General features: G+C 54.1%; 26 protein-coding genes. 16 read left to right on the forward strand and 10 right to left on the reverse strand.

The window, feature by feature from the left end:
• Positions 1 to 32 precede the first annotated feature (32 nt).
• From ACMX25_RS36445 to ACMX25_RS36455, 3 genes are all read left to right on the forward strand, one after another.
• A complete protein-coding gene (locus ACMX25_RS36445; protein ID WP_414948293.1) occupies positions 33 to 1,055 on the forward strand; it encodes an IS30 family transposase in 1,023 nt (340 codons plus the stop codon).
• Between the two features lie 155 nt (positions 1,056 to 1,210).
• Complete coding sequence (locus ACMX25_RS36450) at positions 1,211 to 1,693, forward strand: hypothetical protein (protein WP_414954730.1); 483 nt, start codon at positions 1,211 to 1,213, stop codon at positions 1,691 to 1,693.
• Between the two features lie 461 nt (positions 1,694 to 2,154).
• The gene (locus ACMX25_RS36455) at positions 2,155 to 3,759 is read left to right on the forward strand and encodes a hypothetical protein (protein ID WP_414954731.1); all 1,605 of its coding nucleotides are present in this window, start codon (positions 2,155 to 2,157) and stop codon (positions 3,757 to 3,759) included.
• On the opposite strand, the gene ACMX25_RS36460 is transcribed toward ACMX25_RS36455, so the two are convergent.
• On the reverse strand, positions 3,664 to 3,951 hold the full coding sequence (locus tag ACMX25_RS36460) for an AlbA family DNA-binding domain-containing protein (protein WP_414954732.1): 288 nt from the start codon (positions 3,949 to 3,951) through the stop codon (positions 3,664 to 3,666). The genes ACMX25_RS36455 and ACMX25_RS36460 overlap by 96 nt on opposite strands.
• Before the next feature lie 504 nt (positions 3,952 to 4,455).
• On the opposite strand from ACMX25_RS36460, the gene ACMX25_RS36465 reads away from it, so the two are divergent.
• The 8 genes from ACMX25_RS36465 to ACMX25_RS36500 all read left to right on the forward strand — a co-directional run bounded on the left by ACMX25_RS36465 (position 4,456) and on the right by ACMX25_RS36500 (position 21,090).
• The gene (locus ACMX25_RS36465; RefSeq protein WP_414954733.1) at positions 4,456 to 7,707 is read left to right on the forward strand and encodes an ATP-binding protein; all 3,252 of its coding nucleotides are present in this window, start codon (positions 4,456 to 4,458) and stop codon (positions 7,705 to 7,707) included.
• An 11-nt stretch (positions 7,708 to 7,718) separates the two neighbouring features.
• Positions 7,719 to 9,125: a hypothetical protein gene (locus tag ACMX25_RS36470; protein WP_414954734.1), complete on the forward strand. Its 1,407-nt coding sequence runs from the start codon at positions 7,719 to 7,721 to the stop codon at positions 9,123 to 9,125.
• Between the two features lie 503 nt (positions 9,126 to 9,628).
• A complete protein-coding gene (zorA, locus tag ACMX25_RS36475) occupies positions 9,629 to 11,629 on the forward strand; it encodes an anti-phage ZorAB system protein ZorA (RefSeq protein WP_414954735.1) in 2,001 nt (666 codons plus the stop codon).
• Positions 11,629 to 12,354: an OmpA family protein gene (locus ACMX25_RS36480; protein ID WP_414954736.1), complete on the forward strand. Its 726-nt coding sequence runs from the start codon at positions 11,629 to 11,631 to the stop codon at positions 12,352 to 12,354. Before zorA ends, ACMX25_RS36480 begins: the two co-directional genes overlap by 1 nt.
• 68 nt (positions 12,355 to 12,422) lie before the next feature.
• Positions 12,423 to 14,099, forward strand: a complete 1,677-nt coding sequence (locus ACMX25_RS36485) for an EH signature domain-containing protein (RefSeq protein ID WP_414954737.1) — start codon at positions 12,423 to 12,425, stop codon at positions 14,097 to 14,099.
• Positions 14,100 to 14,101: 2 nt separating this feature from the next.
• Positions 14,102 to 17,884, forward strand: coding sequence for an SNF2-related protein (locus tag ACMX25_RS36490; protein WP_414954738.1), 3,783 nt, complete (start codon positions 14,102 to 14,104; stop codon positions 17,882 to 17,884).
• 102 nt (positions 17,885 to 17,986) lie between these two features.
• Entirely contained in the window at positions 17,987 to 19,111 is a 1,125-nt protein-coding gene (locus ACMX25_RS36495; RefSeq protein ID WP_414954739.1) for a protein NO VEIN domain-containing protein, read from the forward strand.
• An 83-nt stretch (positions 19,112 to 19,194) separates the two neighbouring features.
• The gene (locus ACMX25_RS36500; RefSeq protein WP_414954740.1) at positions 19,195 to 21,090 is read left to right on the forward strand and encodes a DUF262 domain-containing protein; all 1,896 of its coding nucleotides are present in this window, start codon (positions 19,195 to 19,197) and stop codon (positions 21,088 to 21,090) included.
• A gap of 276 nt (positions 21,091 to 21,366) precedes the next feature.
• Here the strand turns inward: ACMX25_RS36500 and ACMX25_RS36505 are convergent, their stop codons facing one another.
• Together ACMX25_RS36505 and ACMX25_RS36510 are read right to left on the reverse strand one after the other, a co-directional pair.
• Entirely contained in the window at positions 21,367 to 22,890 is a 1,524-nt protein-coding gene (locus ACMX25_RS36505) for an alpha/beta hydrolase (RefSeq protein ID WP_414954741.1), read from the reverse strand.
• A 377-nt stretch (positions 22,891 to 23,267) separates the two neighbouring features.
• Entirely contained in the window at positions 23,268 to 24,080 is an 813-nt protein-coding gene (locus ACMX25_RS36510; protein WP_414954742.1) for a hypothetical protein, read from the reverse strand.
• A gap of 1,601 nt (positions 24,081 to 25,681) precedes the next feature.
• Here ACMX25_RS36510 and ACMX25_RS36515 point away from each other — a divergent pair.
• The gene (locus tag ACMX25_RS36515; RefSeq protein ID WP_414954743.1) at positions 25,682 to 26,758 is read left to right on the forward strand and encodes a lipase family protein; all 1,077 of its coding nucleotides are present in this window, start codon (positions 25,682 to 25,684) and stop codon (positions 26,756 to 26,758) included.
• Positions 26,759 to 27,067: 309 nt separating this feature from the next.
• On the opposite strand, the gene ACMX25_RS36520 is transcribed toward ACMX25_RS36515, so the two are convergent.
• The 3 genes from ACMX25_RS36520 to ACMX25_RS36530 form a co-directional block, all read right to left on the reverse strand.
• Positions 27,068 to 28,087: a hypothetical protein gene (locus ACMX25_RS36520; RefSeq protein WP_414954744.1), complete on the reverse strand. Its 1,020-nt coding sequence runs from the start codon at positions 28,085 to 28,087 to the stop codon at positions 27,068 to 27,070.
• A gap of 242 nt (positions 28,088 to 28,329) precedes the next feature.
• A complete protein-coding gene (locus ACMX25_RS36525) occupies positions 28,330 to 29,256 on the reverse strand; it encodes a YihY/virulence factor BrkB family protein (RefSeq protein ID WP_414954745.1) in 927 nt (308 codons plus the stop codon).
• Between the two features lie 141 nt (positions 29,257 to 29,397).
• On the reverse strand, positions 29,398 to 32,547 hold the full coding sequence (locus ACMX25_RS36530; RefSeq protein WP_414954746.1) for an error-prone DNA polymerase: 3,150 nt from the start codon (positions 32,545 to 32,547) through the stop codon (positions 29,398 to 29,400).
• A 522-nt stretch (positions 32,548 to 33,069) separates the two neighbouring features.
• On the opposite strand from ACMX25_RS36530, the gene ACMX25_RS36535 reads away from it, so the two are divergent.
• Positions 33,070 to 33,432, forward strand: a complete 363-nt coding sequence (locus ACMX25_RS36535) for a hypothetical protein (protein ID WP_414954747.1) — start codon at positions 33,070 to 33,072, stop codon at positions 33,430 to 33,432.
• Positions 33,433 to 33,463: 31 nt separating this feature from the next.
• Positions 33,464 to 33,664: a hypothetical protein gene (locus tag ACMX25_RS36540; RefSeq protein WP_414954748.1), complete on the forward strand. Its 201-nt coding sequence runs from the start codon at positions 33,464 to 33,466 to the stop codon at positions 33,662 to 33,664.
• Between the two features lie 128 nt (positions 33,665 to 33,792).
• On the opposite strand, the gene ACMX25_RS36545 is transcribed toward ACMX25_RS36540, so the two are convergent.
• From ACMX25_RS36545 to ligD, 3 genes are all read right to left on the reverse strand, one after another.
• Complete coding sequence (locus ACMX25_RS36545; protein ID WP_414954749.1) at positions 33,793 to 34,635, reverse strand: tetratricopeptide repeat protein; 843 nt, start codon at positions 34,633 to 34,635, stop codon at positions 33,793 to 33,795.
• The gene (ku, locus tag ACMX25_RS36550; protein WP_414954750.1) at positions 34,632 to 35,558 is read right to left on the reverse strand and encodes a non-homologous end joining protein Ku; all 927 of its coding nucleotides are present in this window, start codon (positions 35,556 to 35,558) and stop codon (positions 34,632 to 34,634) included. The genes ACMX25_RS36545 and ku overlap by 4 nt, the downstream gene beginning before the upstream one ends.
• Positions 35,559 to 35,750: 192 nt before the next feature.
• Complete coding sequence (gene ligD, locus ACMX25_RS36555) at positions 35,751 to 38,252, reverse strand: DNA ligase D (protein ID WP_414954751.1); 2,502 nt, start codon at positions 38,250 to 38,252, stop codon at positions 35,751 to 35,753.
• A 646-nt stretch (positions 38,253 to 38,898) separates the two neighbouring features.
• Here ligD and ACMX25_RS36560 point away from each other — a divergent pair.
• A complete protein-coding gene (locus ACMX25_RS36560) occupies positions 38,899 to 40,314 on the forward strand; it encodes a tyrosine-type recombinase/integrase (protein WP_414954752.1) in 1,416 nt (471 codons plus the stop codon).
• A 1-nt stretch (position 40,315) separates the two neighbouring features.
• Positions 40,316 to 40,771, forward strand: coding sequence for a hypothetical protein (locus ACMX25_RS36565; protein ID WP_414954753.1), 456 nt, complete (start codon positions 40,316 to 40,318; stop codon positions 40,769 to 40,771).
• Here ACMX25_RS36565 and ACMX25_RS36570 read toward each other — a convergent pair.
• Positions 40,736 to 42,094: an IS4 family transposase gene (locus ACMX25_RS36570; RefSeq protein WP_436231370.1), complete on the reverse strand. Its 1,359-nt coding sequence runs from the start codon at positions 42,092 to 42,094 to the stop codon at positions 40,736 to 40,738. The two genes, ACMX25_RS36565 and ACMX25_RS36570, sit on opposite strands and share 36 nt — an antisense overlap.
• Positions 42,095 to 42,194 lie beyond the last annotated feature (100 nt).

The following is a 42,194-nucleotide window of genomic DNA, read 5'->3' on the forward strand; positions in this document are numbered from 1 at the left end:
AAGCGCAACACCAAAGCGTATAAGGTGTTGTAATGCATAAAGCAAATCAGTACGAGCAGTTGCAAGCTGAGGAACGTTTGGAGATTGCGAGCCTACGTCAACGGGGTTCTAGTATTCGGGCCATGGCCCGAATACTCGGGCGCTCGGCCTCTACCCTTAGCCGCGAACTCAGGCGCAATAGTTCTGTGCTTGGTTATGTCCCAGCAGCGGCGCACGCACTCAGTTCGGCCCGACGATCCAACAGTGCGGTCGCGCCCAAACTCGGGCCTCACAGCGCTTGCTGGAGGGTCGTCCTCACGCTGCTGGAGTGGCGTTGGTCGCCTCAGCAAATCTCTGGAGTCCTCAAGCGTATGTTCCCAAACGATCCGACTTTGCAGGTCTCGCACGAAACGATTTACACCACTATCTACGCCCACCCAGGCGGCGAACTACGGCGTCAACTCATTGCTTGTTTGCGTCGTGCTCATCGCGCCCGTATGTCGCGGACACGGGGTAGTGATCGCCGCTGGCAAATTCCAAATATGGTCAGCATTCACGTGCGCCCACCTGAAATAGAGGATCGCGTGATGCCCGGGCACTGGGAGGGCGACTTCATTAAAGGCGAAGGCAATCGCTCTTCAGTGGGCGTGTTGGTGGAGAGAACCAGCCGTCTAGTGCTGCTGGCTAAGATGGACGATGCCACAGCCGAATCTGCACTGGCTGGCTTCTCCGCCAAGCTCAACTCGATCCCCGAGCACTTGCGTCACAGCTTCACTTACGACCAGGGGCGTGAACTCTCACGGCATCAAGAACTTGCCGCTCAAACAGGCGTGAATGTCTATTTTTGCGATCCACACAGCCCGTGGCAGCGAGGAACTTGTGAAAATACCAACGGCCTGTTGCGCGAGTACTTGCCCAAAGGCACCGACCTTTCCGTCCATAGTCAGGCCGACCTCGACGTCATTGCAGACAGCTTGAACAACCGCCCTCGTGCTACGCATGCGTTTCATTCACCCTTCGAGGTATTTGCCGCGACACTAAAAGCAGCGGATCTCGCAACGTCATCTAAACATTAGACCAGTTGTTGCACTTCGACTTGAGACCGCCCACCATCCGAGCAAGATTAGTTGATAGGCGTGCGCTCGATGCTGACCTGGCGTGGAGTTCACTGAAGTTGTCTGGGTCCAAGCTGCGCCACCTTCTCGGCGGCGATTGGGTGCCAGAAAACGCGATGACAGCCCTTTATATTCACGGTCCGCAGATAACCGTTGGCGAGAAGCCAGGGTATTTTGCGACATACATCCCGTCAGTGGACTGGGCGAGCGGCGCGACTTTCAGCTGCGATGCGGAAGCATCAATTGAGCGCAAGGCGCGCGATGTTAGAGCGCACGTTGCTCGCGCCGTCCAGCAAGTGCCCAACGACGAGCTCTCTGTGTTACATGTGGCATTTGAAACCCTCGAAGGGCCCGGTGTAGAGAACCGCCGCCTGCAAAAGGTGATTCGCTCCGTCGAGAGCATGACTTCAATGAAGATGGTTGCCGGCATCATTCTCCACTCGTTACAGCCTGTAGATAGCACCGGCCAAGCTATCGTAATTGATGAGACGTCATCGGATTTTTGGCGGTTGCCTGACCTTCGAGAAGTTGTTCCACTCATGGTCGTGCTTCCAGCGAGCCACGGACTTCAAGCACGTGAAGGCAATCATTGGGACTGACGCAAGTCGCGGCGCGAGAATCCCTCTCATCAATTCTTTCCCGTTCTCAAACTAATGATTCATTTCGACCGCAATCCACTGCCACTTCTCTCACTCAACCGCGCTTCATCCGCTACAACGTACGCGCCTGAAATAGGCTGCCGCCGATTGTTGGTTCGATTTCTCGTCACAGTGGGAGGGGCGGATTTGCGCGCTTCGCATATCGTCACAAAGTGGTTCGCCTCACCGAGGGTCAGCGTGGCCGATTCGGAGGGTGATTTGTCCGTTGCGCATCCACAACGACGAACAAATGCACCTATACTTCCGCAAGGCCATTGCAATAAAGCTTCAAAGCGCTCCGATGTATTGTCGAGTTCAATTTATGGTTGATTGTTGAAAGAATAGTTGTACTTTTTAATTGAAAGTGTGGTTGGGAGCTGGTCCGAGCAAAAAATCAAACGACCGACGCTGCGGAGCTGAACATGGCTAATGGAAATTATCCTTTTTATCCCATCATTTACGTCAGGGGATACGCCATGACGGAAGGTGCGATAGACGAAACCGCTGCGGACCCCTTCTGCGGGTATAACGCAGGCTCGACCATCTTTCGGGCTGTGGCGGACACCGGTAAAAATCCGAGGCGCTTTATCTTTGAGTCCCCCGTTGTGCGATTGGCGGCTGACTATCGGTATGGCACGACTTATTCCGACGGGTATGAGATTTCCGACGATGACTGGAAACCAAATCCGATTACGGGACTCCCGTTGCGGTGCGTGGCCATCCTCCGCTACTACGACAGCGCAGCACAGGTTCTTGGCGGAAATGCTGCGCCCAATATTCCAGACGCAGCCAACCAACTTAGTGCATTGATATTAAAGCTTCGGACCTGCATTTTGGCGTCCCCGGATAGCGGAGTCGACACCGCAGATGATTTCCGCTGCTACCTAGTGGGACATTCAATGGGCGGTCTGGTCTGTCGAGCATTTTTGCAAAACGACCCGCCGAGCGGAGCAGAAGACCTGCGCCGGCATGTCGATAAGTTCTTTACGTATGCAACGCCACATAACGGTATCGATGTGGCTGGATTCAACGTGCCTCCGTGGCTATCTAAGGATGCGGCAAACAATTTCAATCGTGATTTTATGGCGCAGTACCTAAATCTGGATGCCGAGTACAAAGCGACGAATAGGGTCGATTGGCTACCCGTGGGACCGCTGTCTCCAAGACGGGTATTTTGCATGGTTGGAACCAACAGGTCCGACTATGAAGCCGCAATGGGCGCGTCGCGTACATTTGTTGGGCACGGCAGCGATGGGCTCGTGAGGATTGAGAACGCCACGTTGCGCGGGATAGCGTCAGACAATACGCCAGGTGAACCCTGCGCCAAAGCTTTTACATATCGCGCACACTCGGGATATTTCGGCATCGTCAATGGAGAGGAATCCTACCAGAATTTGACGCGTTTTCTGTTTGGCGACATACGGGTTGATATCTGGGCTGATATCGACAGCTTTCGGTTACCTCCTGAAGTCGTCGCCGACGCCAACGGAAAGAACATCAACGCGCTATACCAGTTTGAGCTGCTCGCCTCTCCTCGAGGAAAGCCATGGTATCTGTCTCGAAGGATTGCCGAAGAGGATTCGGTTGCATGCCTGTCGTACCAAGACTGGATAGCGACCGCAGAGACGAAGTCCATGTATCTGTCAACGGTTTTTCTGTCGAACCTCGCCAAGATGGACTCAAAGGACCCGACACTAGCTTACTCAGTTACGCTCGGAATACGAGCGCCCGACTACGAGGTCGATGGCGTACTTTGGATGAAAGAGCATTTTGAAGGAGGGTATCTCTTTAGGAAAACTCTCATCATCCGCTTATCTCCTGCTGGGGGCGGTCAAGAGGCTTCGGTCGAATATGAGTGGTTGGAGGACCCTACGACGCCCCCGAAGATTTTGCCAGTACCGCCGGCCACCGAAGCGAAACCAGGGGAAATTTCAATTCCGTTCGATAACCCTGCTCAACCGGGTGTGACGGGTAGTATTAGATTCGCTTTTTCGCCGTGGAACGTCGGCAGGTCCAAACTGAAATGAGAGCCTTCTCTTGCGATTGTCCTGGACGCCCGGCATGCGAGGTTCAACTCCGTTCATCAGAAGGTCCGCCAACCGAAGCGCAGTCTCATCCGGATTAAGGTCCATCGGCACAATCTCAGTGGCAATTCCGTCGTCATCTTCATTGATGCCGAATATGAGGTCGCCGCCCCCAGCATTTGCGAATGCAGACACGTCGGCGAATAACTAGTGCCGCGAGGCGTTGTCCCAAGCAGCTGGCAATCCCCGCTTGAAATCAAGGTGCGGTCCCTCCGACGAGCGCTCGGCTATTAGCCGTTCAAGATGTCCCTGGGCAGTTTCAATCAGCCTTTATGGAAATTGCATTTTCGACCTCGTTGAGTTTTCGACGAAGAGTGTAGTCGAGGTAACGAGGATTGTTGAACATGTTGTTAGGCGCGCGTCTCCGACCGATACCCCGAGCCGCTAGCAACCTATGTATGTGCGGCTCCGCACATCCGGAAAACATATTTCATTACAAATCGGACGGTGGATTCCCTCATAGCGACCGGATTCGATTGTCCTAATATTAACTAGATGCTGCATCGTATTGCTTTTCGATGCCGGCATCGAGCGCGTCGACAGTCGGAGACTCATCTAATTCGCTTGGCTTGAAAACAAGTCAGAACAGCATTTCCCTGTAGAAATAGTTTAAGGCATGACTAACGGCGGAAATTCAGAATGCTTTTTGCTGTTCATCGAAAAGCTTTGGAACAACTGCACTTCTGCAACAAAAAAAATAAGGATGCCAAAATGCCAAAACCAGCTACAGAGGTGGTTCCAGAGAACGAAAGCTCGTCGCAAAACCATTTACTCCGTTCTCATGACCTTGAAGCCCACATGGATGAGCTCAAGGCTGTCGATGTCATTCGACACCAAAGCGCTTTGATGCGGACAGCAGGGCACGAAGCATTGCTTAGTATTGAACCCGCTCCCAATGAGAAATTGGACCTCTACCATAGATATAAGAGAGCCAGGATTGAGTGGCAATTTTCTAAGAAAGACAGCGCCGCTATTAAACGCGTCCGCGCTGTCGAAGCGTACGTTAAATCGTTTTGCCTATCTGACCTCCTAGGGGAGGACATGCCTGTGCTTGCAGCAGCGGAGGCTATCCGTACTTTCGTGTCGGTTGGGCACCTCTCAACACGCGAGCCCACGCTACTTGCTTGGTACTGGATTGTCAGAGAGATTTTCTCGGCGAATTCGCCCGATTGGTGCTTGGGCGGCGCTAGAGCAGGTAGCACTGGTTGGGCGAACGCTTATGTTACGTCACAGTGTGTTCAAGCCCTGTCTGACTTGGCTATCAACCTTGAGAAGACTGCCGAATTCTTGCTGACTATGCAACGGGCCGCCGAACAGTTGAAAGCCCTGAACAATGAGAAAATCCCCGAGGCATGGCGACTTCGAGACAAGGAGCGGCTCAAAAAGGACGTCGAAACGACGATTGGATTAGCGTCAAATATGATTGCGTTCAATCTCGAATCGTTTTTGACGCCTTCTGAACTGGAAATCGATGTATTTTTTAAGGATGGGTTGAAGAAGACTGTACTTCGTGAGTTGCAGAAACTGAAGGAGAGCTTGAAATCCGCTAGGGATTGCCTAGACGTTATCGCGGTAATTCCTGATACGAATAAAAATATGAAGGAGGAAAACGTTGCGCAATTTCATGAGTTGATTAAGTCATGCAGACATCTCCATGACCCAGTAAGTGCAGAGAGAGATTCGGAAGAGGGGGTCGTCCAACGGGCGGACCTTCTGGTCAATTGTCAGCCTATGATAGTTGTTCCCGAGTCACAGACCGCGCATATTTTGGCAACCCAGTCCATGAAGATGGGCATTGGCCATGCGGAGTCGGCCCTCAGAGCTATCGCAAGTGGCGTGGGCAACGACGATTGGATGGCTGACGTTGCGGCCGAATACAGCAAAGCTGCAAACGACGTGCGTCTCGGTATGTCTGCTTGCAAAGGCTACTTGTCTGGAGTAATTGACCGACAGATTGCCGCCTGCGGGCCTAACGATAATCGGTCGTGGGAGCCTGGCGAGTTAGCGTTTGCCGCTTCAGCATACGGACTGGCATCTGGTATTCACTCCGACGAGTCAGATGTTAGCCGCCTGAAACTCGCTGCAAAGCTCGTTTACGATGACCTGTCCGCTGACGGGACCATTTCGAACCGGAGCCCATACCACGCCAACGAGTCTACGCGTTACTTTAATGACACTGACCAATTGCTTGGAGCCGTTGCCGAGTTGGTGCGCGCAGCAAAACACCCAATTGACGAGCACTTGGCCGGCTATCTATTTCGATACTTCGACAGACAATGTTTTCGTGAGCCTGGAACAAAAAAAATACTTGGCTGGTTTTCGGAATTCGACCATAAACGCGAGTCAGCAAGTGTGAGAGCAACGACGGACGCAGTCGAAAGTCTCGGAGCGGTCAATCGAATGCTTGACGAAGGTATCAATCACACCATATTGGAACACTTCACCGTACGTCAACCATCTTCTACCAAGCTATACCTCGACACGCTTTTCTACCCTGACTATGGATTTGTTCAAAAGGACATCAGCGAGTTGGGAGCGATAACGCGAACTTCGGTTGCGATGACTATGCAGAGGATGCGTAGCCACGTCGCTCGAATTCCGGGAGTGAGTGACCAGCTGAACTCGATTGTTCTCTATGGTCCGGGAGGAACAGGGAAGACAACGCTAATTGAGGCGTTGGCAAAGACTTGCAACGTTCCCCTTGTGGAGGTCACCCCTAGTGACCTTGCGAAAGGTGGGGAGTCGGACGTAGAAAAGCGTGCTCGAGCGGTCTTTGAGGCTTTGTCGATGCTTTCACAGGCAGTTATCCTATTCGATGAGTTTGACCCAGTGTTAAAGCGTCGCGACGAGTCTGGTGAGAAGACGACAAATATCTTCTCATTCCTTACGCCAGGCATGCTACCTAAGCTGAAGTCCCTTCATGAGAACGCGAGCGACCGGCGTGTCGCATACGCGCTTGTCACGAACCTTATTGGAAGCTTGGACGTTCCAGCAGTCCGACAAGGGCGATTTGATGCGGCGGTAGGTATCTATCCCCCAGACCCGTTATCCAGACTTGGATACATTCATAAGGTATGTCGTGTGCATCTAGATTCTGGTAAGCACGGACTGAAAGAAGGCAGATTCCAGATGGAAAGAGTTCTGGAGATGGTGCGTAAGACTTCTGGACTTGGCATGACGCCGATGACTGCGGCTGGGTGGTTTCGTATTCCTGAAAAGCTTGAGCTAGACGACAAACCTATTGGATATATCTACAAAAGGACGGAGGCAATGCCAATAATTCCTGGAGTGGAAGAGCGCTTCAGTAAAAAGAAAGGAATCGGTCCATTCGCTTCAGAAGAGTTTGTCGAGTGGGGATGGTTGACGAGGTGGGAAAATAGCCTATTACAGATTCCAAAGAACAAATTAAATAAAGTCGAGCCATACTGCGATTGGCCCACGAGTGAGGAATCTATAAAAGCGGTGACAGTGCTAAGGGCGATGGCGGACGAAACAGGCGAGGCCGAACCTTCCGCTGCAATGAAGGCAATTGATGTTGCGATGAAATCAGGGACATTGAACAGTAGGTTCAGCTCGCTGGCTGCATCGACGTCGGCAACACAGCAGCTGTCACAAACGCAGGCGATTTCTATAGCAGTCTCAGCGCAAATGGTTGCAGACCATTGGTGGCCTCCTACCGATGCGACCAAAAAGATGGGCCAAGACTATTTGTACACCAGTCAATCAATGCCGCAATTCATGGCGAAAGTTGCTAAGAGACTTGTCGATGGCAATCCGTCATTTATTTTCACCTGTGACCAGGGTCTCTGCGACCAAAGTTTATCCTGTACCGTGCCGCAGCTTATGGCAAACATTGACGGCCATACCCGACAGGCGGTAACGGCACAATAGGAGGCCTCGTCGTGTATAGCGAAGTAGTTTCGAAAACGAGGAAACCGTGGAAAAATAACGCACAGATAGGTGTTACGTTCATCACGATTCTTTTGAGTCAGCTCTGTTCAAGTAGCGCCGTGGCTGAAAATGCTCAATCCTCGAAGGATTTAACAATCTGCGTGGAAGGGGTCGTGGACAAGGACCGACTTGCCCGGGCGCTGCTAAAGGAATTCCCAGTAAGTGCCTTGGCGCTTAGCTCGACCAGCGACCCGCGATTCGTCAATCTTTCCCCTCAGCGACAGCTTTTTGCCAATCCGGCAAGTTGCGGTGCGGACTGTCCGGCGTCGGACAGGACATCGTTGAAGGCTGCAGCGTATCGAGTCGAAATGATGTTGATTGGCGATGAGGCCGACCGTTTTTCTGCTTCGAACCCGTCGGTTGACCCACATGAATATATGCGCGGAAAGAATTCAGACAATGCTGTGAAGTGCATAGGCATAACTCAGACATTGGAGGCAAAGGACGAACAGGGCGGGCGCCCACAGGGAAAGGACCTCGGTCCGGAGGGACAATTGCGAATTCGCGGGAGCGCAAATGCGCTCGGAATAGCTCGACCACCGGGCGATGCCGCCAGCAGTGGCTCGGCGAGTCAAGGCGCCTACGCCACGGTAGACAAGGCGACTTTTCAGTTGACTCAAGATTCAGCTGCAGGAAAGAGAACCTCGAACCTCGTGACCTACATTGGTTACGCGTTACCGACGTCAATATTTTCGTCGGACGGGTCGAATATCGACGTGCTAACACTCACGCCTTACGTTGGCGTAAACCGGGATATCGTATCCGTCAGCAAGGGTAGTTCGGCGAAGCCAAGTGCCAATGACACAGCGGACGTTGGCCTCGTAGGACAATTAAATTTTCGCACCGGAAAAGATATTAACTCAATTATGTCACATGACATCAGCGTGAGACCGGACTATCTGTTTGATTTTCAAGACCATAGCCGGCTCGCATCATTGAATTTCTCATACACGCCAATCATCCAAGGGATTGCAAATACCTACGCACCCGTGCTTATCGCCGGCAAGAGTGGGTATTTTGCGTATCAACCGATATTTGTTGTAAAGACGAACATCGGCTACTACACGAATCACGGTGACCCGCCTGCATCGCAGGGCAACAAGGACTTTGTTCGACTCGGGGGCGAAATTGGCCTAGCATTCCTGAGCCAAATTAGTTGGCTCCCCGTTGACTTCTCTTTCACGTATGTCAGGTTATATCCGACTAACGGCGGCGTGCGTGTCGGCGAACTGAATTGTGCTTTTTCGTACAACTTCAACCGATATTGGGGGCTAAGTCTGAAGTACCTTCATGGTAATCGCGAAGACACAGCTAAATTCGAAAAAGAGTGGCTTCTAGCATTGTCGGCCAAGTATTGATTGGTGCCCCAAGAATCGCTGGATGCCACGTCGGAACGTATGAGGCGTTCACCGCGCAATATCTATCAGAAAAATTATGTTTTTTCGTTCGTAAGGGTAAATACTACGTTCTTGGGGACCCGCGCTTCGAGATTGACTGCCAAGTCATCTGCTGTGAACCGTATCGCTTGGCGAGCTCGGCCGTTTCTCGAAACGGGCAATGATTGCACGCGACAGAGGTCCCATTCGCAAGGTAGTGTCACGTGCCGAGCATAGGGGAAGGCAAATGCATCGTTTAAATTAAGTTTTTTTCGCAGGTGCCGATAACGTGTTGTCGAGAGCCCTCTCGCCAATTGAGTCGGTATGTGAGAGTCGCGGCGAGTGGCGAGACAAACGGGTGATACGCCGACGGTTTGCTTTTAAAGGTTCGACGATGTCCGTGACGCTTGTCGGACGACGTGCGGTTGCTTGCGGCACACTAGCGCCGACAAATATAATTTATCAAAACTGAGAGAGAACGACGCATGTTTGAGACCTTGATGCAATCACCGTGGGTCGTCCAGGCGTGTGCGGTCGCTCTGATTATCCTGCTTCTACTGTTCGTTGGGTATTTCATTCCACGCGCAATCGGGCGCGGCGTGACGCTTGGACGAATTATCAGAGGGCTGGAGACTTTCAAAGGAAAGCCTGCCGAGAAGCCGGTGGAACTCTTCGCAGGATATCGGGACCTGTCACACCTATGGGCGGAGTTCAGCAAAACTCTGTTCCCAGAGAAACATTTTGACGCGGCCACAGCGACCGAAGTGCTAGATGCCTATCGGCTTACAATACCGGCCGAACAGTTTTTTAGCCCATCCATCGTCGTCGACAGTCGGGTCGGTTCAGAGTTCTTCAAACATGTCCCGGGGATTCTCACTGGCATTGGGATTATCGGAACGTTCTTCGGCATGTTGCGAGGACTCAAAAATTTCGCAATCTCCGACAACGCGCAGGTCGTACGGGAAAGTCTGGGGCTGTTGCTTCACAGCGTATCTGAAGCCTTCGTCGTTTCCGCTTTTGCCATTTTCTTCGCCATTGCCATTACCTTTGTTGAAAAAATCACGCTCGCGGTGCTTTATAGCCGTGCTGAGGAACTGATTTTTCGCCTTGACAGCCTTTATAAGGCGGGCGCTGGGGAGGAGATGCTGGCAAAGTTGGTCACGTCCTCCGAAGACGCCGTCACCACGAGCAAGGTTCTTAAAGACGCGCTGGTGACTGAGCTAAGCGGAATTCTGCGTGAGCTTGCGGACAGCCAAATTGCCGCACAGAAGGAATCGAGCGAGCGACTTGGTTCACAAATTGGTGCGCAAATCGGGCAGGAAATTGCGACCGGATTGGCTGAACCGATAAAGGCAATGACCGAAGCGCTCCAAGGCGTTTCAGGAGACCGAGCTGAAGGGGTTCATAAATTACTCACTGACGTCATTTCGGGCCTAAGCCAGAATCTCAAAGACCTGTTCGGCGACCAGATATCCGGCATCAATGAGATGCAGCAGCAGACCATCACCGCGCTTCATTCGGCGGTCGGGAAAATGGCCGATATGACTGCGTCGCTCGAAGGAGCGGGTACGCGAGGCGCCGAGAAAATGGCGGACAAGCTGAGCGAGGCTATCAGTACCATGGAAGCGCGCCAGGAAGTCATGACCGGTCAAATGGCGCGAATTGTCGAAGACATGAAAGCGTCTGTTGCAACTTCACAGTCGGAGACGAACGACAAACTCGCCGAAGCGCTGGCCAACGTTGGGCAGACGGTAGAGGCTCTGGCGGGCAAGCTGAACGAGCAGTCGACGCAGGCGGCGCATGCTCATGCAGATAGACAACAACAGCTGGCGTCGCAGTCGGATGCGAGTATCGCCAGCATGCGGGGGTCGGTCGAATCCTTTGCGGGGCAGATGGAGCGCCTGATTGCCGAGGTCAAGGCGACGGTTGACACCATGAAGAATGTGACACTTGATACGGTAAGCCGAATGAACACAGGCGCCGAGACGATGTACATGGCGGCGAGCGAATTCAAGAATGCGGGTTCGGCAGTGAGCGGGGTTCTGCGCGATACCGGGAGCACAATCGAGAAACTGGCCGGCGCCGCGACATCTGTCGGTTCTGCGTCTATGACCCTGCAGGGAGTCGTGAACGACTACCGCACATCCCGCGACCAAATGGCCACCATGCTGATGGAACTCAATCAAGTGGTCGCCAACGCGAAGCGCGAAGCTGGCCTGACCTCTGGGATTATCGCGGGTATTGAGCGTGCAGCGTTGAGCCTGGGAACCGCGAACATCGAGGCAAAGGCGTTTACTGACGGCGTCGTAAACGTCCTGAGTACGTCGTCAAAGGCCTTTCAAGCCACGGTTGACAGCGATATGGATGTCATTTATCGAGAATTGGCTGGGAAAATGGCCACAGCGACCGGCATGCTCCGTCAGTCAATTCACGAGCTATCCCAAGCAGTCGAACTGTCCGTTCCTAACCGTGCAGTGAGAGCCTGATGCTAGGCTCGCGAACTTTCGTTAAACGGGGTGGGGGCAAAGAAGCGGAAAAGCCCTTCTGGATTTCTTACGCTGACTTGATGACCGCCTTGATGGTCTTGTTCCTCGTAGCGATGTCGGTTACCTTGCTGGCCGTGACGAAGACTGTTGACGAAGGTCAGAGACTGAAGGCGCAGCGCGACAAGGACATCACGGAACTGCTGCGCCGCGTTGAGGCGGCCGCCACCAAGTATCCCGGCGTCAGGGTGTACAAGGACCGAAACGCCATCGACTTCGGGGATAGAGCGCGGTTCGATAAGAACAGTTCAGGGCTTAAGCCGGAACAGCAACGGCTCCTTCGTGCCTTTGTACCCGAAGTCCTGGCGATTGCGCACGACCAACTAGGCCAAAAATGGCTGAAGCAGATTGTTGTCGAGGGGTTCTCCAGCCCGGAAGGCGACTACCTCTACAACCTGAATCTCAGTCTTCAGCGCAGCCAGCGTGTCTTGTGCGTGTTGCTCGCCAAACCATTTCCTGATGAAACTGAAATGAGTCAAGACCAGCTGGAGCAGATTCGTGACCTTTTCCTTGTCGGAGGCTATTCGTTTAATGCTGCAAAGGCGACGTTCGAAGACAGCCGGCGTGTTGAGCTTCGGCTCGAATTTCTCGGACTCGGGGAGACTCGCGCGGCGGCCGGCGACGTGCCACGCGGAAACTTCGGTGCCTGCGCATTGGGGCCGAGCTAATGAGCCCCTTGGAACGCCTACAGCATTCACTGAGCGCGCCGCGCTCCCGAGCCAGCCACGCGAACTCGATGGCGCCGCTCGACCACGAGATTGAAGTCCTTCGGAAGACACATGAGGGCGGGGGGGAGGGTCGACCGCAAAGAGACGTGCTGGTTGAAGCAGTCCAGCGGTTTCGGAACACACCGATTCTCAATAATTCCCGAGAAGCTCGTTTGGTTTCCTTCGGCTGCACGGAGCTCATTGGCAGCGCAAACTACAGGTTAATCGAAGACGGTGACCGGTTTCCTCGACTTCTTGACGGCGTGGAACAAGGATTTAGAGCATATCGACCGCAGTTCCGAAAGTCATACCAAGGACTGCTTGACGCGTATTTGCGATATTTTCCCGTGCCAACAATTCCTTCTGGCTTGTCGAATTGGAATCAGCTTAAACATTGGCTCGACATGTACGCGCGTGATGTCAACGAACCCGAAGGCATCAATCAATTGTGGGTGACTGCATTGCAATCGAATGCTCGATTGTTTTCGGACAACCCCGCTCAAGCTTATGGCCGAGACTACCTCGAAGGGCGGGATGCCGAAGTCAATAAGTTTCGGCAGGACTTGGGTATCAGAGAGGACTCTTGGTTCGAAGAACAACTGGTGCGCGCTCGAATCGAAGCAGCGACAGCCGAACCGCAGGATGCGCAATTCAAGCTCCACATCCCAAAGGTGTTGGAGCTTCTGAAGTCTCTCGTCAAATCACGGGGCACTCTGTTTAACGAGGGACTTGGCCGTATTTTGACTCGATTCGAGCGGTGCAGTCCGCAGGGTGCGGACGAGTCGTTACGCGATTTCGCACTGGCGAACTGGGGGAATCCCCAAATTTTGGGCGGGGAAAAAAGTGGATGGCGCTCGGTCAGCACCCCGGTGCGAAATATGGTCAGTGCGTGGCTCAACAAGCACTACATCGAGTATTTTTTTGGCGTGCTCGCTCAGGAAGGCAGAAGTGACCAACGGCGCCTGAAGTTTTGGGTGCGCTACCACCGCAGCATCGGCCTTGTTAATTTTGCTCTTGGGCCGCAGGCGCGAGAGTCTTATGCACCTGACATGAGGGCTGCGCGCACGAAGCTCAAGGCCCTAATCGTTGATTTGCAGGGCGGAGGCGACGGCGGCAATAACGCGTTTGTTATGTCATTCGGCGATTGGGTTGTTGTTGAGTTTGGTCAAACGGGCAACGCATGTTTTTTGTTCAAGCAAAACGATATGCCCTTCTTGCTCGGGCAAAACGTTTCGGCACCTGATGTACGAGCGCATGACCGTACACGCTCGCGCGGAGCATCCGGCTCCGAGAGAATGACTCATGGCCAGACGAAAGAAGGAACTTGGGAAAAACGCTTTGAGCGCGCGCTTGCGTCCCGAGGGATTTATCCTGACCAGGGATACTCGTCGGGCAATGCATTTGCGGGCGTCGGCGTGTCAGAAACGCCCCGCTATACTCCGCCGACAGAACGAAAATCGGCGGTACCGAGCTCCGCATCGCTGAACCCTAAACCTTTACCGACCAAATTCGACGCGAACGAAGAACGTCTCCTTCGTGCCGAGTGCGAACGACATGGTTTTGTTTTAAGGGACCTTAGGCCTAGAAATGGGAACCTCCTAGTCGAAATCGACGATTCTGATAATTTCGGACTCAGCAAGCGTTTAGTCGCGTGGGGATTTCAATATAGGGTAGGTAGGGGCTGGTGGCTTTCTAGTGAGACGTGATAATGCTTAATTGGCTCAAAGCGAAGAACAACAACGACAAAACGGACATATCCTCACAAACACCGGTCGAGGTGTGGCGAGCGTTCACTCCGGACGGCTTGCTGCTCGGAAACCGTGACCAGGTGGGGATGGAGCCGGGAGCCGCACCTCTTCGAACACCCACAGTCGCGGCACTTGTCGGTCAGCTGCAAGACGAAGGCTATGCGTTGCCCGGCGAGGCGACAACGCACGTGAGTTGGGAATCGCTCTACGACCTGCTCGAGGATGCGAGTTACCAGGACAGCATGGCGCAACTCGATTTGCCTCCAGTAAGCGAGTTCGTTCCGGAGCTCCGCAGCCGAAGCACACTCACGGATTCTGACTTTTCCGTTTCGATATCTGCTTGGCACAGACCAGGGGGCACGACAGTCGAACGCGCCGATTTGACTGGGGCTCTGCTAAGGGCCGATGGTGAAGTACGCTTGTTGAATCGACGCACGTACGAGACGGTCGACCAAATCGCGCGGTTCGGCGCACGCGCGCAAGAAGAGCGGACTGAAGCGGTGCATCGCCTTCAGTGGGGAAGGATTCGCCGCTCCGCGATGGCGGCCCAAGCAAGATTGGACCAGTTTCTCTACAAGAGTGTTGTGCTGACGCCCGACAGCATTGACATCCATATGCGCAAGAGCGATGTCGCCGGCACGCGCGTTGTTGAAATCATGCCTAATTTCGAGGGAGCACCAGCTAATTGGCTTGATGCGTTCGACGCCGTTAAATCGGTCCCGAACCACTACAACATTAGTACCCCCGAGGGACTGGTTCATGTCATTGTGACACCCGAAGTCAGAACAGTTTTGGATAGCATTCGGCGCCTTGACGGGCGGCGCGTTGCGGGAAGCCGTGCAGAAGCATTCCTCGTCAATCCGTTTGCGGCGCTCGGGCGGGATGCCAGTGCTGTTATCGACGAAACCCAGTTTGAGACTGCGCGTATTGAGGCAGGCATTTTCTTCGAACACTTTGTTGCTCGGGTCGAACGCGATGCCACCGGCTATCCTGAAAACATTGGCCTCCATATCGGAAGTGCCGACGCTCAACAACGGGTTACTGAGGAAGTCCGGATTTTTTCAGGTGAAGAAGAGCTCAAGCGCTTCATTACAGGCGTCGAACGCGCGCTTGCCAATGAGCGACAACTATACGCTTGGGATGGATACGACTTTGAATTGCGAGGCGAAACGCCCGAGCAGGTTGAGATTCTGAAGAAAGCGCTTTGGGAGCGCGAGCAACCTCGAGTTCTGGTTCGCTACAGTGATGTCTACGACCTAAGCGTATATACGTCGCGCGTGACCGATATTGGCCAAGAAAAAGCCTATTACTCACCCTTCATCGCGAAGACCACCGAAGAGTGGTGGCCTGAGTCCATCGTTGAACACATTGGCTACCTTCCCGAGGGCGAGACAGAGCCCGTTGTGGTACCGCTTAGCCGGACCATGCGCGAGCAGCTGGATGCTCGTATCGCAGAGGCAGAACGCAAGGGCGAGACATACATCGACCTTCCGGGCCTTCCCAAGCCCATTCCGTTAGTCGATGCCAAAGATATGGTTTCAGCTTTCAGAAAAGCGCTTGTGGACGTCGAGAAGGGCTTGCAGCCGGGCGCTGGCGCGGACGAGCGGGACCGCGAGCCGGGACACGAAAAGCCTGGTCAGCGCAAGCACCTCTTGCTCAAACCGAATATCGACGCTGTGGACTACGAGGAAGCCCGACGCGAAATCCTTACAACCTATGCACACGAGCCTGCGCTGCCCACGTCACTCAAGCCAGAAACTCAGCTTAAAGCTCATCAAAGCGAAGGCGTAGCGTGGCTTCAGCACCTTTTTAGTCATTCGCCGGCGCATTGCCGGGGCGCGGTTATCGCGGACGACATGGGGCTCGGCAAAACGCTTCAGCTTTTGACTTTTCTTGCCCAGGCTTTCGAGGCCGACCCTGACTTACCGCCGGCACTCGTCGTCGCTCCAGTTTCCCTTCTAGAAAATTGGGTGGAGGAAATCGGCCGTTTCTTTGTCCCCGGCACGCTGCCCGTGCTTGTCGCGTACGGCGATAACCTCGCAGACTTGCGTGTGCCACGCGCGCTGGTTGACGCACAACTCCAGCAGGACAATTTGGTGAAGTTCCTCCGACCAGGTTGGCGGGGCGATAGTCGCCTAGTTCTGACCACCTATGAGACGCTAAGAGACCTCGAGTTTTCTTTTGCCGCCGAGAAGTGGTCTGTGATGGCCTGCGACGAGGCGCAGAAAATCAAGAATCCGAATGCGATGGTGACCCGAGCCGCAAAGAAACAGAACGTTATATTCAAAATTGCTTGCACTGGAACACCGGTTGAGAACAATCTTGCCGATTTGTGGAGCTTGTTTGACTTCGTTCAGGCCGGCATGCTGGGCGCTCTCAATGATTTCGGTAAGCGTTATAGAAAACCTGTCGAAGCGAAGACTGAAGAAGAGCAGGCCCGCGTCGAAGAACTTCGATGTCTCATCGAGCCTCAGATTTTGAGGCGAATGAAGCACGAGGTTGCAGACTTGCCGCAAAAACATCAGGTACCGGCCCGCATTCGCATATCGAACTACCAAAGGGTGTTATACACGCAGGCTGTGAACGGGTTTAAGGCAGGGATGGAAGGAAAGGGGCCGTCGCCCTTCAAAAATCACCTCGGATTGCTCCACTACTTGCGTACCGTTTGTACGAACCCGCATTTGCCAGGACAAGGCAAGTTCAAGCCGCAACTTCTCGAGCAGCATAGGTCCGAAGCCCCCAAGCTTGGCTGGCTCATCGACACGTTGCTAGCCATCAGGGAAAAGGGCGAAAAAACGATTGTGTTCTGCGAATTCCGAGAAATGCAGCAGATGCTCGCGTACTACATCGAAGAAGTGTTCGGATTCAGGCCAGATATCATCAACGGCGACGTAACGGCATCAGCCAAGCACGTTGCCAGCCGACAAAAGCGCATCAAGGCCTTCCAACAAAAGTCAGGGTTCGGGGTCATCATTTTGTCGCCGGTCGCGGTCGGCTTCGGTGTCAACGTGCAAGAAGCCAACCATGTTATCCACTACACCCGCACCTGGAATCCGGCAAAGGAAGACCAGGCTACCGACCGCTCGTACCGAATCGGGCAGACACGGGATGTGTTCGTCTATTGCCCCACGACATATGCCGACGATTTCACGACATTCGATGAAAAGCTCGATGCTTTGCTGACGTACAAAAGAGAACTTGCGAAGAATATGCTCAATGGCTCGGGCTCTATTACACCGGACGAGTGGAGCCTGAAGGATATCGTCCCAGGAGGTAGCGAAGACCCCGTGTTCAATAAGACTGTCACCATCGATGATGTCGTCCGAATGGATTGGGACTACTTCGAATGTCTTATAGCCGCAATTTGGCAAAAAAAGGGTTTCCGCTTGGTCTACCGCACCCCGACACACGATGCTGGCGTGGACGTGGTTGCCTTGACGGGAGGCATTGGCGAACTCGTCCAGTGTAAGAGTTCCGGTGTAGAAGACGCGGTTCTGGACTCGCAAGGAGTGAAAGACGTTGTCAGTGGTGAAGCAGAATACCGCTTGCGTCATCCCGGAGTTACTTTCAAAAAGACGGTTGCGACCAACCAATACTTCAACGAGACGGCTAAGGACACCGCGCACAAGAATCACGTTGGTGTTGTGAACAAGCGGGACATCGAGAAGTTATTGTTGCTTCACCCCATCACGCTAAGCGACATTCAGCGTTACCTTTGCGCCTACTGGGAAGATGCGGCGTAGCCCTGAAGCAGCGCTTATGCCAAGTCGGGTGTGGTGTTGGTCGCTGGATAGTTCCATCTTCGCCCTGAAAGTGACCGGACCTTCCGGCACCTCAAGAAATCTATGATTCTTCGAAAACTGCAAGACCCTGCGGCGGTCACAGCTGCGATAGATGAATTCGAGCGAGTCGGCCGCACCTCTTTCCTTGACAAGTACGGCTTTGGTAAGTCTCGCGAGTACATGCTGCGCGACCCAAGCACCGGCAAGCTCTACGACTCGAAAGCAATCGTCGGGGCGGCATATGGATATGCCTTTCCCGACGACGGAGCCCTTCGCGCTGAGGATTTTTCTGGCGGTGAAGCGACGGTAGAACGCGTCTTGTCGGACCTGGGGTTCGAAGTAGTCAGAGTTGGACAGGACTGGACCCATGTTGAGGTCGAGGCTACTGTACAGGCTTACTTCGAGATGCTTCGACTAGAGTCTTTGGGTATGGTTTACAACAAGTCGGAACGCAATGAGCAGTTGCGCACTAAAATTACTACCCGTAGCAAGTCATCCGTTGAACTCAAATTTCAGAATATCTCAGCAGTCCTTGACCAGTTAGCTCTTCCATATGTTCGTGGATACAAACCACGTTCGAACCTCCAAACGCTACTTCGCCAGACCGTTCTCCAATTCGTTGAGTCTCATCGGGGTTCCCTCGCGAAGGTGATGGAAAATTTCGACGAAAGAACTACGCCAGGCGAGCAACAGTTTCGTGGAGTCCTCGTCGAGCGGCCGCAAATTGAGAGCATTCCAGTCGCCACGCCGCGAGTTCGTCTTCCGAGGAAGCTTGATTACGCCGCTCGCGAAGAACGGAATCGAACGCTTGGTTACGAAGGTGAAGGATGGAGCATGAATTTCGAGAGGGCTCGTCTGATTGACGGCGCCCGTCCAGATTTAGCATCACGAATAGATTGGATATCGGACCGCCTCGGAGACGGCACGGGCTACGATATCCTGTCCTTCGAAACAACAGAACTTGCGCGGTTTGTAGAGGTGAAGACAACAAATGGCACCGCAACAACGCCATTCATAGTTACGCGCAACGAGCTAGATTTCTCCGAAGAAATCGAAGATGCTTTCTGTCTTTATAGGGTATTTGACTTTGGAGTAACCCCTCGTCTCTTCATACTTCGAGGGTCGCTCTCCAGCCATTTAGAGTTGGAGCCAATGGAATACCGAGCGCGGTTGAGGGCTATGAGTTAACTCACGTCGTTTCTCTTGCAGCACGAGGGAACCGTGTGCATTTCTGCGCGACTGAAAAAATTGCAGCAACTATGCGGTGCCAAATGCACCTTAATATCAAAAAAAGAGAGACCTCAAAGATGGATGCAAATGCGATTGCTCTTCTCGATATATTCGAGAAGAAAATGCGGTTGGAAATCCCAACGTTTCAGCGCCAGTACGTCTGGAATAAGGAACACCAATGGGAACCATTGTGGGAAGACATTTCTCGAAAATTCGCCGAATACATCGAGGGTCGTAAGGACGCGCCGGTGCACTTTCTAGGCGCCATGGTGCTCGACCAAAAGCAGACGCAAACTGGGAAGGTGGAGCGAAGAAGTGTCATTGATGGACAGCAGCGCCTCACGACGCTTCAGATTTTTCTAGCAGCGTTCAGAGACTTCTGCCGAAAAGAGGGCTTCAACGATTTCGGAGATGAATGTGAAAAATACACGCTCAACACCGGGCGAATGGCTGAACCTGAGGTAGAAAAATTCAAGGTTTGGCCCACCCTTTCGGACCGATTGCAGTTCGTCGCCGTGCTCGGGGCCGGCTCAAAGGCCGTAATCGACGCGGCCTATCCACTAAAGCGTCAGCCGAACACGAGGAAGTTCGAACCACGGCCGACCATGGTTGAGGCGTATCTGTTTTTTTACGAACAACTAGAAGAGTTTTTCAATGGGACAGCTGAGCTGCCCGCTGTCGCATATGAAGTGCCGTTAAGTGACCGCATCGAAGAATCCTTCGAAGCACTGAAGACCGGCTTGAAAATTGTAGCGATTGACTTGGACCGCGACGACGATGCCCAAGTTATCTTCGAGACACTCAACGCACGCGGCGAACCGCTGCTACCGGCGGACCTTCTGCGGAACTACATCTTCCTGCGAGCGGCACGTCAGAACGAAGAGCAAGAGGAATTGTACAAGCAATATTGGTCGGAGTTTGACGAGCCTTTCTGGCGGGAAGAAGTTACGCAAGGTCGACTCAAACGGCCGAGAAGTGACTTGTTTATTCAGCATTTCCTTGCCAGCAAGCAGGCGCGTGATATTCCAATCAAACATCTTTTCGTGGAATACAAGTACTGGCTCGAACGAACTCGTCCTTATAATAAAGTGGAAGACGAATTGAAGGCACTCGCAGACCAGCGTGAGGATTTCAAACGTATTTCTGCACCGCACGAATGCGAAGTTCTAGGAGCACTCGCGCATTTCCTCAACGCGTTCGATGTAAGTACTGCCTATCCACCACTTCTAGCCATGCTCGACATGGGTACCGGTGATAGTGAGATGAGTCGGGTGGCGGCGATTCTCGAGAGCTATCTGGTTCGTCGAGCGGTTTGTGGCGCCGACACTAAAGCTTACAATCGTATGTTTATGGGCCTAACACGAGCGGTCCGGCAGCACGGGGCTACTCCCGATATTGTGCTACAGCATCTGATGAGTCTGCGAAACGTAACGGATGAATGGCCGAGCGACGAGAAATTTGCGCAAGCATGGCTAACCCGGAATGCGTACAACCTTAATAATCTCCGCTTAACTCATATACTCGGACGCTTAAGCGAAACATATCGGACATCGAAGACCGAGAGCGTTGTCTTCAAGGCTTCCCCAACAGTTGAACATCTCATTCCTCAGGGATGGGTCGAGCATTGGCCGCTGCCGGACGGGTCCCGGGGGCTCGAATATGCAATTCTAGGTGACAAGGATGACCCAGCCGTACAAATGAGTTTACGACGGGATACTGCGATTCAGACTTTCGGGAATCTTACCCTCATTACAGGCAGTCTAAACAGTTCAATTCAGAACGGCCCATGGGAGGGCAAGCGCAGGGAAATTTTGACGCATTCAATACTCCCCATCAATGGCCTACTTCATCAGTACGATATATGGGACGAAGCTGCCATAGATAAGCGGGGACGTGAACTACTTGCCCGTGCCCTCATTGTGTGGCCTCGTGGGTAAATTTAGGTAAGCTGATTAGAGCTGTCCTTTCGCGAATGATGCAGCGACAGCTCAATCCCAGTTGGCCCTGGACAAACACGTCGTGCCTCTATTGCTTTCGGTTTGTATTCGCCAGGTGCTCCTCCAAATGAATGACTTTCCGGGAGTCCTTCGGCAAGCAGGCAAAGCCAATCCGGAAGCGTTCTTGCTTTTTGAAGGAGCTTATTGGATTGCGCTGACGATGGGAAGAGGCTGGCTGATTCGCAACATGGTAGCCCTACGTACATGTCTCGTCTTCTATGCCGCACGTCGGCTGGACCGGAGCCGCCAGTAATGCAGCCCCCCTTTTGGCATCTTCACCAAGCCATAGCGAAGCTCAACCGGTGTCCGATGTCGAATAACGTAATGCAAGTCGCATAAGAGACGTTCTTTCTCGAAAAGGTCAGCGTGGTTCAAAGCTATGCTGACCAGCGCCGTCACTGCCTCGGAACCGTCGACGGTGTCTACGCCTTCGGCGACAAAAATTCCGTTTCCACCTTGTCCTAGTCGCGCGTATTTGGTTCGAATTAACGACGATAACGCCAATGCAATGTCTGCATCCGAGGCATATAACGTGTAACGTTTCGCGCGCTTTCGAAGAGTTACAAGCGCAGCTTCGAAATGACCAGTGTCAACATCCGGTGCGGCCATGACGACCTCTTGAATCTGCGATGCATCGGCAACACTGAGACTTTGCAGTGCTTTAAAAAGCACTCGATTTCCCATGCTATGCGCAATGATGTGAATACCTGAGTCAGGAAAATACTTTTTCCAATGCCGAATAAATGTCGCAAAAGCATCAGCACTGGCATACGCGTTATCGGCGTCGGCAGCATACCCCCAAACGCTCTCCTCCGAGCCCCAACTGAAGCAGGCCGTGATGCCATCGTATTGAAGGTCTTTCGATATCTGAGCCGTTCGCATCAGAGCATCGTCGAACGTTACGTTGAAACCGTGGATGAATATTAAAATTTCCTCAGAGCCCAGAAACTCTTGTCGACTTAGCACTGCCTGGCGCCAATCACCGAGAGACAGCTCTCTTGACGAAGAAACTAAGAAATGCCTGCTGCTCTCACCGTCCGGTGAACGGAAACTGAAAATCGACGGTCGCTCAAGCCACCCCATCTGATGAGCCGGCGGCACCGAGACCTCAGCTTCACCGTAAGTCAGCTTGCCAATTCCACGCCCGCAATCGAAAGCGGCATCGTCTGTACTGCTTTCAGCGGTAGGGCGTCGGTCCGTTGCATAAAACACCTTAACGAGTGTGGCGTTTTGTTCATCGGGAGAACGATTGGACCTTATACAAATCATTGCCCTAGTTCCCGGCTCGCTCCGTGAATATTTTGGTGCCGGCTCGTTGAGGGGTAGGAGATGTTTGCGTAGGTCCTTGCAGCTCGCGATGATTCGCGTCGGTTCTGCGAACGGCTGGACTATTTGGCTGTGAATGTCGGATTGCAAGACATAAATGTAGATGTCCACAGGCAACTGCGAGATTAGCTCACGCAGTGTCTGTACAGCGTCAAAGGTCTGTTCTACGAGGTGCGCGCACATTTTCCGCTCACGGGGACGGCAGAGTCGCGCCCCAGCGTAAAATATTGGCAGTGCACCGCTCAGCTGAGACAAAATATCCCTGAGCCGATTTTTAAGGTAGGGGGTGTAGTTCTCAAACGCGCTTGCGTCTACAGTTTGGGCCCTTGCTTGCGCTTTTAGCATCACGCGAAGGAATTCATCGCAAGTTAGGATGGCTTTGTCGAGCGCATCTACAAGCTTTTCGAAGGCCATGGTCGTCCTCGACTGGAGTTAATGGACGTTATGAAAGCGCCGCTCGACTCCACCATTCACGCGGCATACGCTGATATTAGGCGAGTGTCCGCGAGGGTGCCAATCCGGGCGATTGCAACAAATTGTGGGGCTGCATCAATGTCTGTACTTATGGCGCTTGCGCGCGTAATCCTCGGATTGGAAGGACGATTCGCATTGCAGCGCTGAGAAGAAATCGTGACCCCCAGTGCGGCGCTACATGCCACCGTGACAGGTACTCACGAAGCCGAGCACCTTGCAGCCGACGCCATGGGCCAAGCATGGAGAGGATGGAAATCCCGACGGCCGCTCCGCTCGCGAGATGATGGAGTCTATAAGTTCCGGCATTTAACTTTACTTTATTTCTTGGCAATTAGGTCCGGCACCATTCGTTCTAAAAAGCCTGCCAAAAATCCGATTGACAAGAGGATAGAGATGTCAAGATTTTCGATATTGTCGGGACTAAGCGAGTGGTCGCCAATTTTTATGCTAGGGGCGAAACCTGCCCTAATAAAAATGTACAGAGCGATGGCTGAGATTGTTCCAACCAAGACTCGAGTACCGCCGTCGACAAAATTTTCGAGCCGGTTCAAATTCACAGTTGTCGATTTTTCACGGACGGCAATCGTGCTGGAAAATAAAGCGCCAACCATTCCAGCCAGAGCAATCGAAACCCATTGTGGCAAAGGTTGAAAGACCTTGGTGTCCGCACTCAAGAATACTATCCCGGATTGAAATCGGGCAATTGAGCAGAATGCTAACGCTAAGACCGCTGCTGTCGCCATCGAGAAGGCTAGGGTCCACGACCGGCCACGCAACTGACGTTCGGCGACCACTTGGATTTTGACAGCCTCTAAAATCTCTCGTGCGAGCGGTGCGTTGCCCGATAGCGCGGATTGTATCGCGCTAGCCATCTGCTGTTGCGCGCGCCCCACCATGTAACCGCGCCACTGATTTAGGAGGGCCGCGATTTCGACAACCAATGGGGCAATTGGTGAATATGCGGTCTGCTGAAGAGCTCTCTCGGTTTCGTTACCGGAGAACTGCACTTGCGGACCGTTGTCCTTCTCGGACCGATATATTGCAAAGCTCGACTCTTTGGCGTAAATCTCCTTAACGACGATTCCTCTGTAATCCTGTCTTCCTATCTGAATATCGTCTGGAGAAGACACGTTGCGCTCCAAGTTATGTATTCAGGGAAACAAAACGCTTTTCGCAATGTGCTGCGCAACTTCCGCTTGCTTGCCTTTAAGAAAAGCGCTTTTCGACCCCAACGGGGCGAACCCGTCAAATCGGCGGTCATTTCCTCCGGACCAGGCGTCGGTAGGACGGTCCAAATAAAAGCATATGTCGGTTTTTCCAGATTGAAAGGTTCAAAACATAGTAGGTGTACGCTAACGCATACAGACGTTGAATTCTTGTCAGGACCGGCCTTCGAGGCCGGCCACGAATTCACCACGGATGTCTCTCGCTCAGCGCTGCTGGCCCGTCGTCAGATGCGCGCTTGGCCAATTTGCTATGTGATACCAGCGTTGCGTTGTATCAACTAGACGCGCCGCCCATTGTGCGGAAAATTGCAGCCTCGGGAAGCATACTAGTTAGTCTGGCTAGTGTGTCTAGCGACCCCTCTATGGAGTGATATACCTCTACGCTCGCCTCATGCGAAAACCGTTAAAACGCGCAGGGTTAAGTTGGCGGAGGTGCAGAGCCTCATCCACGCGTTCATGTTAGCAACGCCGGCCTCATGCGCACCACACAATATGTAGAACCCAGACGCCAGCGGCTGCGTGGCGTCACATTCATGGTTGCAATCGGCTCGAAACTCCGCCGTGCATTGCGTGTCCGCTGCATGCTACGGTTGCGCTCTCGATACGCTGGATGCGTGGCTCGATATTCGCGCCAATAGCTAGAGTGGCTCGCGCGCCATTTCACCCCACGCCTGGGCTTGGTTGTCGCGGTAGTCTACGTCGATACGAAGCCGGTGGTTCTGCCAGTCGCGTCGACGTGCGCGCTGGCGAGCTTTCAACGAGCAATACCGCTGACGGCGAACATGCGGCAGCGGCACGAACGCGTTGCCACAGGCGAGACAGAGGCGGTCGATTTCGTGAGTGCCCTCCAGGTCAGGTTGCGACGGGCGGACGCTGACGTTTCGACCAGCCAGCGACACAACTGGCCGAGACAGAATAGGCAGGGGCTTACTAGGTAATCAATTCGTTAACGGTTATCGCGATTTGGTTGGCGCGTTTTGTCGGCCAGTCCCAGAAACTTGGACATTTCGTGACGGCTTCTAACCGAAAGAATGGCCAACCCTGTCTGAGAGCCCAGGACTTCTAGTCTTACCTCCCAGTTTGAGGCGAAAATGAAGAACTTTCGATGAGCCGCATCACTTCTCGCAGACGTCTTACTGAACGTTTAAGTGAAATCTTAGGAGTTAAGTTACGTCATGGATGCTTGGGCGTAAGCAAAAGGCGCTGATGTGTCTGGAGCGAGTGCGCGTGATGTTGGAACCTGATAAGACCTATTCGCACAATGGCTAAGACAGTCGCGAGTCAAAATGTGAATTTTAGCTTTTTAGTCGTTTGGAAGCATCGCGCTGATGGCAGAAATAACCCGAGCGTTTTCGTATTGTTATGGGTAATTTACATAAATAGAAATATGCGTCTGCCCACATACGCAAACAAAATGAATTGCGTGCAGCAACCCGCGTCCTAGAATTCTGTTTCGAGGCAGCGACAATCAGAGCTGACCGCGATGGAAAATTCCGGAGGACGATATGAGCATTGTCGCGCCGTCGCCAAAAGGCTTGATTCCCGAAAGTATTCTTCGTTTTTGGCGCAACATGTCGCAACGCCGAGACCAAGTCCTTGTTCGAAACCCGGGAGAAAGAATATATGGCGCCCCCCTTCCAGTAGCGCAGGAGGCATTTAAACACTGGGAGTGTGCGCTTCTCAGTCAATTGGCCTACATCAACGCCGAGACGATAAAAGCGCAAATAAGGAAAGTGCCACTCGACGATGTTCAAGGTGTAGTTGACCCTGTGGACCCAGTGGCGGCATTGAAGCACGCAGGGTGGGAATTCCTCGATACCTTTCCTAGTCTTCCGCTGGACGCCCGATTCAAGCGTGCGAATTTGCGGGTTGAGGTATGGGCCAAAGAGGACAGGTCCACCATTGCTATCGCGTTTGGAGGAACCGTTGCGACTTCCCTGGCAGACTGGCGGTCGAACTTGCGGTGGGTGCTGCCCAAGCATCCGGACGAGTACTCTCTGACCGTTCGCTATTTTGTCCCGGACTTCATCCGCGTCTTAAAAGAACTGAAGCTTTCAAAAGCGCCGACGATTTTTGCGACCGGGCACTCGCTCGGCGGTGGCTTGGCACAACAGTTCGCCTATGCGTTGCCCGACAATTTCGACGAACAAGGGATTTTGTCGCCGAGAGTAATTCAAGTCTTTGCCTTCGACCCCTCGCCGGTTACTGGCTTCTACAGCTTAAAGGAAGCTACTCGCACGCGAAACGCGCGTGAACTCAAGACCGACAGGGTGTTTGAGCGCGGTGAAATTCTTGCTTCCCTCCGCTCACTATTGGCGCTGGTGCAGCCTCCGTCGAAGGAGCATCCGGCAATTCGCACTGTTCGCTACAACTACCTTGGCATCACTTGGCCGGTTCACGCACATAGCATCAGCCAGTTCGCGAAAAGTCTTTACGGAACTGTCCGCTCTTCCTTGAGTGGCCAGCATGCGCAATCGACGGCGCCAAATACCCCGCTGACGGGTCAAGGGGAGGAACTCGTCGAAGTTAAGAGCGCTGAACCTTCGCAAAACGCGCCGTCTCCGATTCGAAGTGGGCGGTAGGTCTGAGAGGCGATGTAGGTGTTGGCCTGGCCCTATACCTTCGAACGCGCCTCAAACTTAAGTTGGTGATTCGGGTGGACGTGCTTCTTCTAGACTTGGGTCGTGAATGAGTTGCGCTGCGGCGACCGAGATTTCGGCCGGGGATGGTTACATCTCGCCCGGTCAAAGGCAGGTAGTCGCGTGAGCGTATTCCCATTGGCATGGCCACCATCGGCGCTCGTGAGTAAGCTTCTCTTTGATGAAGTCTCCCATGCACTCTTTTTCGTCACAGCTTTGAACGTTCGAGAGTTCGAACAACCAGGTGAGCGTCTACTTTTTGGATGCGTTTCCTCTACTCTTGTTTTGCGGAACGAAGTCCAACCCCGGTCTTACGCACTGCGCCTTTCCGTAGGAGACAAACGGAAACCACGCCCGAAGCTGTCTCTCAGCGCTTCCGAAAACGACAGACCAAAGCCGCACCCGCGTCGTCGCTTCCCAATCGACCTGTTCGTACTTAGCAGAGTCTTCGACACATGCACAGGGCGGAGGTAAGGGCAAGCCAAAGACTGGCAACGGGCTGAACGATAATTGCAACTGACGGGCCTTGAGGAGTTCAAAACTCTGTTGGGCACAGGGAAGAATGTCTGGGTAGTTGATGAGAGAAAGATTGTTGAGTCGGTCGCTGTAGTTTTCTTTATCAGCGTCAGCTGCGGTCCACAAGTCCATCGTTTCTTTGTAACCCTCCGTGTGCTCGACTAGCTCGAGAAACGGTTTGGGCATACTGGACCCGATGACTAAATGAGTGTTTCCAGTGATAGCCTTTTCCATCGCTACATTCAGCGGCTGAAAAACAGACTTCATCCATGCGCGCCACTCTGTAACTTCGGCAGTTGTGGGAGACTCGGGCTTACAATCTGTTTGTTTGGCATGTTGTCCCTTACTTGGAGCGTGGCCTTCCGAACTACTTTGCTGGACTTCAGTAGATGTTGAAGGGGCATCCTCCGAAGTCACTGCTGGCTTGTCGCCTGCGCAGTAAATCCAGAGCGCTTTTCCTCTGCGAGAGGGCAAATGTAGCTCTCGAAACGGACCCCACACCGCATCGCTCGCCTTCGCATAGGCATACAAAGGCCCATAAAGCTTCTCCAACTGCGCGCTGGTCGTCGCCAAACTGTCTAGACGAATCTTGTCAATATAGGCGGAAGCGAAAGTCCAGAGGCCACCCAAGAGCGTTAAGACCGCCGCAGGCGTCACTAAACGTTTCTGCCAGATTGAGCGGGGCGCCACTCGTTTAGCAGAAAACTTTGTTGACAGCGCTTTACGCTTGGCTTCTACGCGAGCACGGTTCACCACGGAGCCCTCTGACCGCTATAAGTGTCGGGAAGTCACGACTCCCGTCGCTCCGCGACTGGACATCTTAAGCAGTTATAGCAGCGTGCACGCCAATCTCAAAGGACTGCTCGGGTGCGAAGTTCAAGTTTAATCATAGCTTGCAGCGCAAAGACGTCCGCGTCCGTCTTCAACAAGTTCAGCGTCGGTCGCGCGGCAAATCTCAGTATGTTGATTTCCACTGGAAACTGACCCACCGTTTTCATCTAAGATGGTCCCACACCTTCGGGCGGATGCTGGCTTTGTACTCCGGGTGCCTTTGGCCTGCAAGCTGGCTCAAGTAGCGCAGTGACTTCCGCGCCAATCAGAAATACAGCGGCTGAAAAATACAGCCACATCATGAGCACAGCCAGTGAGCCTGCAGCACTAAAAGAGCCAGCAGTTGCAGCGTGGGCGAGGTAAAGCCCAAACAGGTGTCTTCCTACTGAAAACAACACGGCCGCTACAACGCCGCCGACCAGCGCATTCCAAAATCCGACGTGGACGTCGGGTAGCCATTTAATGAGCGCACCGAAGCCTACCGTCATAACCACTAACCCAAAAATCGTCTGAGCGACCGCAACAAGAACTAGCATCGTGATGCTGCCAAGAACCGCATGTCCGACCGTTTGTATCGCCGCATCGAGTACCAGCGAGACCACAAGCAGGAAACCAAAGCCCATCACGAAGCCAAACGAGACCAAGCGGGCACGCAACAGCAACGCGAGTCCGGAGATACCCTTTGGCGCCTCGACCTTGAAGACAATATCAAGCGCGGTGTTCAGCGAAGAGAAAGTTGCTGAAGCACCGACCAACAACAACGCCACCGACAGTGCTGCAGCAATTCCACCGCCGCTCGCGCGGTGAGCGTGTTCTACCATTGTCTGCATTGCACCAGCAGCCTCCGGACCGGTGATGTCTTTTATCTGCTGGAAGAGTCGTCCTTGAGCCGCGTCTTTCCCGAAAAACCAACCGGCAACCGCGAGGACAATAAGAAGAGTTGGCGCGAGCGAAAATGCTGAGTAAAAGGCAATGCTGGCTCCGAGCGAGGTACAGCGGTCAGAGAGGAAGTTGGTGACAGCGCCGCGCGCGATTTGAATGAATTTCCCGCCAGCCGACCGACGATTTGAGACCTGTTCCTGGTTGACGTCCATTTCAGCTCCTGTAGTCAGCAGTTCTGATTCGATTCCTCGTGGCCCCAACTCAACTCTCGTCGTCACATTGGTAGCGGAGGATGCACTTACTGTAAGCGGCCTTAAGCTTGAGTGAACCGCAAGGGTCGTTCCATATGCGATTCAGCAGAAATTCCGGCTCACCGTTGCTAAGCCGCCTAGCAGATGCGACATATCAACAAGCCGTTGCGCGACAAGATGTCGAACCTCGCCTTCGCATTGCCAGGTGCCATAGACCGCCAGCAGGGTCGCGCTCAGCGCCTCGCGACGTTGTTTCTCAAGCAAACTTGGCCAGACGATGACGTTCACGTTTCCGGTTTCGTCCTCGAGCGTCACAAACATCACGCCCTTCGCGGTGCCAGGCCGCTGCCGAACCGTGACGAGCCCGCAGCCTCGAGCAAGCTTTCCATTGCGATAGGTCCGCAACGTCGCAGCAGTCATTAGGCGAGCCTCGAGCAATTGCGGTCGCAGAAGTTCGAGTGGGTGCCGACCAAGCGTCAGCCCGAGGGACTTATAATCGCCGATGATGTTTTCGGCTTCCGAAGGCGCGCCCAGCATTGGGGTTTCATCCTCGACTTTCGCTATTGCGAGCATGTCCTTGTCAGGCGCAGCGGCTACCGACTGCCATAACGCCTCGCGTCGGTTTCCCGCCAGTGACGAAAGTGCATTTGCTGCCGCGAGAACTTGAAGGTCGTGCCGGTCCAACTGCGCTCGACGAGCCAGGTCATTCACGTTTTCAAATCGCCTAACGGCGCGCGACGTCTCGATGCGTTCCGCTGCGCCATCGCGCATACCTCTCAGTAGCGAGAGTCCAAGTCGGACGGCAACTGTCTTGCAGTTCTCCGGTCGCTCGAGCACGGAGTCCCATCCGCTGACGGTCACGTCGACTGAATTCACTACCACACCGTGCCGCTTTGCGTCCTGCACGAGTTGTGAAGGGGAATAAAATCCCATCGGCTGCGAGTTGAGCATGGCGGCCAGAAAAGCCGCTGGTTCATGGCACTTTAGCCAGCTGCTTGCGTACACAAGCAAGGCGAAACTGGCAGCATGACTTTCGGGAAATCCGTATTCCCCGAATCCCTTTATTTGTTCGAAGATGGCTTCGGCGAAATCCTTCTCGTATCCGCGTTCCGTCATGCCGTTCACGATTCGGTCGTAGTATTTTTGCAGGCCTCCTTTACGCTTCCAAGCCGCCATGGCTCTTCTCAGTTGGTCGGCTTCTCCGGCGGTAAAGCCTGCTGCGAGCATGGCAACTTGCATGACCTGCTCCTGAAATATTGGCACGCCCAGTGTGCGCCCAAGTGCGATTTCCAGTGCCGCGCTTGGATACGTGACAGGTTCGAACCCCTGGCGCCTGCGCAAGTAAGGATGGACTGCGCCACCTTGAATCGGACCCGGCCGAACTATCGCGACCTCAACGACGAGGTCGTAAAACGTTTCTGGCCGCAGCCGAGGCAACATGCTCATCTGTGCACGCGACTCAATCTGAAACACGCCGACAGTGTCCGCTTGGCAAATCATCTCGTATGTCTTCGGGTCTTCAGCCGGAATGTCCTGCATCTCAAATCGCTCCGCACGTTCTTGCGAGACGATGTCGAGCGTTCGCCGGATGGCGGAAAGCATTCCGAGTGCGAGGACGTCAATCTTCAGGAGGCCAAGCGCTTCGAGGTCGTCCTTGTCCCATTGGATGGCGCTTCGGTCAACCATCGCCGCATTTTCAACCGGCACCAACCGGGTCAGCTTGCCTCTGCTGATGACAAAGCCGCCAGAGTGTTGCGACAGGTGACGGGGAAAATTGAGTATCTGGCCCGCGAGCGAGGCCCAAGAAACAATCAACGGGTTCTCGGGGTCGAGCCCAGACTCGGCGAACCGCCTGAGCAAGTCATTTGAGTCGTCAAACCACTGGTGGGACTTGGCGACACGGTCGACGATTTGCGGGTCGACGCCGAGTGCTTTCCCGGTCTCACGTAGTGCACCGCGCGGTCGATACGTAGACACTGCGGCCGCGATGGCAGCGCGGTCGCGTCCGTACTTCGTATAGATGTATTGAATGACTTCTTCGCGCCTCTGGTGCTCAAAGTCAACATCAATGTCTGGCGGCTCGCCACGCTCCTTACTGATGAATCGCTCGAAGAGCATGTTGCCGCGCGCCGGGTCGACTTCGGTCACCCCTAAGCAATAACAGACAGCAGAGTTTGCGGCTGACCCCCGACCTTGGCAGAGAATGTGTTGGCTTCGGGCAAAACGTACGATGTCGTAAACCGTCAGGAAATAGGCTTCGTATTCGAGCTCGCGAATAAGCTGCAGTTCGTGTTCTATTTGCGTCTGCACGGCGTGCGGGATACCCAACGGGAACCGTCGGTGAGCGCCGATGTACGTTTCCTGCCGGAGGTAGTCCTCATGTGTATAGCCAGCAGGGACGAGCTCATCGGGGTATTCGTATTTCAGCTCGTCCAATGAGAAATCACATCGCTCAAGCACGTTCAGCGTTTCGGCCAACGCGTGCTCGGGATACAAATTAGCGAGACGTAGCCGTGAGCGCAAATGCTGCTCAGCGTTCGGAGTCAGTTCATAGCCGCACTCGGCAACAGGCTTCCCGACGCGAATTGCCGTCATCGTGTCTTGCAACGGCTTTCTGGAGCGCACGTGCATTAAAACGTTGCCAGTTGCAACGACCGGGAGGAGATGGCGCGATGCAACGACTTCAACTATGCCCCGGTGGACGTCATCCATCGCGCGCTGATGCAGTACCAGTCCCACCCAAGCCCGGTTGGGAAATGTCGCGGCCATCCACTCAACTTGATAGGCCAACGCTTCTTCTTTGGCAGGAAAGTCCGGAATGAGAATGGCGAGGCAATCGGGCATACCACGAAGATGCGTGTACGGCTTGTCCGGCCGAGCCAAGTCCTGTGGCGTGAGCACATAACTGCCTTTCGGCGCACGCATTCGCGCGAGGGTAATGAGCTCAGACAGGTTGCCGTATCCCTCACGATTCTGGGCCAGCAGGATAAGGCCAAACGCGGGCGTCTTATCTGCGTGTACCAGCTTGAAATACGAGCCAATGACAAGGGGAAGCTTTTCCTCCTTTGCTTGCACATGCGCGCGCACGACTCCCGCAAGGGAGCACTCGTCAGTTACGGCAAGCCCTGAGTAACCGAGCTGTGCCGCGCGCATTACTAGCTCCTCACCTCGCGAGGCTCCACGGAGAAAGGTGAAATTCGAAAAAGAGAAAAGCTCCGCGTACGCGGGCAGCACCGAAAATGTTGAGTCCACGATTCATCATCCAAACAAATCGTGGAGAGGCCACCGGCTTCGCCCCGCGTCTGCACGGCTGCCCCTGCTGTAACACATGCAGTTCCAGCTCTTGCCGACTATTCGAGCAACGAGGTGTTCGTAACGAATAGGACTGCGAAAAAATGGCCTCGCCGCCTGAATGCCGTGCTGGTGTCCCGGCGATTCGACAGGCCATATGCGGTCGAATCGTCGAGCCAGGCACGTTGACTCAATCCTTACAGACGCGTTTGCTATGCCCACTGTTATCCCAGGCGCAAGTACGTGTTGCACCCCGCGACGCGGCGCAAGAGCACTGACTTGCGATTGATTCAACGTGGAGAACATGGCGGAAATACCTGTATAGATGTACAGTACTTTAACACCGATTCGAACCTTACAACGTCGCATCGAGTGCGGAGTCTCATGCGGCCTACGGCCCGCTGACGCATGCATGATTCAGCCAGCTCAGCCAGGACGTGCGCTTTTTACCGCAGCCAATGCTGCTCAGTGCGGAGGGGGACTATGTTCGAAGAATTTATCGGGTTGCCATTGCTCACTGACGCACACAGGTCAGTGCTTCGCTGCTTCCTCGCGGTGAGCGATGTTGCCTCGCTGTCTCTGCAAGGCAGTTGGCTCAGCAACGACAACCTTGTGGAGTCGACGCGCATCTGGCTGCAACAGAACGCGCTGACGGCAAGCTGGCTCGAACGAATCGAAGTTGTCGCACAAGCGCGTGAAATCGCCCGGGAGGTGGTGGGGTGCGGGCTGAGCGATAGCGATGACGCTCGGCCCGACCACCTTTTCACTACCGTGATGACCGTGAAATACGGTTCGCCGATAGTTGCCAAAATTTGGAGGCAATGTAACAGTGCAGTTTCACACTGACACATCAGCTCTTGGAACCGCAGGCCTGAGAATGGAACCCGAAAGTTATAACGGTTACACAATCTGGGGGCACGCCATTTCGCAGCAAGATGGTTATGCGGCGAGCGGCAGTATCACGCTAGGAACGAAGCTGGTCGGCGGCTCGGGTGTGCTCGCGACGTGCTCAACCGAAGATGAGGCTCGGCTCATTGGCCTTGATTGGGCGAAAGCGTGGGTGGACACACACGGCTGACGCGTTGCTCCTTTTCCTCTCCGGGCATCGCAAGGCTCCTTGCATGGATAGTAGACGGTGTGTTCCGTTGTGCGGCGGACTGGAAGGCGGTTTAACGAACACGACCACCGCAAAGTCGCGTGGCGTCGTCAGCCGATGAGCCTGCGATACGCATTGAGGTGCCGCAAAAGTCCTTGTTTGTCGCCACTTATCTCACTTAACCGCGCCACGTTGAAATGAGCGTCGGCATGTGTGGGGTCAAGCTCAATGCATCGCTCATACGATGCCACGGCAGCCGTGTGGCGCCCTAACTCCTCGAGCACAACGGCGCGGTTGAAGTGCAGCAGGGCGTCGTCAGGAAAATGCGTCAACGCGACGTCAAATATGGACAACGCTTCGTCGCACCTGGATTCAGCCTCGCATAGCAACACGCCGAGATTTGTGTAAGCGTGGTAGTGCGGCTTCGAAGCCAACGCAAGCGTTTTCCGATAAGCCTGCTCCGCACCAACGGCGTCGGTATCCGTCAGTTGCTCCGCGAGCGCGAACCATTCATCTGCCTGTTGCTCGGGGCTTTTGAGGTTTTCGGGAGACGAATCAAGGAACGCAACGTTACCCTTGATTGGCGCGACTTCAAAATCAAGCAGGAGTTGACCCGACGTTGCGTCCCACTGTGCATGTCCGGTTTTAACAGCTATAGAGTCGCCGACCGCCGTGATGCGGATGCCGGACAATGGAAGTTCTTCAGGGAGGTCCGCTCTCAGCTTCGCCAATGCTCGCAGAATTTTGCCCGATGCAAATTTCGCCGATTGCAATTGGAATGCCGTACGCAAGAGCACAACATCCTGAAACGAAAACCTGAGTTCGTTACGCCGCCCGCGCGAGGGCTGCACAAATCCGGCGTCTATCAAGCCAGACAGCACTCGGCGCGAAACGCCTAACAGCGATTGCAGAGTGCGCAACGAATAGTCGTGAGACGCCGTCCGTCTTGTCACTTGCGTGCCCGAACCTTTGCCGGAGGCGCTTCCTCCACCTTGGGAGCGGCACGCTTGACAGGTCGTCGGGGTTTGGCGGAAAGTCCTTCGACATCAGCGGATGCTTTTTTGGCCGCCGCCGGCTTGGGCGGCACCGCTCTTTTCGCCTTGTTGACGTTAAGGCTCGCACGGAGCGCTTCCATCAGGTCAATAACCTGACCTCCCGGCTCACCGGCCGGTGCCTCGGGAGAGACAATCTGTTTGCCCAGAATTTTTTGGTCGATAGCTTCGAGAATGCGCTTTTTTTCCTCGTCTTCGTACGCTGTAGGGTCGTAGGCGTCTTCCGACACCTGTTCGATAATTTGCAGCGCCAGTCGCAGTTCCGTATCGGTGACGGCGACCTGCTCAACATGCAGGTCGCTCAATGCCCGCACCTCGTCGGCAAACAGCAATTGCTGAAAGACCATCCCGTCTTCTGCGGGCCGTATCTGAACGATTCGAGTCTTTCCCTTGTACGACCATTTTGCTAGCGCGCAACGCTCACTTTCTCGCATGGCCCGCTGAAGAAGGCTGTAGGGTTTGCCACCCCGTTTGTCCGGAGCGATGAAGTACGCTTTGTCGTAGTACAGAGGGTCCACCGACTTTTCCGGGACGAAGGAGACAATCTCAACAACATGGCTCGCTCCTTCCTCGAGCGCCTTCAACTCGTCGGGAGCGAAGACAACGAACTGTCCCTTTTCAAATTCGTAGCCTTTCTTCATGTCGGCGCGAGCGACAACAGCACCAGTTGCCTCTGATATGTACTGCTGCTTGACCCGACCGCCTTCCGGCGTTAAAAGATTGAAGCCGACACCGGCAGTGCTGTCCGTAGCTGAAAACAGCTTCACGGGTATCGACACCAGCCCGAAGGAAAGCGTCAGCGATGCGATGGAACGCGCTGCCATGTCATTCTCCAGATAACTAGCGTCAAAGGGGCCGAAAAGCTGCGGCTTCGTCTCGCCTGTCGCGTTAAGCCGAGGCTGTTCCATCGACGGTTGAGCACGTCACGTGCCGGTTTTTGTTGCGAATTCAGCCGTTCCGTCGCTCAACGCAAACACTTGCAATCTGCAGCAGGGTAGAACACTGCGCCGATAAGTTCATCGTAGACGCTTTATTGCAGATGCCAACGACTGTCCCGTCAACCAGTACGCTTGCCAAGGGTCATGCGTTTGAAAGCTGAGATATTCTCTCGCCGTTTGCACAGTCCACTGCGCGCCGCTCTTGAGCTCCGACAGTAGCTCCCAGGAAACCGGCATCGAGACACCCATCCCGGGCCGTGCGCGCGCGGAGAATGCAGTGGCAGTCGTTTGTGCCTTCCCGTTGCGCAGATAGTCGACGTAGACCTTGCCAATTCTGTTGGCTGGCCCCGATGTCGCCGAAAAGCGGTCCGGAATGGCCTTCGCCAGATGTCGGACGAACTGCTGCGAAAACAATTTCACAGAGTTGTAGTCGAGCCTAGGTGTCAGCGGTACGACAACATGCAGCCCCTTGCCGCCGCTTGTCTTAAGCCAGGCCTTCAGGCCCAACTCCGTCAGCAAGGTCTGGACGAGAAGCGCCGCTTCCTGAATCTGCTGCCATTTCACTCCTTCGCCCGGGTCGAGGTCGAAAATAACCCTGTCGGGCTTGTCGATGCGTTGAACCGTTGAATTCCAGGTGTGAAATTCAACGACGTTTATTTGGACCGCCGACATCAGTGCGTCCAAAGTGTCCACGGTCAGCAGCGGAGGGTGGTTTAGCCACAAGTCGCGGTCGTGTGCTTTGAGACCGGGCATGCCCGTCTTCTCGGCATGTTTCTGGAAAAACAAGTTGGCAGTGGTACCGGAAGGCGCACGAACCATAGCAAGCGGCCGGTCCTTCAGGTGCGGCAACATCCATGGGACTACGCTTTCGTAGTACCTAAAGAGTTCGAGTTTGGTGACGCCGCTCGACGGGTCAACGACACGTTCAGGATGCGTGACCTTCACCTGAGAGGCGGGAGCAGGCGACAATGCCGCTCCGGCCTCCCGAACGACCCTGCGCGCCGGCTTGTCGATACGTAGTCCCTTGAACGACGCCTGCCGCACGTTGCCATCCGCAGTCCACTCAGCGAACTCAACCTCGGCAACAAGGTCAGGTCGAACCCAGCGCTCACTTCCGGATGCACGCTTGGACCAGCGGCCCGGCTTCGCCACGGCGACGTCAAACGGCGCCGCTTCAACCTCAAGTGGCAACAGGCGCACCCACAAGTCCCGAGCAGTCCGCGCGTCCCAGCCGGTGCCGACGCTGCCCGCGTCGTGAAGCTTCTGGCCGACGTAGTAGCCGAGCAGCAAGCTTCCGACCTCGCCGTCCTTGCCTCCTCGAGCGGTGAGACCGCAGATGACAAACTCCTGCCGCAGCCGGCACTTTGCCTTCAGCCATGTCTGCGTCCTTCCTGACTCATAGCGCGCGTCGCGGCGCTTCAGCATAAGACCTTCAAGACCCAATCCCGCAGCGGCTTCGAATATGTGAGCCGGCGGAGCGTCGAAATCCTGGCTGAACCGAATACGGTCTCCGTCGCTTCCGAGCATCTGCGAAAGGAGCGCGCGCCTCGCCCACAGCGGGACGTTTCTTAGGTCCTGCCCGTTAAAGTAAGGCAGGTCGAAGAGAAAGTAGACGATTTCCTTATTTGCGGTACTGTCTATCGCATTTTGAAGAGCTCCGAAATCGGGCAGACCGTCTTTAAGCACGACAATCTCGCCGTCCAGCCATGCGCTGAACACAGACAGATGCTCGACTTCTGCGGCCAAACTCGCGAGCTTCTTCGTCCAGTCGTGGCCGCCACTTGTGAACAGTCGCGCACGCCCTTTGTCGACACGAGCAAGCATGCGATAGCCATCGAGCTTAGTCTCGACTATCCAGTCGCCGCTTGTCGGCAGCGACGACGCCAATGTCGCCTTCTGTGGCTCAAGTTTGGCCAGAAGCGGCGCGCTAACTGCAGCGGAGAGGTCCACTACTTGCTCGCTGCGGCGCGCGGCTTTGGGCTCTCTCTCTTCGACCAGCCCGAGCGGCTTCGCGACAACACTGTCGGGAAGCGCCTTGATGACATCGTATCGCGCAAGCGGTTGCGCCCACGCGTCGCGCTTCTTGAAAAGCATCCATTGGTCCTGCTTGTCTTCCGGCTTCGATATCCGCACCAGCTCCCACATGCCAGCTAGCTTTTCGCCATGGAGCTGGAAGAGCAGCTTGCCGGCGGTCATTCCCTTCAGCGGGTCCCCGACCGGCTCCCACGTTCCCCGGTCCCACACTATGACGGTGCCCGCGCCATATTGCTTGGATGGTATGGTGCCCTCGAATGTCGAGTACTCGACCGGATGGTCCTCGACGTGGACAGCTATCCTCTTTTCTTTCGGGTCGTAGCAGGGCCCCTTCGGTACGGCCCACGAAAGTAGCACCCCATCCAGCTCGAGCCGGAAGTCGTAGTGGAGCCGGCTAGCCCAGTGCTTTTGCACGACGAAACTCGGATGTCCGAGGCGGACGAGCGCGTTCGCATCCGACGGCACGGGTTCGGGCGTGCCGCTAAAATCCCGCATTTTTCTGTAGCGGGAAAGAGGCTGAGATGTCGTGTCGCGCGCTGAGACCATGACTGTAGTCTAAGCCCGCCAATTCACGGCGGTCCGAAAAGTGACGTTCGGGGTCGCTACGGTTCTCATTGCGCGGCGGCCTTATTCTGGAACACTGACAAATGCAGTTGGGCTACTAGCGTCATCTGGTTTGCGTCTCAGAGCTCCCTAGCTTTTTGAAGTCCACGTCTTAAATGACCACGACCGGGTAGGTGGTCTGCAAGCTTATCCATGTAGGCCCTCGCACCGCCGCCGACAACGATAAATTTAATGTGCCGAAGTGAAATTGTATTCGCAGCATCTGCGATAGAAACCTTTGATTGCCGTTTATCCATCTGAAAAATTGAAGGTTGTTGAAAAAATCCAAAAATTGGAATTCGTGCGACTGTTCAAAGTAGAAAGTAGGAGGTTAGTGCGTAATCAAATCAATAACGAAGCATTTACGACGTTTTCAATTATTTGATAATCTAGGTAATGCGCAAAAATCCTTCAATAACCAAATAAAAAATCTAACTGGATGTTTGCCGGCCTATTTAGAAGGGTATATGTTTTATCTTTCGATTATTTTAATTCTAAGGTGGTGTTTACCTTTTATCGATATGAATTCTTGTTTCGCCAAATTAGATGTGCCATTGTTCCGATGCACCGTATTCGACAAGGATTTCCGATGTACCGAAATTTAACCCTTCTGATTGATGCGGAGAATGGAAAAAAGAGACACCGTCTCATTGGTCCAGCGGGGCAACCGGTCCTTAGCTTCAATTTGTTTGACGATTGGATGCGCAAACACAAATATTCAAGAAATTGTCATATTGCGTACGCCCTTCATGTCGCCCACGCCATTGACTATATGTTCGAAGCATCAACGACGCAAACCGCGTTTCACACTTCGGAAGGCATGCCAGGGCTATTGCTTGAAGAAATACTGGAAAGTTACGAGGACTACCTGATTGAAGGTGGGAGCTCGGGAAATCCAATAGCTAGGTGTGTGAATGAATCAATCCCATCCCCAAATATCTCATATGCCAGTTCGGCAATAATCCATGCCGCGCTGCGCAAATTTTTAAAGATTTCCGAAAAACTTCGCCGAGAGTTGATTGAGCTGGTTCAATTAGGTCTGTCGCGAAGTCACGTGTTGGACGAACCGTTTTTTCCTCAAATGAACGCCCGCCAAGAGATTGCTGGGGTTCAAAAAACCGCAATATTGCAGTCTTCGATACTTGGAGGAATGGTATCTGGAGGGCCGAAGACTTTAGAAATGAAGATTGTCCGAACGGCGCGATTGCCAACGGCCGGCCGTCGTCACAAGGCATTTCCTTTCGACGAAATCATCCCATTTTTGATTTCCCTGACAACATATCGGGATAAAGCGCTCTATTCCCTGATAGCGGCAAGCGGTGGACGAATCCACGAAGGAACACAGTCGCTTTTCGACGATGTCGACATCCGAGAGCAAACCTTTCGCTTCGTCAACCCCAAGGTCCGACCGATGAACGCGAGCTATCTTGCGCTGACGCCGTTGCAGCGAGAGCAGCTCTCTTGGAAAGGCCGGGCAACCGACGTTACCTTCCTGATTGAACCCTTCGTGACGATGTTCTTTGAGTCGTTCGAAAAATATATGAAACTCGAATACATTCCACATGGCCAGCACAGATTTATCTTTCAATGCCTTAGGGGAAGGAACGCAGGTGCTCCTTATTTTCTTTGCGACCCTAGCTCTCGACTGGCGACATTTGCTGCGGCGGTCAAACGGTCAGGTAGCTGCGCTGACATCGGCGGTCCTCATTCTTTGCGGCATGCCTATGGCATATACCTACTAAACTATTTTCCAAGGTCAGATAAAGGTTTTGGACTTCCACTTTCCCTTGTTCAACAGATTATGGGACATAAGCTAATAAAAGATACTGCGGTATATGCTCGTCACGACGCTGACTTAATTCAATACGAGCTGAAATATGCGAACGCAGTAGTCTTCGGAAGTGGTACCCCATTATCGGTGCTTGAGATTAAACGTGCAGCGCTAAATAACTCTCTTCAGAAAGTGGAGCGTGAGTTGGCTCAACAAGTATTCTCAAGGAAGTAATGTGATTAATACTACCGACAACATAATTTTGTTCACCTTATCTCAAGATGACCTTGAGGAGGCGGTGCGCGACGCGTTGGGACTCGCCTCGTATGGGATATTAGATGCATATCGGCTTTCTGATTTAGATTTAGGGAGAGTCACTACGAAGTCATTCCAAGAAGTTGCTTTCGCGAAGTTCGTCGAACTAAAAATTCTTCCTAGCGCTGATATGGTATTCGACGAAGCCTACGTCATTAATGCGCTTGAGATTTATCAAGGGCGTTGGGAAGAATATTCGGAGGAGCAGTTTTATTTGTTTAATGGAAACAGTTTAAACGAAGAATTTGTTTTTAAAAAGGTTTATGCCCGGGTTATGCGACAGGGAATCGGGGTCTTCCTTGTCGCCTTGTATGCGCTGAAGGCGATTATTCTCATTCCCTTATACAGAAGTGTCGTCACCATCGTCGTCGCGTAAGAGGCGCAATGTTTTTGCAGCGACATGAACTTCTCGGAGGCCGAGCCAGATGGTCTTTGCTCCGGGTTCGCCATCGCCCTTGCGGCCAAGGAAACCTCCCAGGCGCGCGATCAGTCGCAATACTTCGTTGAGCTTCGGTTGGGCCGGCGCTCGGGTTTTCGTGAGCAGGTAGGCGGAGCGAATTTCATCGGGATCGAAGAACAGGTGCGCGTCCAGATCCGGGCAGGTTCGTCCGAGCCGCATCAAATAAGCCACACGCCAAGCCACCACCAGAAACAGCGCTAACGCGCGCTCGAGCCGTTCGATCGTGCCCAACTGAAGCGCCTCGACACGGCACGCGTTCTTCAGGATGTTGAACAAGATTTCCACTTCCCAGCGCGCTCGATACCAATCGATCAGTTCGACTGCCTCCTCCACCGTGCTGGCCGTGCGATTGGTCAACAGACGCCATTCGATCGGCTTAACGCCCGCAGGAGCCTCGAACTCGCGCGCGACCAGGCACGTCGCAGCGATGCACTTGCCTTTGCCCGCGGGCAACTCCACGCGTTGCACCCACAGATGCTGGCGCACCGTGCGTGCTTTGACGCCATGGCGCGAAGCCATCGTGAAGGCGATTTGCCCGACAGCTTCCCCACGGCTCGTGCGCTCCCACAGCTTGTCTCCCTCCGGCAGGCAGCGATTATGAGCGGCTCGTACCAGCCAGTCGGCCGGCGTGCCCAGCTCCTGCGCTCGCAACATCAGCGACATCAGATCCGCTTCGCGGTCGGCCACATACACCAAACGCGTGGAGGGCAGGCTCGGCGCCATTTCGGCAATGCGCTCATAGCCCTCGATCCAGCGCACACTCTCCTTGAGTCCGCCACGCTTGCCGGATTCGTCCTTCTTCTCCCGCGCCCACATCCACGCATCCAGAATGCCCAACGGCTCGCGCTGCGGCGTAACCGCGTAGGTCGGGTGCAGATACATGCCCCGCTGGGCTTCATAGCTCAGCGGCCCGAGTCCGATCGCGCCTTGTCCATTGAAATCCAGCTCTGATGTGTCCTGCACGCAGAGCACGACACGATGGGCCTGCATGCGCTCCTGCGTCTGCTGCCAATGCGGCTCCAAAATTGCATGCCATTCGACCTTGTCGTTGTCGAAGAAGCGGTACGCCGCCATCGTCTCGCCCCAGCCCTGGCATGCCTTGGGCACGCTGGCCATCGGGTCGGCCGCCATTCTTTCCATCAAAAGCCTCGCTCGCTTGTTCAGGCGCGCATCGCCGAGCTCGAGCTGTTTGAATTCCGTCTGGGTCCAGGGCGTCGATTCGGTGACCAATGCGTCCACTCAAAAAGCAAGAGTAAACGCGATCCGCTGAAAGTTTACAAGCGCAGCGCTACGTCATTGAAAGTAAACGCGTTCTTCCGCGCACGACGCCTTGGGCTAC

The sequence above is a fragment of the Caballeronia eucalypticola genome, assembly GCF_047608185.1.
Lineage (GTDB): Bacteria > Pseudomonadota > Gammaproteobacteria > Burkholderiales > Burkholderiaceae > Caballeronia.

Bases quoted from the DNA above. Each gene is read 5' to 3' on its own strand.
- ACMX25_RS36445 (WP_414948293.1), top strand. From the start codon at position 33: ATGCATAAAGCAAATCAGTACGAGCAGTTGCAAGCTGAGGAACGTTTG.
- ACMX25_RS36450 (WP_414954730.1), top strand. From the start codon at position 1,211: ATGACAGCCCTTTATATTCACGGTCCGCAGATAACCGTTGGCGAGAAG.
- ACMX25_RS36455 (WP_414954731.1), top strand. From the start codon at position 2,155: ATGGCTAATGGAAATTATCCTTTTTATCCCATCATTTACGTCAGGGGA.
- ACMX25_RS36465 (WP_414954733.1), top strand. From the start codon at position 4,456: ATGCTTTTTGCTGTTCATCGAAAAGCTTTGGAACAACTGCACTTCTGC.
- zorA (WP_414954735.1), top strand. From the start codon at position 9,629: ATGTTTGAGACCTTGATGCAATCACCGTGGGTCGTCCAGGCGTGTGCG.
- ACMX25_RS36480 (WP_414954736.1), top strand. From the start codon at position 11,629: ATGCTAGGCTCGCGAACTTTCGTTAAACGGGGTGGGGGCAAAGAAGCG.
- ACMX25_RS36485 (WP_414954737.1), top strand. From the start codon at position 12,423: ATGGCGCCGCTCGACCACGAGATTGAAGTCCTTCGGAAGACACATGAG.
- ACMX25_RS36490 (WP_414954738.1), top strand. From the start codon at position 14,102: ATGCTTAATTGGCTCAAAGCGAAGAACAACAACGACAAAACGGACATA.
- ACMX25_RS36495 (WP_414954739.1), top strand. From the start codon at position 17,987: ATGATTCTTCGAAAACTGCAAGACCCTGCGGCGGTCACAGCTGCGATA.
- ACMX25_RS36500 (WP_414954740.1), top strand. From the start codon at position 19,195: ATGCACCTTAATATCAAAAAAAGAGAGACCTCAAAGATGGATGCAAAT.
- ACMX25_RS36505 (WP_414954741.1), bottom strand. From the start codon at position 22,890: ATGGCCTTCGAAAAGCTTGTAGATGCGCTCGACAAAGCCATCCTAACT.
- ACMX25_RS36515 (WP_414954743.1), top strand. From the start codon at position 25,682: ATGAGCATTGTCGCGCCGTCGCCAAAAGGCTTGATTCCCGAAAGTATT.
- ACMX25_RS36525 (WP_414954745.1), bottom strand. From the start codon at position 29,256: ATGGACGTCAACCAGGAACAGGTCTCAAATCGTCGGTCGGCTGGCGGG.
- ACMX25_RS36535 (WP_414954747.1), top strand. From the start codon at position 33,070: ATGTTCGAAGAATTTATCGGGTTGCCATTGCTCACTGACGCACACAGG.
- ACMX25_RS36540 (WP_414954748.1), top strand. From the start codon at position 33,464: ATGGAACCCGAAAGTTATAACGGTTACACAATCTGGGGGCACGCCATT.
- ku (WP_414954750.1), bottom strand. From the start codon at position 35,558: ATGGCAGCGCGTTCCATCGCATCGCTGACGCTTTCCTTCGGGCTGGTG.
- ligD (WP_414954751.1), bottom strand. From the start codon at position 38,252: ATGGTCTCAGCGCGCGACACGACATCTCAGCCTCTTTCCCGCTACAGA.
- ACMX25_RS36560 (WP_414954752.1), top strand. From the start codon at position 38,899: ATGTACCGAAATTTAACCCTTCTGATTGATGCGGAGAATGGAAAAAAG.